Here is a 57,671-nt window from a genome sequence, read left to right on the forward strand (position 1 = left end):
TCGCATAATGTTCCATTTCACTAATCTGGTTATTTCTTTCTGGAATTAAATTTTCAATATACTCCAGGATTTGTTTATTTTGCAAGGATGAGTCCCTCCTAATTAATCCATAAAGCCCTATCCTTTTTTCTTCTACCTAAAAATAGTTAGCTTCTTATTAAGAACCTAACACATCAAAAAAGTGTATATAATTTGGGTATTTCATTAAATGTATACTCAAAAACACTTGTACCATTTTATCATAAAATATAGGAGAATGCTAATAAATCTTCAGATATCAACAGCAATCCATATAAAAGATGACAATTTTTCGAACAAAATAACGTAATTTCAAAAAAAGACTACAGTCCAAACATCTTTTTGTTTGACTGTAGTCTTTTTTTGTTGAAGAATGTTAGTCATTCTCTGTAATATATTTTGCTTTCAATTCATTATGTTCATTAAGCGATTTAGAAAAGTACACTTTCCCATCTTTTGAAGCTAAGAAATAGAGATAATCTGTATCATCCGGATGCAATGCCGCTTCCATAGAAACAGTTCCTGCATTGGCAATAGGTCCAGGTGGTAAGCCTACATTTTGATAGGTATTATAAGGTGAATCTACCTCTAGATCTTTATAATAAACTCTATCCTTATGCTCTCCTAAAGCATAAAGTACTGTCGGGTCTGTTTGCAATGGCATCCCTTGTTCGATACGATTATAGAACACACTGGCAATTTTCTTTCTATCCACATTTTTGGTTGCTTCTTCTTCAATTAACGAAGACATTGTTAAAAATTGATGGACGGTTAATTTATCTCGTTCAATTTCCGTTTCATATGCTTTTACTACACTTTCTGTTTTATCAAGCATTACGGAAATGATTGCTTCCAATGTTGGCTTTTCTTCATAATAAGAATAAGTTGCAGGAAATAAATAACCTTCTAGCGGATATTTGATATTTTTCGCCCAAATTTCTGTTGTTAATAAATCTGGATTTTTGGCCATTAGCCCTTTGATAAATGCTTCATCGTTTAATTGTTTCCAAACCTCTTCTTCCTTTTGGTTTGTCTTCTTCGCGATAATAGCGGAAATTTCTTTTAATTGTCTTCCTTCAGGTATCGTCATGGTAAAGACCGGTTCTTGCATAATTTTTCCGGTTTTCAAGCTGTCAATAATCTCTTGAATCGACATGGATGGATTCATATGATATTCTCCAGCCATGAAATTCGACTCATTTTTAAATTTCACATAATATTTAAACACCTTTGCGTTTTTTACAAGCCCCTTATCTTCAAGCAATTGGGAAATAGTGCTTACACCAGACCCAATCGGGATTTCCACTACAATATCTTTATCACTATCTGGATTAACTGGTTTTAAAGCTGATTTTATGTAAAAGTAACCAGACGTCCCTACAACTGCTACAATCATAATTAATACTAAGGCAACAATGACCACGACTCTTCTGACTAATTTTGCTTCTTGTTGTCTCTGATTTAAATTAGCTATAAATAACTCCTTCTTACTATTTATTGTATTGTTCTCGTCTTTATTATTCGTCAATCTTTTCCCTCCTTGACACACACCACTCCAACATTTTTTACATATCTCGACCTATTATACTATATTTTGCTAAGAAAGTTGTAGCTTTTAGTGAAATTTACATACTACTGAAAGCTGGACTAGTAGTTAACAAAAAATAAAAAAAGAGCCCAAAAGGACTCTCTTTTCTTCTATCCGTTATTACTCTTCTTCTTGTTCAGCAAGGAATGTATTTAACATTTCTTCGACTAAATCCCATTCTTCTTCAGTTTCAATCGGAGATAGTTCACCGTCGCCTGTTTCTTCATTTGGAATGAAGGAAGATGCGTGGATGTCGATTTCTTCATCATCGCTTTCATCTCCAAGAGGATAATATAATACATATGATTTTCCAAATTCATCTGATTCAAATGTAAATAGAATCTCACATAATTGTTCATTTCCTTGTTCGTCTACAACTGTAATTGTATTAGTCTCACCGTGTTCCATATTTCCACCTCATTATTTTTGACTGTCTAAATATCCTTGCAAAATGATAGATGCAGCCATTTTATCGATTACTTTTTTACGTTTTTTTCTACTAACATCTGCTTCCAATAGAATTCTTTCAGCAGCCATCGTTGTTAGTCGTTCATCCCAAAAAACAACCGGCAGTTCAAATCGTTCTTCTAAAAGCTGCCCGTACATTTGACTAGCTTCTCCACGAAAGCCTATGCTGCCATTCATATTTTTAGGAAGTCCAACCACTATTTTACCTATATCATACTCAACAATCAAGGACGCAATACGGTCAAGCCCAAATTGTTCTTTCTCTTCATCAATTTTAATTGTTTCAATTCCTTGTGCTGTCCATCCTAAAGCATCACTAACAGCAACACCTACTGTTTTTGAGCCAACATCTAAGCCCATTAATCGCATACGTCTATTCCTCTCGTTGCTGTTTTAAATAAAACTTTACAAGTTCCTCAATAATTTCATCTCGTTCTAATTTTCGGATGATATTGCGTGCATCCATGTGACGGGGAATATAAGCAGGATCCCCAGAAAGTAAATAACCAACAATTTGATTGATTGGATTATAGCCTTTTTCTTGAAGTGCATCGTAAACTTGATAAAGTACTTCTTTTACATCATGTTCATATGGTTCTTCTGGAAAATTGAATCTCATTGTTTTATCAAATGAGCTCATTTTGAACACCCCATTTCCTTTTCGAACAATTTCTGTTAAGAGTTATCTACATTTTACACTACTTGTCCTTAATATCAAACGGATTTCACATATTCTTGTACAAATTCTAATGCTTCATTTAGTTTAGAAGGATCTTTACCGCCTGCTTGAGCCATATCTGGACGGCCGCCTCCGCCGCCTCCACAAATGGAAGCTACTTCTTTTACTATCTTTCCTGCATGGAAACCTTTATCCATTAAATCCTTGGTTACACCAGCAATAATATTTACTTTTCCTTCATTGACACTTCCAAGTACTAATACGACAGAATCTATTTTTTGTTTTAATTCATCTGCCATTGTGCGAAGATTATTCATATCTACATTCGGGATAGAAGCCGCTAATACTGGGACTTCATTCACTAATTTCACTTGATCAACAAGATTGCCTGCTTCAATATTGCTTAGTTTTGCAGCAAGTGATTCATTTTCCCGTTGTAATTGCTTCACCTCTGTAAGAAGACTGTCTACGCGAGTAACGACATCTTTGGGACTAGTTTTTAACTTATTCGCCGCTTCTTTTAATAAGTGAATTTGATCTGTCAGTTGTTGGTATGCCGCTTGTCCAGTTACTGCTTCAATACGTCTTGTTCCTGCGCCAATTCCAGCTTCCGAAACAATTTTAAATAAACCAATTGCTGAAGTATTATCAACATGACACCCGCCGCATAGTTCTAAGCTATACTCACCAACTTGGACAACACGTACTACTTTTCCATATTTTTCACCAAATAAAGCCATTGCACCCATTGCTTTCGCCTCATCGATATCCTTGTAATCAATTTGAACTGCAATACTTTCCCATATCTTTTCGTTAACGATTCGTTCAATCTCATCTAATTCCTCTGCAGTAATTTGCCCAAAATGAGAAAAATCAAAACGTAAACGATCTGGTTGTACAAGAGATCCTGCTTGATTAACATGTGTTCCAAGAACATCTTTTAATGCCTGATGTAATAAATGAGTTGCTGTATGGTTCTTTATAATTTTGGAACGATTTTTACTATCCACTTTAGCTGCTAATCTATCATTTACCCTAACAGCTCCTGTTTCAATTATTCCTTTGTGTAAATTTTGACCATTTGGCGCTTTTTGAACATCTTCCACGCTAATTGTCACATGATCCGATTTTAACGTTCCTTTGTCAGCAATTTGACCGCCGCTTTCTGCATAGAATGGTGTTTTGTCTAATATAAACTGAATTTCATCCCCAGCTTCTGCAGTCTCTACTTCTTGACCATTTCTTAATAAAGCCACGATTTGCGCTTCATTTGACCACTGATCATAACCAATAAATTCACTTTCCACTTTAATATTGCCTAACACTCCACTTTGAACTTGCATGCTGTCAACTTCTTGACGTGCTTTTCGGGCGCGATCACGCTGACTTTCCATTTCTTTTTCGAAACCTTCATGATCAATAGCCAGACCTTGCTCCTCTGCATATTCCTCTGTAAGTTCAACTGGGAATCCATACGTATCGTACAAACGGAAAATATCTTCTCCAGCTATAACTCCATTGTCTTTTGCTTTCTCCATTACTTCGGAAAGGATAGCAAGACCTTCATTTAATGTTTCATGGAATCGTTCTTCTTCACTTTTCATGACTTTTTGAATAAATTCTGTCTTTTCCTTTACAGTAGGATAATAATCTACCATAATTTCAGCCACTACTGGAACTAATTCAAACATAAATGGTCTGTTGATATTAATTTTCTTTGCATAACGAACTGCTCTGCGCAACAAACGTCTTAACACATAACCTCTTCCTTCATTTGACGGAAGAGCCCCGTCACCTATTGCAAAAGCCACTGTACGTATATGGTCTGCGATTACTTTAAATGCTTCATCGCTTAAAGAGTCCTTGCCATACCGGACATCTGCTAATTGTTCAGTCGCGCGAATAATCGGCATAAATAAATCTGTATCAAAGTTTGTTGGAACATTTTGAACAACAGACGCCATACGCTCCAAGCCCATACCTGTATCAATATTCTTCTTTGGCAGAGGTGTATAAGTGCCGTCTGGATTATGGTTAAATTCAGAGAAAACAAGGTTCCATACTTCTAAGTAACGATCATTTTCTCCACCTGGATATAATTCTGGATCGTTGATATCATTGCCATATTCTGGACCACGATCATAGAATATTTCTGTATTAGGACCACTTGGACCTTCACCTATGTCCCAAAAGTTACCTTCTAAGCGAATGATGCGATTCTCTGGTATGCCAATTTTATCTCGCCATAAAACATATGCTTCTTCATCCTCTGGATGGATGGTTACAGAAAGCTTTTCTTTATCAAAGCCAATCCATTTTTCATCTGTCAAGAACTCCCAAGCCCATTCGATTGCTTCTTCTTTAAAATAATCCCCAATCGAAAAGTTACCAAGCATTTCAAAAAAAGTATGGTGACGCGCCGTTTTGCCCACATTTTCAATATCGTTTGTACGAATTGATTTTTGCGCATTTGTTATTCTTGGATTTTCAGGAATAACGCGACCATCAAAATATTTTTTTAAGGTAGCTACACCACTATTAATCCATAATAATGACGGATCATCATGAGGCACTAAAGATGCACTTGGCTCAATCGCATGCCCTTTGCCCTGAAAAAATTCTAAAAATTTGCTTCTTATTTCTGCACCAGTTAAGTTTTTCATCACATATCCTCCTGTTTTTTCTTATGTATTTGCTACAACCACTAACGTTTACCGTTTTAAGGCATAAAAAAAACTCCCATCCCTGGACAGGGACGAAAGTATTGCTCGCGGTACCACCCTGATTATGGATAAAAGTATAAAAAAATAACAATAAATAATATCCATCTCTCAACATTCCTTAACGCGGAAAACGGCAGTGATTAGCTGCATTCAAGAATTAGCTTTCAATTATCCTTCACCTAGAACTCCTTTCAGCCAAAGGGAATTCCTCTCTTTAGAGTGGACTATAATCTACTTATTTCTTTCACCATTTTATCGATATATGCTTCATTCGAATTATACTGATTATTAGGCAGTATTGTCAATATTGGTCTATTTATATACGTTTTATTTCTCGTTCTTTTTTTCCAAAATGGGTTTTCATATGAATGATTGCTACTTTTACAATGGATAATAAAGGGACTGCCACAATCATTCCAATCATCCCGCCTATCTCCTCTCCTAGCAATAGCGCAAACATAATAAACAAGGGATGCATATGAGTACTTTTCCCTACTATATATGGCGATAATATATTTCCTTCGAGAAATTGCAGAATAATAATGATAATCACGACAATAATGATCATTTTCACAGAAACAGTACTTGCAACAATTAAAGCTGGAACAGCTCCAATTACCGGTCCAAAATACGGAATGACATTCGTTATTCCTATGATCATTCCTAATACAAGGGCAAATTTCATATGAAAAATCAAAAAAAGAAGCATAGAAATAACTCCAATAATTGTACAAACCAATAATTGTCCTCTTATATAGCTGCCTAATGATTCATTTACATCCTCTAAAAATAAGCGAGCACTATTGCGCCATTTATTAGGAATTAATCCATTAAAGCCTTTTCTTACCGCATTTATATCCTTTAACATATAAAAAGAGATAAAGGGAATAAGCATAATTATAATCGAATAATTGACAATCCCCATGGCACCATTAATTACTTTATTCAAAAGGGATTCCATTTTCCTTTCAAATATGTCAATTCCACGGTCAACTTTTTCCTGTAGGTTAAGCGGCCAAGATTCCATTTTATTTTGAATCGAATCAATTAAATCTTTATATCGCTCTGCAAGCTTTGGAGCACTAACTGTCAGCTCTTCCAGCTGCTCAATAAGAATGGGGATACCTTTATAGATCGCATACCCAATCCCGCCAAAAAATAAAATATAAATAAATGCAACAGACAACCCTCTATGTAAACCTTTTTTATGTAATAATTCTACTATTGGATGAAGTAAGTACGTAAAAAACGCACCAATAATAAAAGGAGTTATAACCTTTGTTATAAGACTTAAAATGGGTAACCATATCGGTGATAATTTTATAAAAATAAATAAAACGATAAAAAGTAATAAGGTAAATCCTAATCGATAATACCATTTTATTCTTATATCCATTTCCTTTCCTCCCTCTTTAATGTATTGTGAGAGATAATAGGAATTTTTATGCATTTTTTTATCTAGTATTAAATTGTAAAAACGGCTTAGCTATCTATGTAATCCCCCACAGACTTAGGCTTGCTTACCGACACATAGCGTGGCTGCAGGACAACCGAACGCCTGCTTGACTATAATTATCAACATAATAATAAAATGAAAAAACCCAAGCAATGATACGAATTTTTTGATTCCGGTATCATTGCTTGGGTTAAAATTTCGGCCAGGAAGGTTCGTTCCAGCCTTGTCTACTAACTCACAATTAAAACATCTTCATTACTTTCCTCTGCACTTTTTTCAGTTGTTTTTGACTCATCATATTATTTTTTTGCATATAGCTAAGTGCCACTACACCAGCCCCAATAGCTATTGCTGTATTTATCGCTTTACCCATTTACTTTGCACCCCTTTTTATATGGAAGTGAGCGCCAAGTTTACACGGAGAAAAACTTAGCTTAATCGACGCTCTTCTTCGTCAAATAAGTCGTCTAAAGAACTTAAGCTTCCATCTTCTTCTACTTGATGTGTATGAATAATCCCTTTCGTAAGCGATAATTCAATAAAGCAATTCCAGCAGTAATATTGATTTATTCCAATTTTCCCAATATCTTTGCTCTGGCAATTTGGACATTTGAGCATAGGAAACACCTCATCTTCATTCGTTTCATGAAATATTCCACCTAACATGGAAATTCCAGGTAAGTATTCCCATTATGCTCTTTAACCCATCCAAATATACCAGTATTTTTAGGAGTTGGCTGTTTTTATTGGAAAATTAGAATCCGACTGGATTTTTTCGAAGAAGATAGCATTACTATTTTTCACCTAGAACTTAAAAACATGTAGTACAAACATTGGCAAAAAAAATCCTCTGAAAAAGAGGAATTCTCCGTAAAAATAGAGGTTTTCTTAAAAAGTTTGTACTTAAGTAATTTTCTTAGGATTCAGATGCTTCCATAAAATCATATGGGGAGATATTTTCCATTCCAATCATTGGATCGATTTGATTGATTTTACCTTCATACAATAAATCAAATGAATTCTCTTTTGTTATTTCCATCGTCTCGTCTGGTTGATATACATCGGCAAATGCCTCTTTGATCTTTTCTTTTAAGGTTGTTTGCCGATTTAGTTCATCATTCCGGCTAACGCCTAATTCCATTGCTTCCACTTCTCCACAAAGAATCAAAAATTGTTTACTTCTAGTTATTCCGGTGTAAATTAAATTTCTTCTTAACATGCGATAATAACTTTTGACGACGGGCATAATGACGATTGGAAACTCACTGCCTTGTGATTTATGGACAGAACAGCAATAAGCCAGCGTAATTTGATTTAAATCCTGTCGCGTATAGGTTGCTTCTATTCCATCAAACGAAACAATAACCATATCTTGCTTTTCCGTATTTTCCTTCGCATAAAAGATCGATACAATCTCACCCATATCACCATTAAAAACATTGCTTTCTGGTTGATTGACTAGCTGAAGGACTTTATCACCGATCCGGTATGTAACATCTCCAAATTTCAGTTCTTTTCTGGTGCCATCTGGATTAGGATTTAAGATTTCCTGTAAGATGGCATTTAAGCGGTCAATTCCTGCTGGTCCTCTATACATCGGTGCCAATACTTGAATATCCATTGGCGCAAAGCCTTTGTTTTTCGCATTCAAAACAATTTTTTCAATTGCCTGCGGAATTTGACTGGAAGAGCATTTTATAAATGAACGATCCCCTTGAGGCACAAGAAGATTAGCCGGCAGCTGGCCTTTTTTCATTTCATGTGCCAGCTCGATTATCGATGATCCTTCCGCTTGTCGATAAATATCTTTCAACTTAACAGTAGGAATACATGCTGAATCAAGTAGATCTTTTAATACTTGGCCCGGTCCTACTGATGGCAGCTGGTCTTCATCTCCTACAATAATTACTTGAATATGTTCAGGTAAAGCCTTAAATAATTGATGGGCTAGCCAAATATCAACCATCGAGGTTTCATCGACGATGAGGATTTTTCCCTCCAAAGGATGTTCCTCATCCCGTTCAAATGTTCCTGTCCCATTCCATCCCAGCAATCGATGAATAGTAACTGCTGGTAAACCTGTTGATTCAGCCATTCGTTTAGCCGCTCGGCCAGTTGGCGCCGCAAGAATAAATGGATAGGGTTCATCTTTTTTATAATCATTAGGCTCTAAGGAACAGCCGTGCAATTCACCATATAATTCAACAATTCCCTTTATGACAGTTGTTTTCCCCGTTCCGGGACCACCTGTCAAAATTAGCATCGGGGACATAAGCGCCGTTTGAATCGCTTCTCGTTGAGAGGGAGCATATTGAACACCGATACGGTCCTCTAAGTTTCCTAACGCCAGCAGAAACTCCGATTCTGGAAATTGGTCTTTATATTCAGATTGCTCCATTACTCGCTTTATATTTCGTACAAGTCCTTTTTCTGAAAAAAACAATGAAGGTAAATATATTTTTTTATCCTCCACTATAATTTTCCCTTCTTCCTCCAGCTGAATAACCTGATCTGCTATTTGCGAAAATTCTATCTCCTCTTTTTGATTTTCTTCAAGCAGGGCTTTTACTTTTTCTAGTAAAAATTCGGCATGGAGATAGACATGGCCTTCCTGATTACTGCTTAACTCTAAAATATACAAACAGCCAGCCTTTAATCGATCTGGATGATTCCCAGTAATTCCAATCTGTGAACCAAGGTCATCTGCTTTTCCAAAACCAATCCCTTCAATATCCTCCACTAATTTATATGGATTTGTCTGGACTATTTCTAGCGTATTTTCTTTATATACTTGATAAATTTTCATCGACAATTGCGGACCAAACCCATATTGATTTAGAGAAACCATTGCTTGCTCTAACCCTTGATTTTTCATTAATGTATCATAGAGGATTTTCGCTTTATCTGATGCAAGTTTGGGCACTGTCTCTAAAATCGATGGCTGATTCATGATTTTGGAGATTGCTTCTTCTCCTAAAGTATCCACAATATTCTCTGCTGTTTTTTCCCCAATCCCTTTAAATAAGTTGCTCGATAAATAAGCAATAACCCCTTGCTTTGTTTGTGGCATTTCTTTTCGAAAGGAAGTTGCCTGCAGCTGTAAACCGAATCTCGGATGCTCTTTAAAATCACCAAAGTATGTATACGTTTCTTCTTCGTTCATCTTTGGCAAATAGCCAGTAATAACCGCTTCTTTATCGTCATAATCATGATTCGTTTCATCGACTCTTATTCTTATCACAGAGTAAAGATTCTGTTCATTATGAAAAATGGTAACAAGATGTCGTCCCTTCACATACTTTTTTTCCTTTTCAAAAAGATCCAAAGAGTTCTGCTCGTTCAACTGAATTCCTCCTTTCTTCCCTTACATTTCATTTCTCTTTCCATTACTTTTCTTCGATAATTTGCTTTCCGTAACCAGCAAGAAGATGATCTGGCTGGATTTCTAGCGCCTTATTGAACATTTCGACTGCTTTCGCTGTTTCTTCTTTAAAACCATAGGCAACCCCTAAATTATAATAAGCATCTGCATGAGTGGCATCTAATGCTAGACAGGATTGAAATTGTGTAATTGCTTCTTCAATATATTCATTTTGTGCCAAACAGAGCCCTAGTTGAAAGAACGCCTCTGCATCTTGACTATTTAGTTCAACTGCTCTTTGAAAATAAGGGATTGCCAATTTCCCTTTATCTAAACCAACATAAGTAAGTCCAAGCATAAAGAAATTATCACTTGATTCTAGTCCCTTTTCTAATGCTAGTTCAAACATATTCTTTGCGGATTCTAAATTTTCTTTTTCATAATAAACGGTTCCTGCACTATAATAGGCTGCAGCCGTTGTATCATCTATTTCAATCGCCTTTTGGTAGAAAGATAATGCTCTTGTATCATCACCCAAAGCTGATAAAACATTGCCAAAATTAACGTAAGAAACTGCATTGTTCGGATTTTTCTCAATCTCTTCCATAAAAATTTTTGCCGCTTCTTCCCATTTGCCTTCTTGCATATATTGTATTCCTAATTGACTATTATCCATCTTAAAACACTCCATTTCTTATTGGTAGTATAGCATATTTTCTAATCAAAAATGAGAAAAGCAACTACACAAAAGAAACTAGCAAATCCTCCTATTACAGGAGAATTGCTAGCTGCTTTTTGCAGTATGTAAAAACTGTCGACCAACTAATGTAAGTCGACAGTCCATCCTTAACCTACATATGTTAATCTTTCATTATCACGGAACACTTTATCAATTGTTCCTCCGCCTAAGCATTCTTCTCCTTGATAGAATACAACTGCTTGTCCTGGCGTTACAGCACGAATTGGTTCGTGGAAGATAACTTTGACTGTATTTTCATCGATAACCTCTACCGTTACTTTATTATCTGGTTGACGGTAACGAAATTTAGCTGCACATTCAAATGATGTACCAATGCGATCTTTGGATACCCAGCTAACGTTGGTCGCAATAATGCTGTCAGAATAAAGCAACTCGTGATGGAATCCTTGACCTACATATAAGACATTCCGTTTTAAATCCTTGCCGATAACAAACCAAGGTTCTCCACTTCCGCCAATGCCAAGACCATGTCTTTGCCCGATTGTATAATACATAAGTCCATCGTGACGGCCAATTACTTCTCCATCCATTGTTTCCATATTTCCTTTTTGCGCAGGAAGATATCCACTTAAGAATTCTTTGAAATTACGCTCTCCTATGAAACAGATACCTGTGCTGTCTTTTTTGGTTGCTGTCGCAAGATTTGCTTTAGCAGCAAGTTCACGAACCTTTGATTTTTCCATGCCGCCAATAGGGAACATTACTTTGCTTAATTGTTCTTCTGTTAGTTGATTTAAAAAATATGTTTGGTCTTTATTATCATCTTTCCCTCTAAGCATGCGCACTTGACCATCTTCTCTGACTACTTGTGCATAGTGCCCTGTTGCAAGATAATCAGCTCCAAGACTCATTGCATGCTCTAAGAAAGCTTTAAATTTAATTTCTTTATTACACATTACATCGGGATTAGGTGTTCTCCCCGCTTTATATTCATCAAGAAAATAAGTGAACACTTTATCCCAGTATTGTTTTTCAAAGTTCACCGCATAATAAGGAATCTCTAACTGATTGCAGACACGAATGACATCTTCATAATCCTCCGTTGCAGTGCAGACACCGAATTCGTCTGTATCGTCCCAGTTTTTCATGAATATACCGATAACATCATAGCCTTGTTCTTTTAAAAGTAACGCAGCAACTGATGAGTCAACTCCACCAGACATTCCTACTACTACCCGGGTATCTTTTGGTGCTTTTTCCATTTTCCATTTCCCCCTTAGCCCTTCCCTTTACATGGAAGGGAAGGTTATCATTTTGTCAGACGGTTAATGATTTTGACTAACTCATGACCGACCTTTTCTATTTGTTGTTCCGTATTATTTAATCCAAAGCTAAATCTAATGGAATTTTTTGTTCTTTCCGATTCTTTGCCAAACATGCTTACTAACACATGAGAAGGTTCGATTGATCCAGCAGTACATGCGGAACCACTAGAAGCAGCAATACCTGCTAAGTCAAGATTAACTAACATTGCTTCCACATTTGTACCGGGAAAGCTTAAGTTTAAAACATGTGGCAAGGTATTATCAACTAATCCGTTTTGTTTAAATGAAATATTATTATCTTTTAAGATACCAATTAGGATTTCTTTATACTTTTTAAACTGCTCTCTCTTTTGCAATCTATCCTGTTGAGAAATTTCTACTGCTAGCTGAAAGCCTGCTAAAGAAGGAACATTCTCAGTTCCAGCTCTTCTTTTTTTCTCTTGTTCGCCACCAAATAATTGAGGATTTAGTTTAATGCCGTTCTTAACATATAAAAAACCCATTCCTTTAGGACCATTAATCTTATGAGAAGAAACGGATAAAAGGTCGATGTGCTGTTCTTTTACATCAATATCTTCTAAACCATAGGCTTGTACCGCATCTGTGTGGAAGACAGCAGGATGATCTTTTAACAATAAGCCTATTTCTTTTATCGGTTGAATCGCACCCACTTCGTTATTGCCATACATAATCGTAACAAGAATAGTATCTTCTCTTAATGCTGCTTTGAATTCATTCAAATCTATTAGTCCGTATTCATTTACAGAAAGATAAGTAACCTCGTAGCCCTTTTTCTCTAATTCTTGGCAAGCATGCAATACAGCATGGTGTTCAATTTCCGTTGTAATAATATGTTTTCCTTTCGCTTCTTTGCCTTCTGCAATTCCAAAGATAGCGTAATTATCTGCCTCTGTACCACCGCTCGTAAAAATAATTTCATTTTCGTGTGCACCTATACTAGAAGCAACTACTGCTCTAGCATTATCCAATATATTTCTTGCCTGTCTTCCATAGGCATGAATACTTGAAGGATTGCCAAATTGATCTTTCATGACTTCATACATTCTATCGATTACTTTTGGATGCATGGGTGAAGTTGCCGCATGATCCACATAAATATGTTCCAAGTTATTCACCTACAATTAATTAGTTGTGATCATTTCAGGTTTCTATTTTTTGTCCAATATAAAAAAATCATCCAAAGAGCTTTCTACATACTTGATTGCTATTATAAAGAAACAGCCATCGATTTTCCAAAAAACAGCTTATTAAATATAAAACATATAACCATCTGAGTTATCGTCTTCTTGATGGTTAGCTAGGTCTTCAATTGTGGTTGAATCTAATACATCTTTTACCGCATCTCTGATTTTCATCCATAAAGCTTTCTTAGCTGGTTCTTCATCTTCGATTCCCTCGACAGGACTTATAGGTCCTTCTAATATCCGAATAATATCTCCAGCAGTAATTTTATTCGGTTCATCACCTAATACATATCCACCATATGCTCCACGAATACTGCGCACATACCCAGCATTACGCAACGGAGCAACTAATTGTTCCAAGTAATGCTCGGATAAATTATTGGTTTGAGCAATTGATTTTAATGAAATCGGTCCCTCTCCGTGCTTTTTTGCTAACTCCATCATAATAGTTAATCCATATCTTCCTTTTGTAGATATTTTCATTATTTTGCCTCCCGCTCCATATTATGTTGGTGAATATTATTCACCGTTCTTTTATTTCGGTCCAATATATAGTTCGTCCATTTTGTACACTGTGGGATACTCCATCCTGCAACTCTTCCTATTAAGGCAGCATAGATAATCGTTCCCCATGATACAGGTCCACCAAGTATCCATCCTATTATTAAAACAATTGCCTCCATTAATAATCTCGTTCTTGCTATGCCCCCGCCAAATTTTTCCGATAAGACAATCATAAGACTATCTCGCGGTCCTGCACCAAGTTTCGCAGAAATATAGAATCCCATTCCATAGCCCATTATAATCAATCCAATTAAAAACATAATCCATTTTTGATAAAGGGTCGAAGGGGTATTCATAAAGGGAAGTAGTAGGAAAAAATCAATAAATACTCCTACTAACACCATATTTAATAAAGCACCAAAAGGAGGAAGTTTTTTTGAAAGGATGGCAGCTATCAATAGGATTAAAAAACCAACTATTATTGCCCAGCTGCCGATGGTCAGACCAAACTGAATATGCAATCCAATATTCAAAACATCCCATGGGGCTGAACCTAAATTTGCAGTAATAATTAATACAATGCCTAATGACATAATCAAAAGCCCTATAATAAAAATAAAAAGTCGTTGAACTGGTTTATCTTGGCCTATTAATGATTTCATCTGCAGTCCCTTTTGCTTTCCCTATCGTAAGTGTTTTTTCTGTATAATTGCCATTATGCATTATAGCATAATTACTTTTATAATTGTTGCAGTAAAGACCTGATATTCATTCTTTATTCAGTATAATTAGTTTATATCCTATCTATTCAATAGGATATCATATTTTTTCGTTTTCGATAAACTTGCTTTTTTTATTGCTGTACATAGAAGCATCTACTAGATTAAAAAAAGGAATTCCTCCTTTGCCAAAAGAAGAAATTCCTTCAATCTATTGTTTTTCTTCCATTAATTTTACTGCCGATAAAGCCATGATTTTTATCCCATGCAGTAGGCTTTCTAACTGAAAATACATGTCTGGGTGATGTAATCCGGGCTGTAAATCTGTGCCTAAGCCAATCATTGTTGTTTGCAGTTGTTCCTTTACTTTCGCATAATAATGAAAATCTTCTCCACCAGGTGTTACTGGAGGCTTCACAAGCCCTTTCGCTCCTAGTATTTCTTTAATGCTTTCAGCTGCTATTTCTTCCATCAATTTATTTGGTGTTGCTGCTGGCATATCGGATAGAAGTTCTAATTCAACTCGAGCACCATTCGCTTCACCTGCAAGTTTCACTTGGCTTTCAAGTCTGGAAATCAATTGTTCCATCTCTTCATTGGTTTGGGCACGAACATCGATGCCAAACTCCGCATAATCGGGGATAATATTAAAATTCTTTCCTCCCGCCTGGACAAAAGTCATTTTTGCAGAAGCAGGGATAATCGGGTTCAACGGAATAGAACGAATAGCCATATTAATAGCTGTAAGACTGTCGATAACGTTTATCCCTAAATGCGGTCTTGCGGCATGTGCCTGCATTCCATATAGTTTTCCTTTAAAGCTTGCCGCTGCTCCATGATAGATTGCAGGAGAACATTCTCCCATTCTCATTTCTTGAATTGGTCGCACATGTAATCCTAATAAATAATCAATATCGTCTAGAAGCCCTTTATTAATAAAGGAAATTGCCCCTGCACCAGTCTCTTCAGCAGGTTGGAACAGGCACTTTATTTTCCCATTTGGTTCTACGCCTAGTTCCTTCAGACATCTTAAGGTAAAAAGCAAAATCGTCGTGTGTGCATCATGACCACATGAATGATTGGCCTTCCATTCTCCATTCACTTGCTGCCATAATGCATCCATATCTGCTCGCAACCCTATAACAGGATTATTTCCTTTCCCCCATTCCCCAACAATCCCAGTTTGATCATCGAATAATTGATAGGGAATGGATAATTTCTCCAGCTCATTTTTTATAAATTTCGTTGTTTCGACTTCTTCCCAGCTTATTTCTGCATGATTATGAAGAAACTGATACATAGCTATTATCTCTTCCTTTTTCCCATCTACCCAGCTGTCTATTTGTTCGTGCATTTTTCCCCTCCTCGTTTATGTAATTCGTTATTCAAATAAGTTCATTCATTCTCTTTGTTTAAGCTTACAATATAATAATTCACTAGTTCATTTGTCTTGTGATAGCTGTGAATGATATATCCCCTTGAAAACAAATGAGTAAAAACATTCCTAAGCATCATACGCCACTTTTCGGCTGTGGCAAAATCTTTTTCTTTTATTGTATGTATATTTTTAGGAACAGGAACCTTATAGGTATCCGCTTTTTTGGATAGGAGTTCAAAAGATAAAGGAATAGGGATTTCTTTTATCGTTTTCCAAGTAACAAGTGATGGAATTTGCTCTCCTGCCGGATGAGGATTTACTGATAGTTTCCCAATATCCCACTCTAACAAAAACCTGTCTGAAGGAAGGCCTCCGTTTAATTCATCCTCCATGGATCCGTAATGATTAGGATAATATGTTTTCACTACCCCTCCTAGTTTCGCTATATTTAGATTGGCATTCCGTGATTCTAGCGGATCAAAAGTCCAAATAATTTTTGAATAGCCACGTTTCAAGGCCATTTCCTTTTGTTTTACTTTCATTTTAAAGCCCAATCCAGCATTTCTATCCTTTGCTTTCACTGCCATCATATGGGACACTAAATAGATTTCCTTTTGATGAAAACCAGGGAAACTATAGCAAAAGCCTACCAGTTCTTCTTTCAAAAAAGCCCCTATAATCATTCCACCATTATGAATAGAGGCAACTAAAAATGGATAGGGTGTAGTATTAGTCCTGCCCCAAATTGAATCTTGAAGGGAAACTACCAGTTGGATTTCAGCTTTTTCAGTTACTTCTCTTATTATATAAGGATCCACTGTCGTCGTTCCCCCCTTATTAAATGAATGGATTAGCATATTCCTTCTTTGAAATTAAATGCTGATTAATCACTGCTTCGTTTAAATCGAACCCAATACCGGCTCCTTTTGGTACTTCTATTTTGCCTGGTGTAGACAATGTGACCTCTGGACAAATAATATCTTTTTTCCAGTATCGATTCGATGCAGATGTATCCCCCGCAATTGTAAAAGCCGGAAGGGAGGTTATCGCGATATTATGCGCTCTTCCGATTCCGCCTTCCAGCATGCCGCCACACCATGCAGGAATATCGTGTTTTTTACATACATCATGTATTTTCTTAGCTTCCGTCAAACCGCCGACACGGCCAATCTTAATATTTATTATTTTACAGCTTCCTAATTCAATCGCTTTTCGAGCATCTTCTACGGAATGAATACTTTCATCCAAACATATTGGTGTTGCGAGCTCACTTTGCAAAATAGAATGATCAATAATATCATCATATGCTAATGGCTGTTCAATCATCATCAACTTAAGTGGATCTAATTCTTTAATTCGCTCGATATCTGCTAACGTATAGGCAGAATTCGCATCTGCCATTAGTGGGATGTCATAACCAAAGGTTTGTCTTATTTTTGCTAAAGGCTCTAAGTCATAGCCAGGTTTAATTTTCACTTTAATCTTTTTATAGCCCTCATTCAAAAAGCGTTCCACTTTTGTTAAAAGCATGTCTGTAGTTGGTTCGATTCCAATACTTACCCCAACATCAATCGATGTTTGAATACCTCCAAGCGCTTTCGAAAGAGAAATACCTTGCTGTTTACTATATAAATCCCATATTGCGCCTTCTAAAGCTGCTTTTGCCATATTATTTCTTCTGATTGGAGCGAATCTTTTTGAAACTTCATCTGGGTGCGTTATCTCATCTTTAAACAAGAGTGGTATCAAAAACTCGTTTAGCATATAAATAACAGTTCCAGTTGTTTCCTCGCTATAAGTAGGATCAGGTAAAGCGACAGACTCTCCATACCCAATGTGCTCACCACTATATATTTTAATGATCAGAAAATCCTTTTCTAACAGTTCACCAAAACTTGTCTTAAACGGACTAACCAGCGGCATTTTCACATGTTGGACTTCAATTTTATCAATTTTCACCATTTCACGTCCCTCTTGTCTAGTATCTTTCTTCTATTTTAATAGTAATTTGGATTAATGGAATAAATTTATTTAAAAAATCGAAATATCTACTAAAATTTTTTCTTTAAAAACATAAATGAGACAAAACAAAATATATATTGGATAAAGACGAACAATCTCTAATTCAGTGGTGAAACCAATTCGTTCCATTACACTACAGACACACGATGCGCCGGGGAGCAACCTAAGTCTCCTCGGCTAAAGCCTGTGGGGTCTTAGGCTTTGCTCTGCTTCCCGCAGGAGTCGAGTATCCTCCGTTCCATTTCACTCCTTTTTTAAAGCTTATTTAGTTTTTAAGCAAACTAAAATTACTAGGAAAAAACAAAGCAGACTGAATACACGTAGACTCCTATGGGAGCTGCGAGAAAGTCCAAGACCCCGCAGGAACGAGGAGGCTTGGCGCTCGCCCCATGGAAAGCGAAGTGTATTCAGTCTGCGGGTGATTACCACAAACCTTTTTTCTTAAAATAAATAAAAACCGCCAAACAAATTATACGAACTTTCTCTAATATGTACGTATAATTGTTCGGGGTTATATTGGGTTGAAATACTTATGTTCCACCCTCAAGATAAACACAAGCCAAAATACGAAGATAGTCAAAATATCTCCTATCATTGTTTTGGTTTTATTCATGTAAAAAAATTTGATGGATGTATTCCGTTCTCTGTGTAACTATTTATTTAGCCATTTTATTAATAACATATTTTCCTGGCGTTATTCCTTCCTGCTGCTTAAAAATCCTAATAAAAGTATTCACATTTTTACAGCCAACCATTTCACCAACCTCTGATACCATATATTTACCCGATTCCAATAAAATTTTTGATTTCTCTACTTTCAATTGATTTACATAATTTTTAAACGAGGATTTTAAATGATCTTTAATCAACTTGCTAACATAGGATTCACTTAATTGAAAATGATCTGCTACTTCGCCTAAAGATAGATCGCTTGTGTAATTTTCTTGAATATAACGAAGAACACTTTCAACTGTAGAAAGTTTAATGGAGTGCTTTTCTTCTAGAAGTAACATTAACTCATTGAATATATCGATGAAGGTATTTTTTAGTATCTCGATATCAGAACTGTTTAAATGAAAGAATAGCGCTTTATTATTCTTTAAAAAATCACTAAAAGACAGATTACATTTATTTAAAATTCTTTTTATCGTATTGATGAGAGCATTTCGAAAATCATATATATTATATATATCCATGCTTTCTTCTCTAAAATTTGTTTCAACTATCTCATTTATCAATTTCTTGGCATGCTTCAACTCTCTTTTCTGCATAAAATTTATTAAAATACTTTCCGTTTCTACACTATAGGAATAATCTTTCCCAGATGATAATGGAATATGGCTGCTGCATAGAGATTTTGTATCAATAAAAGAGTATTTCTGTTCCATAAGCTGAAAGGAAGATTTAAATATTTTTGGCAATTCGCTTAAAGATGGAAAGGCTTGTGAGAGGGTAAAAGTAATTTCTACTCCTAATTCTTGCTCTATCCTCCCAATCATTCGATGTAAAACATCTAAAATAAGATGCTGATTTTTTTCTGCAAAAAACAAACAAAAATGTTTATAATCAATGGGAAAAGAAATAAATTTTTGATTGGTTTCTTTTTCATTGCATAAAGCTAGTACTTTTTTCCTTAATGTTAAAATATTCCCTTCGCTTAAATTGGATTCCCATTCAGAAATCCCCTGCATGGTTATAATGGCAAGAATGCCGCCCTGACTGAATGGATCTAATTGCAGGAGTTTCAACCTTCTCTCCATATTCTGCTTATCATAATTTTCATAAATGATGTTTTTGAGAAAGTTTTCTTGCAAATCAACTAATGAGCTTTGTTGAAGCTGTACTAAGTTCTGATTGGTTTTATTGATAATATGAATTTTAGAGATTATATAATCCAACTCATTTTTTATATAACTGTCCGAACTATTTTTTTCCTCTCCACTTTTAATATTTTTGATAATTTCTTCAATGGGTGAATATGATTTTCTGCTTAAAGTGGTAGTTAGAACAAAACCTAACAAAAGAAGGACAATCAAAATTACTCCGATACTGGTAAGGGTATGAATTGGTAATCCAATTCCTGTATGTACATTCGTTATATATAAATAATGAATAGTTGGTATCGCATTGGAGCGCTTTTGATAGCCATCGTATTTATTAACCGAGCGATAGACAATTTGATTTTCATTGGTTTTTTTCACCGGTAAAAAACTAGCTAGTACGTTTTCTCCCATAATGGTTGTAGAGGCTAAGACAGACGAATCAACCATCGCAAGAATACTATTCGCATCTGGTAAATTGCTCATTAATAAGTCCTTTTTCTCCCACACAATGAAAAAATAGAGATATTGCTTTTCCTGCTGATAATAGATTTTATTGACAATAACTAGTTTATCTTTGGCGTCATAACACTGTAAATCATTGTTTCCCTTTAAATCCATAAAAGCTTCTAACTCTGTGATATTCTCATCCATATGGATAAATTTCATATAGTCTTTAAACAAAAAATAACCATCTGAACTAGTTACATCTGTCCCATAATCTTTTAAAACAGCAAGATTAAAACCTAACTGATCGTTTGAAAAATGATTGCCTGTTAACTCATTAAACATTTTACTATAGACACTATAATTAAACTGATTTTCCTTTAAAAATTCCGCAATAACATCTTGCTGGGATAACAGCTTGACCACATTTAAGGAAACATCTAGGCGATAGTCAATTATATTACTTTCTCTTTCCAAAAACATTTCATTTAATTTATTTATTTCAAGCCGATTTTGGGAATATTCTTGCGAGATAGTCACAAACAAAATAATAGAAGTATAGATAATGATAACCACGGAGAATGATAGAAATAGTTTCTTAAAAATAGTTTTCCGAAACATGTTATCCCCCTCTTTGTTATTATTCCAATTATATTTTTTCCGTTATAATAAAAACAATATTTAGAAAGAGGTATGTAAACTTATGGTATAAAGATGATTAATAGGTGGGAATAAACCCTCCACCTATTAATCGCTAAAAAAATGTTTAGCTTTATACAATTCGTATCGTCTTTATTTCATAGGGACTTAACTCCAATGTAATATTTCCCTCTATATCCACAGGAGGTTCCATATCTTCCTCCAGCAAATTTGTTTCATTCCATTGTCGACAATCAAATAATGGTTCTAAAGTTAGCACTCTATTACTTCCTAGGTGGTCATGCAGTCGTAATATAATCCCTTGACCATTTTCCGCCGCTTTCACAGCATCAATGTATACGCTTTCTGCTGTATGCAATTTAAATAGTCTCTGATTTACTCGTTTCCCTTGTAGTACGGATAATGGCTGATTTAGAGCCCAAGCTTCTTCAACCGTTCTTCCATTTACGAAATCTCCTTTATGTGGTAGAAGACTATACGTAAATTCATGCATTCCTATATCAGCTGTTGGGTCTGGATATATTCCCCCTTTTAATAAGGTAATTCGCATTGTTTGGTCTTTTATATCATGGCCGTACTTACAGTCATTAAGTATGCTGACTCCATAGTCCCTTTGCGAATAGTCCACCCACTGGTGTGCTACTGTCTCGAATTTCGCCATATCCCAGCTTGTATTCCAATGTGTAGGCCGCTGGACATTGCCATATTGAATATCATAGGTTGCGACAGTATTGCGAATATCGACATCAAATCCTGCTTTCAGTAATTGTTCCCTTTCTTTCCAATCTGTCTTTGTAATAAAATCTATTCGACGTGAATGTTTATAAACCTGCATATATTGAATAATTCTCGAAGTACCAAATGAATAAACAAATTCAACCTTTGCGTATAGGTTGTTTTGTTCTTTAATGATAATTGATTCTGCGGCTAACTCGTTATACTTTTCTTGATAAAATATGTCGATATCCCATGCATTAAAGTTCATTGGTTTATCTTCAAATAATTGAAGCCTGTTCCCCAAGCCATTTTCTTTAAGTACTTCGCGATGATACTGTTTATCATAAATACTAATTAACTGTCCTTTCTCATTCCAGCGAATTAGATAATAATTCGTATCTATACCGTTTTCTATTGCTTTCATAAAAGGAGCTTCCAGCCTTTTTGCTTCCATCGGTTCAAATTTCAGGATACAAGTTCCGAAAGCTGGTATGTTCGGTGTCTGGACAAGATATCCTGCTTCACACGGCACTGCTTCTAATTCTTCTCCAGAATCTGTTATGAATTTACCAGATTCTTTTTTATCAATTATTACTAATTCCTTTCTCACCCAGCCAGCCGAATTAAATATGGTCCATTGATTTATTGTTGCCTCATCTAACCGTGCTAAGAGTTGAGTAGAGCTTTCCATCGCCTCTCCTATTTCTACCTTATGATCTTGATAAACTTCTTTTATGGATGAACCAGGAATAATATCATGAAATTGGTTACGCAATAACACTTCCCATATGCTCATTATTTCTTCTTTTGGATAATGAACTCCTTTTGAGTCTTGTACAGCTGTATACAAAATTTCTAGTTCTCTTAAAGTTAACTCTAGTCTACGATTCATTTTTTTGACAAAGGCTTGAGATGTATAGGTTCCTCGATGATATTCTAAATATAATTCCCCATCCCACGTGTGAACGTAATTTTCTGTAGAATCAATAGTGTCATGAAGCTGGTGAAAAAATTCATCCGCACGCCCTGTTTTCACATGTGGAAGACCTGGGATTTTATCCATACGACGGCGGTTTTCTAACATATCTCTTGTGACTCCACCGCCACCGTCTCCATATCCATACGAAATAAGCAGTTGTTTATTTACATCTTTATTCCGATAAGCTTTATAGCTGCCTAACACTGTTTCTGGTTCTAACTGTCCATTATACGTATAAAACCAGCGAGATGCCCATTGATTATCTACTATGTCTTTTCCTGGTTCTGGTGTAGTAATAAAATGGGTTAACACCTCTGATCCATCTATCCCCCGCCAGACAAAAGTATCATGTGGCATCCGATTGTATTGATTCCAGCTTATTTTTGTCGTCATAAATGTATCTATCCCACTCTTTTTTAAAATCTGAGGCAAAGCCCATGAATAACCAAAAACATCCGGCAGCCATAGATAGTGGACATCTTTATGGAATTCTTTTTTTATAAATTGTGTTCCATGGAGAATTTGCCGAGTTAGTGATTCGCCAGATGGTATATTACAATCCGCTTCCAGCCACATAGCACCATCTATTTCCCAACGGCCCTCTTCTATCCTATTTTTTATTTGTTCATAGATCTCCGGATAATCTTCTTTTATATATTGATAGAGTTGAGGCTGAGTTTGTAAAAAGATATAGTCTGGATATTGCTTCATTAACTGTAAAACAGTTGAAAAACTGCGAGCGGCTTTCTCTCTTGTATGCTTCAGTCTCCATAACCAAGCGACATCAATATGGGTATGACCAATCGCGGTGATTGTTACTAACTCTCGCTTGTCTAAAGCATCTATTCCTTTTTGTAAATTATCATTAGCTAACTTTATACTTTTATAAAAAGCAGGACTGCCTGGGTAGGACCAATCGATATATTTCATGGTTTTTTCTAATAAAGGCAAAAGTTCATATCGTTTTGAGTCATCCTCCTTTAATTGTTTAATCGTTTTTAAAACACAATCTGCGGTAAAATATAAATCATCACATTCTTCATTTAAAATGGTATATTCAGCCATCTTAAATGTATGTGATTGGATTTGCTCAGGACCACCGCCTTCTAATCCGGACCATAATTTCAAGGAAAGTGTTACTTCCTTTCCGTAATAGCCAGGGTCAAGAAAGACTTCTTTATGATTGGAGTCAACGCCTTGGTATGGTTGGCCGTCTACAAAAAGCAAGGATTCAAATCCGGAGTTATAGCCACCGCCTGTTCGACCAAAGTCTAATAGTAAGACTATCCTTCCATCTGATTTAGGAACTTTAAAGGTTGTTTGAATCCATAAATAATAGTCCCTTCCTTCCCAAATATCGCCTAACGAAAAGTCTTGCCAATCAGTAGTAATACTAGGTGGATATTTCTCTGCTCCTTCTATACTTTCTTTTGCTTTCCAATTGTTAAGACTTTGTCTTTCCATGTATCGGTAAGGATTTAATTCTTTCATTCTAGCTTCTAATTTTTCGATTATATAAAACATAGCACCCTATCCTTTCGTAGCTCCGCCTAAACTGAAGCCCTTTGACATAAAATTTTGTGAAATTGTATACAAAATAACGACAGGCAATGTATACATTACCGAAAATGCTGCCAATCTGCCGTAATTAACCATTCCAAAGTTACCGAAAAATTGAAAGATCGTTACAGAAGCCGGCAGCTTTTCTGGACTTTGAATGAGGATATAAGGAACAAAATAATTTCCCCAGCTGCCTGTAAAAGTAAAGATAGCAACTGTGAATATTCCGGGAAGCATTAATGGAGCAACAATTTTTTTTATTCCTTGAAAGATAGATGCTCCGTCCACCCATGCTGATTCTTCTAAATCCAAGGGAATAGAATCCATAAAATTCTTCATCATCCAAATACCATATGGCAAGGAAGAAGCTATTAAAAAAAGCGTCATCGCTATCAAAGAATCTTGAAATTTCAAATAAAGAAATAGCTGAAATACCGGTACAATAACAGCTGTCATTGGTAAGGAAGTCATGAACAAAATGGTCATCATAAAACTATTTTTATATTTTAATGTATACCTAGACAATGGATAAGCAGCCAGCACACATAAAATCACAACCAACAATGCCTGTGAAGTCGATATTCCTATTCCAATAAAAAACGAACGCAAAATCGCAGCTTCAGATAATATCGACTTAAAGTTGTCTAAGGTTATCTTTTCTGGCATCTTCAGTGCCTGAATTGCCCCTGGATCTACTGATGCAAATAGCATCCATAATAACGGCAGCAAAAACAAAATTGCCAGAATAGACAGGATTAAATAATGAATAAGTTTTTCCACTTTATATCCTTTTTGAACCAACTCACTTCACCTACACTTTCACTTTCAAGGTTTTCATATATATGAAGCTGGCAATTGCACCCAATACTAATAACACAAAAGAAATCGCTGTCCCATACCCTAACTGATAACTGACAAATGCTTGTTTATACATAAATACAGGAAGCGTTGCTGTACTTACCCCTGGACCGCCACCAGTCATTGTATAAATTAAAGCAAATACACCAAGTGTTTGCAGCGTAACTAACATCATATTTGTGGCGATTGTCCCTTTTACCATGGGGATGGTGATATAGCGAATAACCTGAAATCGACGGGCGCCATCCATTATGGCTGCCTCTTCTACATCTTTTGGAATATCGTCTAAAGCTGCTTGAAATACCATCATGGAGAAAGCAGTTCCTCTCCACATATTCGCGATCACAACACTCACCATTGGAAAAGTAAATAGCCAGGCAATCGGCTTCATATCAAAAAGACTCAACAGCCAATTAGCAGTTCCACTTTCGCCAAGAAATGCCACCCAGCAAAATGCTACCACGACTTCTGGAGTTACCCAGGCAGCAATTATAATTAGACCAACAATTCTTCTAAATGTTTTGTTTTTCTCTTTCATTAAAAAAGCGATCAAAAAGCCAAAGAAACATTGTCCGAGCACCGCTGAGAAAAAAACAAAAACAATTGTATTCCACACACTGACACGGAAGTCGGGATCTTGAAACATCCGGGTAAAGTTTTCAAATCCTACAAACCTTAGCTGACTAGCTTCCGCACCAGTCAGAGCTAAGTTTGTAAATGAAAAAAGTAATGTTAATAGCATCGGTCCAATGAAAAATATCAATAATAAAAGCCAGGTCGGAGCGAGAAAAATAGCTGCCTTAACATGATCCGACTTTCCTTTTCGTTTCGGCTTTTTTCCTAATACTGCTTCCAATTTCATCCCACCTTTAAAAAGGTTATCACTATAACAAAAGGTGATGACCATACAAGGAATAGGTAGTAAATTTCCCTGCTGGTCATGTGTTCAGCCTTTTGTACAGTTATTTAACTACGTTTCCTTCACCGACAATCCTGATTACATTGCTCGCATAATCCTCGGCAGCTTGTTTTGGTGTCTTGCTACCAGTTGCGACTGCCTCCACCATTGTTTGTATTTCTACGGAAACATTCGGATATTTGTCATTAGCAGGACGGAAATGAGCATTCTTCAAATACTCCGTTGCTTCCGAAATGAAATTTTGTTCTTTATAGGCGGGTACTTCCGCTGAATCATCACGTACTGTTAAGTTTCCTTCTGCAACAGCGCGAGCTGCCTGCTGTTCTTTCCCACCTAAAGCTTGGATAACCTTCCATGAAGCATCTGGATTTTTTGCTTTAGATGGAATTGCCCATGTCCATCCTCCAGACATAGTCGTAGTGCCAGGCTCTTGTCCATTTTGAGTCGGCATGGCCGCAAAACCAAATCGTTCTGTGACATTATCCATTGGAACTGCTCCTGTTTCTGTATAATTACCTGTATTCCAAAATCCATCTAATATAATTCCTGCTTCATCATTAGGGAACTTTTCTTGGAATAAAACGGAACTATAGTTGCTGTTAATGGCAATAGATAGTGGCGGACCTAATTTTTTCTGATTATAAACTTGATCAATAAATTGTAAGGATTCCTCGATTCCTTTAGTATTCACATGCCATTTCTTTGTATCAGCATCAAATAACACATCGTCTGTGCCATAGAGCAGCATTTCAAAAGTCTGCATCGATACGGATTCCCCGTTTGCTTTAGCCACTCCCATAGAAAGAGGAATAACATCCTTAGCTGAATCTTTTATTTTTTCAGCAGCTTCTATAATCTCATCCCAATTTTTAGGCTGCCAGTCTTCTGGCAAACCAGCTTTTTTGAAAACATTTTTGTTATACCATAACCCGCGAGAATCAGAAGTTCCTGGGATGGCATATAATTTTCCATCTTCTCCAATCGAGCCTGATTTTAAATTTTCTGTATAATATTTCCATTGATCCCAATCACGCACATAATCATCAAGGGGTAATAAATAGCCTGCATTCGCATCTGAATTTAACATAAAGGAGTCTTCTGCAACCACATCAGGTGCTGTACTTTCTGATTGCATCGATAAAGCCACTTTAGAAAAATAATCCCCCTCACTAGCTGTAATCGGCGATAAAACTATTTTTATGTCTTTGTTTTCTTTTTCAAATTCTGGGATAAACGTGTTTGTTAAATATTTTTTTAATTTATCATGCTCTCCTACATCTCTCCATGTAATTTTAATCTGGGTTTTTCCATCAACCTTCCCATCATCAGATGTTGAATTACTTTCGCTTGAGCAACCAATTAATAAAAACGGAATACACAAAAGAAGCAATAATACTTTTTTAATCGACTTTTTCATTTTTTCAACCCCTTGTTTTTAATTATTCGCTAGCGAAATAACCGCCTACCAAAAATGTAAGCACTTTCAATTTAATCTTTAGGCTCCTCTTTTTCAATCTATAAAATAAAGGAAAGTCAGTATTTTTCTTAGATATTTGAAAAAATGAAGATTATAACAAAAAATATAGATTGGCGAAAACGATATTTATCTACCATCTTTTGAGAATGTTCGTATAGATATTTCTAACAAGCCCTAAAAAAAAGAAGCCTAGTTAAATAACTGCCATACATTTCTTGCATGCCATTTAACTAGACTCCATTATATAAGTCTATGCTTATTTATTTTTTTTAAATCCTTTAAGCCTATCGTATATCGCTCCCAGCTTCTTCTCCTCACCAGCTTCAGTTGGGTGGTAATACTTAGTTCCTTTTAGTTTTTCCGGGAAATATTCTTGATCAACCCATCCACCAAACGTTCCAATTGGATAGTCATGTGGATAAATATATCCGACATGTCCTAACTTTTTGCTTCCTTCATAATGACCATCCCTTAAATGCATAGGAATATCCCCGACTCTGCCATTGCGGACATCTGCTATGGCAGCATCTAATGCTTTATAGGCTGCGTTAGATTTAGAGGATAAACACATTTCCACAACCGCTACAGATAAAGGAATTCGCGCTTCTGGTAAACCAAGTCGCTCACTCGCCGTCACTGCTGCTAAAACATTATTGCCGACAGATGTATTGGCAAGGCCAACATCTTCATAGGCAATAACTAGCAATCTCCTGTTTACGGCAACTAAATCTCCAGTTTCTAATAAATGAGCAAGGTAATATAGAGCGGCATCTACATCACTGCCTCGGATACTTTTCTGTAGACTAGATAATAAATTATAGAAATGCGAGCCTTTTTTATCCCCAAAAACACCGACTTTTTCAATCATTTGGTCAATGGTATCATCCTTGATAATAAATACGTCGTCCTCTTTATCAGATGAATAGACAATAGACTCTAAAAGAGTTAATGATTTTCTTGCATCTCCATTAGTGCCTTTTGCTATTTTTGCAATCTGTTCCTTTGAAATTTGAATGGACAGATTCGCAAGTCCTTTTTCATCTTGTAATGCTCGATGCAATAATTCTTCAATATCATCATCCGTTAATCTTTTTAACTGCTTGATTTGTCCACATCTACTGCGAATCGCAGGATTTACATCATGGTAGGGATTTTCCGTAGTAGCACCTATTAAAACAATATCCCCTCTCTCCACATGAGGAAGTAAATAATCCTGCTGCGCTTTATTAAAACGATGAATTTCATCTAAAAAAAGAATGACTTTCCCTGTCAATCTTGCTTCATCCACTACAGCTTCCACATCCTTCTTTCCTGATGTAGTTGCATTTAGTGCAATAAAAGGTAATTTTGTTGTACCAGCAATAGCAAAGGCAATCGAGGTTTTCCCAATGCCAGGCTCTCCATACAATAACATCGATGGAACATGACCATTTTTAATCATTTTATATAAACTGGTTGTTTTTCCGATAATATCCTTTTGCCCGACTACTTCATCAAGATTCGTCGGGCGCATTCGATAAGCAAGTGGTTCCCCGTTCATTTATACACCTTCTTGTTTAACTTCTTACTTCCATTATAACGTAAAGATAGGAAAGAAGAAAAATAGAATGAAGTCCATAAAAGACCTCATTCTATGAAAAATTACGCCGCAACATCTCTCTTCCTAAACACCCAAAAAGCTAAGCCAATGAATACGACAAAATAAATAACGAGCATAGTAATGGAGAAAGACAAAGTCATGCCGCTCACTAAAGGAGTTCCTTCCAAATACTGCGTTAAATCGGTGTTGGCAAATAATAAATATTTCGCCCAATCAAACCATTTCGCTAATAATAAAGTGACTGTATTACCCATAAACATTAAGAAAATCGATATCCCAATTGCGAGTGAACTATTCCGAAAAACGGAAGAAATCATAAATGCCATAGTAGTGAGCATAAATAAACTGATCGAATTTAATCCATAATAGCTTATTAAATGCATGAGAATGCTTTGTTCCTTCACTACCCCATTGGAATAAAATAAATATGGATACACTTCTTTCGGCAGTCCAAAAAGAATGGCACCTAATATAAAAGAAAAGGCAAAGATGATAAAAATAGTTAATAACCCGAAAAGTAATACCGTTAAATATTTTGATAATAGAATCTTTATTCTGCTTAATGGACGAATAAGGAGAAGTTTTATCGTTCCCCAATTAAACTCGTTTGCTACGATTCCAGCTGCAATAATAATTGTAAATAAGCCTGCAAGACTAAGCAGTTGGATACTATCAGCAACAAAATCCCATGCAGAGTATTCTACATTTGTACTAAAATTATGTGTAATTCGATACTCGTTTATAGCTATTTCTTTTGTATAATAATTCCTTGTTTCTTCAGGAAGGTGTTCATCTTCCAGCTGTTCATTATAGCGCTTATTTTCTAATTCAAGTCCATGTTTCCAGTTCTCATTATCAGGGACAGAAAATCCACTTGATTGATATTTATTAAAAGCACCAAGCAATAAAACAGCAATTAATAAGAGCACGATCATTACTAATGTTGCTGGACGTTTCCATATCTTCATCCATTCATTTCTTATTAGCTGCATTAATTCAGATCCTCCCTGTGGTTAGTCAATTCTAAAAATCGATCTTCTAATGTTTTCGATACTTCTTTTATGCCAAAAATCTGAACGTCCTGTAAAGCAAGTGCTTTTATTATTTCAGGTATTTGTTCTTTTGTTACCGTAATATGAACTCCCTGCTCTCTTGGCATAACTTGCACTTCCGGCATCATTCCATGTATATGACTTATGGCTTTATCAACAGGATGAAGCTCCATTTCAAATACTTGCTCTACTGCAACAAAGTCCTTTACTAACTGTACATCGACCAGTTTCCCTTCTTGAATAATGCCGATGCGATCACACATCATTTCCATCTCTGCTAACAAGTGACTGGAAACAATAACTGCCATGTTTCTCTCTCTAGCTAGCATTCTTAAATGGTCTCTTATCTCTCTTATCCCTGCAGGATCTAATCCATTCGTTGGCTCATCTAAGATTAATACTTTAGGATCATGCAAAAGGCTTTGCGCAAGGCCTAAACGTTGTCGCATTCCAAGTGAATAAGTGCGAACTTTATCATGAATTCGATCTTTTAAACCAACTAATTCAACTGTCTCCATTATTTTTTGCTTTGATATACCTTTCACCATTCGAGCATAGTGCAGAAGATTTTCATACCCACTCAAAAATTTGTACATTTCCGGGTTCTCTACAATGGCTCCAACATGCTGGATTGCTTTCTCAAACTGATCGCGAACACTCTCCTTGCAAATAGTGATATCCCCATCACTCATATTAATGAGACCAACAATCATCCGGATCGTCGTTGTTTTCCCTGCACCATTTGGACCAAGAAAACCAAATACTTCTCCTGCTTTTACTTGGAAACTCAACGAATCAATTATTTTTCTTCCATTGATTATTTTTGAGACATTTTTTAATTCCACTACGGATGTCACTATTATTTACCAGCCTTTCATTTGTTTATATTTGCCTTCATCCACTCGATAATGGATTGACCTTTTTCTTCCCTTAAATCCTCTACTGAAAGATTGGTGATTACATTCCCATTATTTAAAACAACTATATTATCTAAAATGGATTCAACCTCTACTATCTCATGTGTTGCTATCACAACGGTCTGTTTTTCAAAATCAATATAGTTTAATAATCCTTTAACAATTGATTCCCGCACCAGTGGATCTAAACCTGAAAAAGGTTCATCCAGTAATAAAATTGGCGCTGTCCGAGCTAAACAAAGAACAAGCTTCAGTCTTCCTCTGTTTCCCTTCGAAAGATTCTTTATTTTTTTATTTTGCTCTAACTGCATAAAATCTAGTAATTCTTGCGCTTTGCCAAGCTGAAAATCATGAAACTGCGAGGCTGTAAATCGTATCATTTCTTTAATAGTAAAAGATTCATAAAAACGGTCTAGCTCCGTTAAATAGGAAACTTCCTCTGCAATTCTACGCGTAGCATTTTTTCCATTGACTAACACCTCGCCATTAGTCGGCTGGACAAGACCAGCAATCATTTTCAACGTGGTTGATTTTCCACTTCCATTTGTACCAAGAAGACCATAAATTTTTCCCTCTTCTAAGGTTAAATTTACATTTTCCACTGCATACTCTCTACCATATCTTTTGGTTACATTGCGAAATTGTATCATTTACTTTTCACCCTTCTTCTCTTGAAGATAGATTTCTAATAACTGAACCATTTCTTCTCTTTTGATTCCTAGCTCTTGCATATTACGAATAAACTGTTCCAGTAAATCATGTTGAAGCTTTGTTCTTAGCTCCTCTATAATATCTTCTGATTCGGTTATAAATGTACCCTGACCTCTTCTCGTTTCCACAATCTTCATCCTTTCCAATTCACCGTACGTCCGTTGAATTGTATTTGGATTAACTCCAGATGCAATAGCCATTTCTCGAACAGATGGCAATTTATCTCCTGGCATCCGTTCATAGCGTGCAATTTGCTGTGTAATTTTTTCTACGATCTGCATGTAAATTGGTCTGGATGATTCAAATTCATCTGCCATGGTAATCTACACCTCCACTTTCTTTTCCAATAACCAAGAAGCTATTAGAAATAGGAAGAAGAGTGTTAGAATATATCCGCATAATGAAAAAATAGATATCTCTGTTGTTTCTATAGAAGCCTTAAAAAAATCCCGACGTGCTTCAAAAGCAAGTGTATTGTCTACAGAAATTACTGATTTCCTTTTAAGAGCATCAATAACCGGGATTCTATTAAACCAATAGACAGCAATATTCCAAATATTCCAAAGAAGAATTAAAACGACCCAGCGTATTTTATTTAACCATACGATTTTTTTCATGCTGTGATAAAGTGTCCATGAGAAAAAGACCCAGCTGCTGAGGTATATGGATATTCCTAATAGGATTAAACACATAAAAAATAAATTTGTTTGATTGAAAGCTAGTTTCAATTCTCCAACATTCATACTAATCACTGCCACACTAAACATTAAAAACAATGATATTATCGAATACAGGATTCCTGTAATCCATTTTGATAAAAGGAGTTTTATGCTGCTGTTGGGATTATGAAGCCATAATTGTGTTTTCCCTTCTATATTTAAAGAAGTTAATAAAAAAGATGGAAGGTAAAACACATGCGTAAAACAGAAAGTGATGGCAAAAATTGCGACCAACATAATTGTTTTGTAATAACTAGATAGTACAATAGACGTTATCAATCCCAAACTGACAATAATAATACTCGTATACAGAAAAGGAAGACCAAGTTTTAAATCCTTTTTTAATAGCCCATTAAACGAATTCATTTAAACCACCTCATTGTATTAGTGTATTATCTACATAGTACACTAATACTCCAATACTAGTCAATAGGCTTCAGCTAGTTTTTCTAACAATTATATAAATACTGATAACTGATTAGAGGAACAGAAAGTCGGCAAAACACTATGTAAAAAAAACCAAAACAATTATACGTAGCTTTTCCCAGCATTTTCGTATAATTGTTTTGGTTTAAATGAAGCTAGACACTTGTTCCAATCTTTTTCAATCAAGAAATATTTACCGTCATTTTATATGATTATTTCTCGTCTTTTACACGTGTGATTTTTATCTCTTTTAGTAACTCTTTTACGACATGGCTAGCCATTATTAACCCAGCCACAGAAGGAACAAATGCGTTTGAAGATGGTGGCATTTTCGCCTTTCGAATCGGCGCATCATCTTTTCCGACCACTTTACGAACGTCTTCACGAATTACAATGGGACTTTCATCTGAAAATACGACGTTAATCCCTTTTCTAATTCCTTCTTTACGAAGTCTTGTACGAATAACTTTTGCAATTGGATCTGTATGTGTTTTACTAATATCTGCAATTTGGAAACGAGTAGGATCCATTTTATTTGCTGCGCCCATGCTTGAAATGATTGGGATATTACGGTTTAAACACTCTTTCATTAAGTGAATTTTATAAGCTATCGTATCAGATGCATCTATGATAAAATCTAAGCCATAAGCAAAAATTTCTTCATATGTTTCTTCGGTATAGAACATTTTCAATGCAATTACTTCACAGTCTGGATTAATATCTGCAATACGTTCTTTCATAATATCTACTTTAGGACGGCCAACTGTAGATAATAATGCAATTACCTGTCTATTGACATTCGTAATATCCACATCATCTTTATCAATTAAGATTAATTTTCCTACGCCTGAACGAGCTAACGCTTCGGCAGCAAAGGAACCAACGCCTCCGATTCCTAGAACAGCAACCGTACTGTTTTTCATTGTCTCTAGCCCTTCTTTGCCTATGGCTAGCTCATTTCTCGAAAATTGATGCAACATCTGTTTTCAACTCCATTTAATTTTTCCTACAACTAATTATGTTTACATATTCCCTTATCAGGAATTTTCATTCTGAAAGAATAAAATTATTACTTAAGAAATATAACATAAATTTTTATCAGCTACCACTACCCTTTCCCTGTTTCCCGATAAGAATTAAAATTTTCCTATTAAATGATAGTTGTAAATATTGCAAGTACTAAAGAACAAAATACGTAATGAGTAAAGAGGATCGATCTCTAATCATAGCTAAATGCTCTAGTAGCCAGTTTAAAGCGATGCATATTAGCTCCAGTAAATAAACACAAAACGTCTTTTTCGACATAAAAAAACGAACAATCATGCGAAATATTGTTGATATCTCCGCATAATTGTTCGGGTCTATATTTGGTGAAATACTTCTATTCCAGTCTCTTAATCATTATTTATTCAGTTTCAAAGATAAATGTAAATCTGTTAATTGGTTTTCACTTACTTCACTTGGAGCATTTGTCAAAAGACAGCTTGCACTTGCTGTTTTAGGAAATGCAATCGTATCACGAAGATTCGTACGTCCAGATAGCAGCATAATTAAGCGATCTAAACCAATTGCAATTCCTCCATGTGGTGGAGTTCCATATTCAAATGCTTCTAACAAGAAACCAAATTGAGCATAAGCCTCTTCCTTAGTAAATCCTAATAAGCTAAACATTTTTTCTTGAATTTCTTTTTCAAATATACGTAGAGAACCACCGCCTAGCTCATAACCATTTAACACAATGTCATAAGCTTGTGCTTTCACTGCTTCAGGATTCGTATCAAGTAATTCTAAATCCGCTCTTTGAGGCATTGTGAATGGATGATGTGCTGCATAAAAACGGCCTTCTTCTTCGTCATATTCAAATAATGGCCAATCTGTCACCCATAAGAAATTGAATTTACTTTGATCAATTAAATCTAGCTCTTTTGCTAATTTTAAACGCAGTGCTCCTAATGCATCGGCAACGACATTCTTTTTATCAGCGACGAATAAAAGCAGGTCTCCTGCTTCAATATTTAACGCTTGCTCAAAGCCTTTTTGCTCTGTCTCGGAAATAAACTTAGAAATAGGCCCTTTTAAGCCGTCTTCTTCAGCTTTTAACCAAGCAAGACCTTTTGCTCCATACACTTTTACGAACTCTGTCAATGCATCAATATCTTTACGAGAATAGTTTCCACTAGCATTCTTTACATTTATTGCTTTTACTTGACCACCTGTTTCAACTGCTGAAGCAAATACTTTAAAGCTAGAGTCTTTCACTATTTCAGAAAGGTCAACTAATTCCATCTCAAAACGAGTATCTGGTTTATCTGAACCATATCTACTCATTGCTTCATCATAAGGCATTCTTGGAAATGGGAGTGTAACATCAATATTCTTAACTTCTTTCATGATTTTTGCCATCATTGCTTCCATCATACTCATAATATCTTCCTGACTCATAAAGCTTGTTTCCAAATCAAGCTGTGTGAATTCTGGCTGACGATCTGCACGTAAATCTTCATCACGGAAACAGCGAGCAATCTGATAGTATCTCTCTACTCCACCGACCATTAATAATTGCTTGAAAATTTGCGGTGACTGAGGCAATGCATAGAATTCACCTGGATGAACTCGGCTAGGTACTAAATAATCTCTTGCCCCTTCTGGCGTACTTTTTGTTAAGATTGGTGTTTCAATATCCAAAAACCCCTCACTATCAAGAAAATCTCTCATCACTTTTGTGACTTGATGACGCATTTTTAAGGTTTCAAACATAACAGGTCTTCTAACATCTAAATAGCGATATTTTAAACGTACATCTTCTGTAACATCTGTTTGATCAGAAATAACGAATGGAGGAGTTTTTGCTTCATTAATGATTTTAATTTCATCCGCAATTATTTCAATTTTTCCTGTTTTAAGGTTTTCATTAACTGTACCTTCTTGGCGTGCAACTACTTTTCCTTTTATATCTAGTACAAATTCATTTCTAACCTTATCAGCAATTTCGATTGCCTCTTTATTTATCTCTGGATTAAATACTACCTGAACGATACCTGTACGGTCACGTAAATCAATGAAAATCAGCCCGCCTAGATCTCGTCTTTTTTGCACCCAGCCTTTTAAAACAATACTCTCACCAATCGATTTTTCTGTTACTTCACCACAAAAATATGTTCTTCCAAACATGAAGTATCCTCCCTATAATCAACATTTGTTTATTCACATTTTTATATTCCTAACGACTCATTCATATGTTTTATTTTCTTTATTTCCATATTGAAAACAAAGAAAATAGCCCTACACTTCATACCCCTTGCTCAGAATGCACTAAAATCCTTTAGGGCACTTACAAGCTCGGTTAGCGGAATTTCCTTTTGTTCTCCTGTTTCTAACAGCTTTAAGTTAATTTTGTTATTTTGCAATTCATTTTCTCCTAAAACAGCGACATATTTAGCATGAAGACGATCAGCTGCTTTAAATTGGGCCTTTACTTTGCGATCAAGATAATCCCTTTCAGCAGAGAAACCAGCCTGTCTAAGCTCATTTACTAATCCTACCGTGTAATCCTTCGCTTCTTCTCCTAACGATACTAAATAGCAATCCACTTTCTTTTCAATAGGTAATTCGATTTTTTCTGCTTCAAGGGCAGAAAGTAATCGTTCTAAACTCATAGCAAAGCCGATTCCAGGAGCTTCAGGACCGCCTAATTCTTCTGTTAAGCCATTGTATCTGCCTCCACCACATAATGTAGTAATAGCCCCAAACCCTTCTGCTTCACTCATTATTTCAAAAGCTGTGTGGTTATAGTAATCCAAACCTCTAACTAGATTGGAATCAACAACAAAGGGAATATTTAAAGCCGTTAAATATTTTTGTACCTTTGTAAAGTATGTTTTTGACTCTTCATTTAAGTACTCTAGGATAGATGGTGCAGACTTCATTAATGGATGATCATGATCCTTTTTGCAATCTAGGATTCTCATTGGGTTTTTCTCTAGTCTTGTTTGGCAATCATGACAAAATTCCCCGATGCTCGGTTGAAAATGTGCAATTAGCGCTTCTCGGTGAGCTTGTCTACTTTCTTTATCACCTAAACTGTTAACAACTACTTTTAACTTTGATAATCCCATTGTTTGATAAACGGAATATGCAAGTGCAATTACTTCCGCATCAATAGCAGGATCTTTACTCCCAATTGCTTCCACACCAAACTGAACAAACTGACGAAAACGTCCAGCTTGTGGTCTCTCATAGCGGAACATTTGCCCTAAATAAAAGAGCTTAATTGGCTGAGATGCATATCCATGCATTTTATTCTCCACAAATGAACGAACAACCGCCGCTGTTCCTTCTGGTCTTAATGTTAAGCTTCTTTTTCCTCGATCCTCAAAAGTATACATTTCTTTTGTAACAATATCCGTTGTGTCTCCAACACTTCGTAAAAATAATTCTGTATGTTCAAATATAGGAGTGCGAATTTCGCTATATTGATATCGATCACAAAGTTGTTTAATTTTCCCTTCAATATATTGCCACTTTTCTACGGTCCCTGGCAAAATATCTTGGGTTCCTCTTGGAATATTAATATGCATTTTATGTATCCTCCCTGCTATTAGAAAAACGCTGATATCCGCGCTTAATTCGTAATATTTTCAAATAAAAAAATCTCGTCCCTTGCATCCATCTGAATACAAGGGACGAGATTTTTCCCGTGGTACCACCCTAATTGAAGATTTTTTCTTAAATCTCCCACTTTGCAGTTAACGCCTGCGCACGTTTCTACCTACTAATGAAGAATATTTTCAGAAGAAAGCCTCCCTGAGTGTTCTTTCTCTAAGTCATCATGTAGAAATGCTTGCAGCCTTCATGACATTTCCTCTCTGTTCATGTGTCTCTTAGATACTCTTCTCGATCAATGGCTTTACTAGATTATTTATTATTATTTAATTAATAATAAATAGGAAAGATTGTATTGTCAATAGGATATGAAAATGATTTCCCGCTCTATTATAATTTTCCTAGCTGTTTCTTTAGTTTTTTTACTTCGCCTAATGAAAGACCGAATTCAGAAGCTAGCTCAACCGCATTTGAATTTCCTTCTCTTTGAATAAAATCGTGAAAATCGACACCTAGTAATTTGGAATCAATTTCACTAGTTGATGAACTTTTTTCACCAAATCTCATGCATTTCACCCTTTTTTCTGTTATTTTTTTATAGTATTACCATGAGTGGCTAAAAAATTTCATCAAAAAAATAGTTTCTTGTCTAAATTTGATTAAAAAAAATAAGAGTAGCATAAAGGAATATACCTTCAAAAAGAAGAATCTTATTCTATGTGAAGTTATACTAGTCAGCTTTAGACAATTACGGAAGGAGTGCAGCTTGTTTGAAGAATATAAGATGGATGCTATTACTTTTAGTCAGCATCTTCTTCATTCCTACACAGTATCAACATGTATCAGCAGAAAATCAATCAACTGTTCAAGCTAATACGGTCGTAAACGTTAGAGAAAATCCTGGGCTTGATCAAAATGTTATTGGGAAAATGGAGATAGGAAAAGCATATCCTTTAATAAAGGAAGAAAAGGATTGGATTGAAATTCAATATACCTCTTCTTCTACTGGATGGGTAGCCGCTTATTTAGTAACCAAAAATGGACAAAGTACAACTGACGACCAAATGGAAAAAGAAGAAGAAGCAATTACTTCCCATTCAAACAAAGCCACAATTACAGAGAATGGCCTTCGTCTAAGAAAAGGACCAGGTACAAATTATGAAGTGATTACCACTTTAGGTAAAGGAATTGAAGTTACCGTCCTTTCCGTAAATTACGATTGGTACCAAATCAGAACAGCTTTAGGAACTGGATGGGTCCACAATGATTATCTTCTGTTTGAAGATTCTTCTAATCATACAGAAACAGGAGTACAAAAAAAGTCTAAACAGGAAATAGCTACTGTTGCAGAAGATCAGATTAATCTTCGCAGCAATCCATCTACTAGTGCAGAAATCATCGGGAAAATCAGCATTGGCACTGTAATTACTATAATAGAAGAAGAATCTAATTGGGCAAAAATTCAATACTCTGGTAATATCGGCTGGGTTCATAAAGATCTGTTAAAGAGTAGTGATATAGAAAGTAGAAAAGAAAAAACAATCGATAAGAAAGTTAAACTGCTCTATGATAGAACAAATATTAGAAGCGATGCAACCGTCAATTCAAAAATCTTACTTGTCGCAGATAGCGGCGAAACCTTTCAAGCAGTAGAAATAATTGATGATTGGTATAAAATTAAACTTGCAGACGGCGAATTTGGATACATTGCGGAATGGCTGGTTGAAGATTCGGCATCAAATGATCTCCAAATTACTAATGCTACAGGTACAAAGGATTTAAAGGGAAAAACAATCGTTATAGATCCTGGGCACGGCGGAAAGGATAGTGGCACAATAGGCATTATCGGTACACTTGAAAAGACATTAAATCTTCGTACCGCAAAGTTACTTGCTAATAAACTCGAAGCCTCTGGTGCAAAGGTAATCCTAACTAGAAAAAACGATTTTTTTATCCCGTTACAAACCAGGGTCGATATAAGCCATTTCTATCATGCAGATGCTTTTATAAGCCTTCATTATGATAGCATAAGTGATCGTTCCGTAAATGGTGTTACAAGCTATTACTACACATCTAATCAGAAAAAATTAGCAACCAGCTTACATAAAAGTATCATTGAAGCAACCGATCGAAAGGACAGAGGTGTTAAACAAAATTCATATGTCGTCCTTAAGCAAAATAGACAACCTGCCTCTCTTTTAGAGTTGGGATACCTAAGTAGTCCCGCTGAAGAACAAACGTTACTTTCTAACAAGTATCAAGAGACCATTACAACAGCTATCCATAATGGCTTAGAGAATTATTTTAGCTATTAAAGCCTGTTTAGTGAATAGTCATATAAAAAGAAATGAAAAGCCAAACAATCATCCGAGCTTTCGTGATTGTTTGGCTTTTTTTCTGTCTAGATTACTTATGGTTCTAACCTTTTTTAGTTGTATAGGAATCAATCATTTAATTATTTACTATCTAATATTAATGTTACCGGTCCATCGTTTATTAGCTGAACATCCATCATCGCACCAAAAATACCTGTTTCAACAGTTAGGCCATGGCTACGTAAAAGCGTATTGAATTGATCATATAACACCTTTGCCTGCTCTGGCTTTGCGGCATCCATAAAGTTAGGTCTTCTTCCTTTACGCGTATCTCCATATAGGGTAAACTGGGAAATCGATAAAACGGCTCCCTCCCTATCTAAAATACTATGATTCATTTTCCCATTCTCGTCTTCAAAAACGCGAAGATGGATAATTTTATCTGCAAGGTATTTAGCCTCTTCCAATGTATCGCTATGTGTAATACCTACAAGAAGAACGAACCCTTTCTCAATAGCGCCAACTATCTCTCCGTCTACTTCCACTTTTGCTTCTTTTGATCTTTGTAATACTACACGCACACTAAAGACTCCTTAGTTCATTATTCTTCGTACAGAATAGACATCTGGAATTTGTTTAATTCGATCGACAACTTTTTGAAGATGATTGACATTTAGAATCATAATACTCATGTTAATCGTCGCAACTTTATTACGGTCAGACTTACCAGATACGGCTGATATATTAGTTTTCGATTCATTAACGGCCTGGAGAACCTCATTTAATAAACCTCTTCTGTCATAGCCACTTATTTCAATTTCAACATTATATTCTTTGCGGTTATTTAAATTCGTTTCCCATTCCACAGGAATTAGTCGAGCCTTTGCATCTTCAGTGTCAATATTGGTACAGTCTGCCCGATGAACGGAAACTCCTCTTCCTTTTGTGATAAAACCAACTATCTCATCACCTGGCACTGGATTACAGCAGCGAGATAAACGAATTAATAAGTTATCAATCCCTGTTACTCGAACACCAGAAGCACTCTTTTTATTATTGGAAAAAGACTTTAATTCAGCAACTGCATTTGAGATAGTTGAAATCTGTTCTGCATCTCTTTTCTTCCGCCATTTTTCCGTTAACCTATTGGCAACTTGTAGTGCTGTAATTCCGTTGTAGCCTACAGCAGCATACATATCTTCTTCTGTCATAAAATTAAATTTTTCAATTACTGCCTTCACATTCTCCGGTGTAAGAATTTCTTTTAAATCAAATTCCATATTACGAATTTCTTTTTCAACTAATTCTTTCCCTTTTTCGACATTTTCTTCCCTACGTTGTTTCTTGAAAAATTGTCTAATTTTATTTTTCGCTTGGGATGTTTGCGCTATTTTTAACCAATCTTGACTTGGTCCATACGAATGTTTACTCGTATGGATTTCAACAATATCACCTGTTTTTAACTTGTAATCAAGAGTGACCATCTTGCCATTCACTTTTGCTCCAATCGTTTTATTTCCGATTTCTGAATGGATACGATAAGCAAAATCAATTGGTACAGAGCCAGAAGGTAACTCAAACACATCTCCCTTTGGTGTAAAAACAAACACCATATCTGAAAATAAATCAATTTTCAGACTTTCCATAAACTCTTCTGCATTTACGATATCATCTTGGAATTCTAATATTTCTCTAAACCAAGTTAATTTTTCTTCCAATGAGGATCCTTCATTTACGGATTTTCCCTCTTTGTAGGCCCAATGAGCTGCAATCCCGTATTCAGCAATTCGATGCATGTCCTGTGTACGAATTTGCACTTCTAAAGGATCACCCTTAGGACCGATAACAGTTGTATGGAGAGACTGATACATATTAGCCTTGGGCATCGCTATATAGTCTTTAAAGCGGCCAGGCATTGGTTTCCATCGCGTGTGTATAATCCCTAGTATGGCATAGCAATCTTTAATACTGTTGACAACAATTCTTACTGCTAATAAGTCATATATTTCATTAAACTGTTTATTCTGTAAAACCATTTTGCGATAAATGCTGTATATATGTTTTGGTCTTCCCGAAATATCTGCTTGAATCTTTACTTCTGCCGTACCTTCACGAATTTCAGTAACTACTTCATCTAGGTATTGTTCTCGTTCTGCTCTTTTCTTTTTCATTAAATTTACGATACGATAATATTGCTGTGGATTCATATAGCGTAATGCAGTATCTTCTAGTTCCCATTTAATTGTAGAGATTCCTAGACGATGAGCAAGTGGGGCAAAAATCTCCAATGTTTCATTTGAAATACGACGCTGCTTTTCTGCAGGTAAATGCTTCAATGTTCTCATATTATGAAGTCTGTCTGCTAATTTAATTAGGATAACACGAATGTCCTGCGCCATCGCTACAAACATTTTGCGATGATTTTCTGCTTGCTGTTCTTCATGTGATTTATATTTAATTTTACCGAGCTTCGTTACACCGTCAACGAGCATGGCCACTTCACTGTTAAATACTTTACTTATATCTTGTAAAGTAATTTCCGTATCTTCAACAACGTCATGGAGAAAACCTGCTGCTACTGTTGCTGGATCCATTTCTAAATCAGCCAAAATTCCTGCTACTTGGATTGGATGAATAATATATGGTTCCCCAGATTTCCTATATTGTTCACGATGAGCTTCTCTTGCATAGTCATAAGCTTTTTCAATAAAAGCTACGTGCTCTTCGTTTAAATATCCTCTAGTCTTATCGATGACTTGTTCGGCGGTTAACACTTGATCGTTCGCCATGTAATCACCTTTCATATTACAATTATATTATTTAAATTTAGCATATTTTAGACATTCTTTCTATCCTACTACTTTTATGCAAGATTACAAAAAAGAATAAAATTTATTTTAGAATGATTATTACTATTATCGAAAAAAAAAAGGAGATTGTAAAGGGATTGGAAGTAATTTTTATATGGAAAGAAAGAAAAATGTCGAATGAAGGCGATTTCTGCCTAAACATAGCAATTTTTTCTTTCTTTTTCTTTTCGATTATGAAAAAGAGCGCTTGATCAGCGCTCTTTTTTTCATGTATACGGATTAATATTCCATTAATGTTAAAATATCATATCCATCTAAATTTTTACGTCCTTCAAGATAAGACAATTCAATTAAAAATGCAATACCAGCGACAACCCCACCTAGTTCTTCAACTAATTTAATTGTCGCCTCAATTGTACCGCCTGTCGCTAATAAATCATCTGTAATTAAAACACGTTGGCCCGGTTTAATCGCATCTTTATGGATTGTTAATACGTCTTTTCCATATTCCAAGCCATATTCTACTTTAATCGTTTCTCTCGGTAATTTGCCTTCTTTACGAACTGGAGCAAAGCCAACTCCAAGCGAATAAGCAACAGGACAGCCAATGATAAAGCCTCTTGCTTCTGGTCCCACAACAAGATCAATTTCTTTTTCTTTTGCATACGTTACAATTTGATCTGTTGCATATCTATATGCATCACCATTATCCATTAATGTTGTTATATCCTTGAATCTGATCCCTTCTTTTGGCCAATCTTCAACGATCGTAACATATTGTTTTAAATCCATTCTTTTACTTCCTCCTCATTATTGACGGATTTCTTTAGAATAAGATCAAACCAATTTTTAAGTTGTTCATAAGATGAATAAATTAATTCATTTTCCAGCTCAAATTGCGCTTGTTTTTGTTGAAAAGAGATAGATTCTGTTAAATCTCTTTTTGGAACATTCTTATTCAGTGAAATAAATCCATCCTTCATTGTAACAAAATTTAATTCAAAAAACACCTTTGACATAAAATCTACCGTTTCTTTACTCCAACCTTTTCTTCTAGCGAGCTCTCCGCCGAATTTTTGCAGGTGAAAATTCCCCTGTTTTGCTAAAAAAGCATAGAACCATTTAAAATGATCACGAGTTGGCATGGTACTAAAAAAGTCACTTTGTTGTTTATAAAAAACAGCATAGATTCTTTCAGGAGCATTGTTAGATAACAATGTTTTTAGCATATCCAAACTAGGGGGATAATCTGCCAGTACCATAGTATTATTCATCGATTCTAGGAATGCTGCTTGCTCTATTGATTCAATCACCTGATAAGAGACTTGTTCATCCATATCCTTAGGAACAGAATCTTGATGAAAAAAAATCCACTGTGCATTTTTAGGCACTACTTCGTATAATTGATTCACTTTTCTTAAACTTCGATAGTCAAACAGCTGCCAATGAGGAACCTCCATATCTTGAATAAAGATTTGTGGTTTTTTACGATTATTCCATTCGTTTATCGAAAGCTCCCCTAATACAGACACTTTTGCACTTGGAGAGATATGATCACATAAGTCACCAATTCCAAATCCTATTCCATCTAATTCAAACTCATTATCTTTTAATACAATCTTTAAATGGTTTTGATTGGAACCTATTTTCCGCATATTGTCGATTTCTAGATCACAGAAGGTTAATTTAGGCTTGGGATTATCGACTCCAAATGGGGCGAGCATTTGCATTTCCTCTATTGATTTAATAGATATATCACTTATTGAAAAGCTGCCATCCACCTTTGTTAATGGAATGAGATTTTCTTCTGTTAATTGTTCAAAGGCTAATCTATTTAAACTATCTCTAAGAACATCTACATCTTCTATTTTCAAAGACATTCCTGCAGCCATTGGATGCCCACCAAAATGAGGCAGAATATCTCTACACGTCGATAAATTTTTATATAAATCAAATCCCTCAATACTGCGAGCAGATCCTTTTGCTATTCCCGTTTCCTTGTCATAACTTAATACAATCGTTGGTCGATAGTACTTTTCTACCAATCGAGAAGCAACGATCCCCACAACGCCAGGGTTCCAGCCCTCTTTCCCTACAATTAGAACACGATTTTCATTTAATGGATAGAGCTCGTCCACTTGTTCCATCGCTTCCACTGTTATCTGATTTACAATCGCTTGTCTTTCTTTATTTGTTTCTTCCATTTCTAATGCTAGTTCTTTTGCAATCTCTGGATCATCTGTTAATAATAAGTCAACAGCCGGATCCGCATCTCCTAATCTGCCAATAGCATTAATACGTGGTGCAAGCATAAATCCGATTGTTTCTTCATTAATCGTATTTTTGTCGATATTCATTTGACGATATAATGCATTTAAACCGATATTATCTGTTTCTTGCAGTGCCCTGATGCCTTTTTTCGCAAGAAGGCGATTTTCTCCTGTTAAGGAGACAAGATCAGCGATTGTTCCAATTGCCGCAAATGGCAATAAATGATGGGGAACTTTTCCATAAAGAGCGTGAGATAACTTGAAAGAAACGCCTACCCCTGCTAACTCACGGAACGGATACTCGCTACCTTCTATCTTGGGGTGAATGATCGCAAGTGCCTCTGGCAATATTGGTCCTGGCTCATGGTGATCGGTAATGATTAAGTCTATTTCCAATTCTTTTGCCACTTCCGCTTCATGAACAGCAGCAATACCCGTATCGACTGTAATAATCAATTGAACACCAATGCTTTTAGCATAGCGAAAAGCCCTCTCATTAGGGCCATATCCTTCGGTAAATCGGTTTGGAATATAAAATTGCACATTGGCTCCAAGACCCTCTAACGTTTTCATCATAACGGTCGTGCTAGTTACTCCATCGGCATCATAATCTCCAAAAATAAGAATTAATTCTTTGTTAGTAATTGCCTTTTGTATTCGATCTACAGCTATATCCATTCCTAAAAGCAGGAAAGGATCATGAAAATCATTATTATCATCAAATAAAAAAGCTTTTGCTTCCTCTGATGTATGATAACCTCTTTTCATTAAAAGAGAGGCTACAATTGGTGCTAGTTTTAGCTCTTCTGCTAATAGTGAAATAGTTTCTTGATTAGAAGTTTCTTCTTGTATCCATCTTTTTTTGGAACGTAACATTCAATCACCTCAATCTAACTATTATACAAGTTAAAAGAAGTCGTTTCAATGCAGGAAGAATGGAAAAACGAATAGTCATTTTTTTCATAATAACTTTAAATATAAAAAAATTATTTAAGAAATCATTTCCGATGAAAAAATAGACAAAAAAAGATGTCTGAAAAGAAATTAATCGAAGTAAACACTCCCCAACGAATTTCTTCTTGCAGACATCCCTTTTTATTTTAGATCTGTTAGAACCTTTTCCTTCTCTTTTTTATCATCCGTTTTTTGTTCTAATGCCTTTTTTTCTTTTTCCAATGTTTTAATTTTACGTTGCAATGAATAAATACGAATAATTCCAGCAGAGCCAATAATTAATCCACCAAGAAGAACAGAAATTAATATGACTAAAATAAGCGGCCAGTCCCCTTCGCCAAATAAGTAATTAACAGAAACCGGTTCGACATTAATAACAGCAAAGACCGCAACAATTAAAGCAAAAATAATTCCCAAAAGCATATTCCATTGAAATTTCATTTACTTCCCTCCCTTTGTATTTTTGGTTCTATTATTTCCTATTTTCCATCTTTCCACTATCATAAACAAGTATTTTTTTAGCGAACATACAAAAACCTGCTCCTTCTGCTTTAGGAGACAGGTTTTTGAAGTGTTTCTTATACTTGTGGTTCGTCTGAAATTGGGCGTTTTTCTTTATACGTAATTAAGACACCTTTTCTCTTTAACTCTCTCTTCTTCCAAACATACCAAAGCTGGGATGCAATAAAGATAGAAGAATAGGCACCGCCGATTAAACCAATTAATAACGCTAAAGAGAAGTTTGTGATGGCACTGCTTCCGAATATTAATAAAGCCACTACACAAATCACAACCGTTATTACAGTATTTATCGAACGAGCGAATGTCTGTCGAATACTTCTATTGATAATATCTTTAATTTCTTGTGGTGTTTTGATACGCTTTTTCTTCGCTAAATTTTCTCTTATACGATCAAAGGTAACAATCGTATCGTTAATCGAGTAACCGACAATTGTCAACACGGCTGCGATAAAAGTAATATCTACTTCTAGTCGTGTGAGACTGAAGATCACGATAATAAAGAAGGCATCATGCAGTAATGCTATTACAGCTGCAAGACCCATATATACTTCAAAGCGAATTGCCACATAAATAATGATTCCGATAGAGGCAAAAATTATCGCTTTAAAGGCATTTTTAGCTAATTCTTTCCCAATTGTTGGTGATACACTGCTGACGTTTGGATCATGCCCATACGTCTTATTAAACTCTGATTTTATCGTATTAATTTTAGTTTGACTTAAATCACCTTTAATACGAATAGCAGCAGTCTCTTGCTTATCACCTGAAATGATGATATCGTCTGCTTTTACATTCAGCTTATCTAAGTGATCTTCAATTTCAGCAGTTGTTAATGCTTTATCTGCCATAACTTCTATACGAGATCCACTTGCAAAATCAATTCCAAGATTAAGCTTGAATATAAACATAATCACAATCCCTGCCACAATTAAAACACTAGAAATTGTAAAAAATATATTCTTATATTTTACAAAATCAAGACGATCAAATTTGGTTGGCAATGTTAAAGTATCGTAATTTTCGCTAATATGCTTAATGTCTTTACGATTGACTCCAAACCACGTAATTTTTTTATCAAACAATTTACTTTTCACTAGTAAACCGAGTAATAATCTAGAACCATAAACAGCAGTAATAAAACTTACTAATATACTAACAATTAAGAGTGTAGCAAACCCTTTTACTGAACTTGTCCCATAAATAAATAAAACAATCGAAGCTATAATGGTAGTTAAGTTTGCATCAAGAATGGTTCCAATGGAGTTTTTATTTCCTGCATGAAATGCAGCTCGCAGCGACTTTCCTACCCTCAGTTCATCCTTGATTCGTTCATAGGTAATGATATTAGCATCTACAGCCATTCCAACACCGAGAATAAGTGCCGCAATTCCTGGAAGCGTTAATACCCCTTGCATTAAATCAAGAACCAACAGATTTAGATAAACATAGATGGACAATGTAATGATAGCAACTAATCCAGGCAGACGGTAATAGAGAAGCATAAATAAAAATACTAGGCCTACACCAATTATGCCCGCATATACTGTATCTTTTAACGCTTGATCTCCAAACTGTGCACCAACACTTGTTGAATATTCTTCCGTTAATTTAACCGGCAACGCCCCAGCATTTAATAATTCAGCTAATCTGGTCGCCTCATCTACGGTAAAATTACCAGTTATAGATACAGTATCCGAATTAATCACTTCACTTACCATCGGTGCGGATAAGTATTTTGGTTCTTCTTTGGCTGCTTCCGCGTTATAAGAATCTCCTTCTTCAAAGTCTAACCAGATGACTAAAGGACTACCTAAAACTGATTGCGTTACTTCTTTAAACTTATTTGCATCTTTTAGTTTTAAAGAAACACTAGGCTTTCCATACTGGTCAAATTCTTGACTTGCTCCTCCCTGCACTAAATCAGATCCATCTAGCAATTTCTTATCGTGGATATCTCTGAATGTTAGGTTAGCTTCTGTTGAAAGCATTTCTCTTGCTTCATTTTGATCTGTTATACCAGCAAGTTGAACTCTTATTCGGTCTTTTCCCTCTATTTGAATAACAGGCTCGCTTACTCCTAAAACATTTATCCTTTTATCTAGAGCTTGAGCTGTACTTTTTAAAGCCGCTTCATCAATTTTTGCTTTGCCCTTTTCCAGCGGTTCTACTTTATAAAGAACTTCAAATCCACCTTGAAGGTCTAATCCAAGCTTAATATTGTCTAAAATTTTATTTGTTGTTCCTCCCATTAATCCTGCCGCCAAGACAATGATTAACAAAAAAGCAACAATTCTACTGCGTTTAACCATTATGTATTAATCCTCCTCATGAAATACAAAGCAGAAACTTCCCCAACTAATACTAGCCATATTCATTGTTATTTATCAAAAATGATGTCCTCTTTTAATATGAACCTTATAATTAGGTGTTATTCTATTTTTGCGGTTCACTTCTTTCCAGTAAATTAAACTAGCGATTTCTTCTGTTACTTAGAATAAACTCATTATGGAACAGTTTATCATGACTGTCAATTTGTATAGAAAAATATACTAGTAAAGTTATTCTAATTGTCACATAAAGTTAACGACTTGGCTTTTAATACCACCATCCCAGACCATCATCAATTAAAAAACTACCAGAAGAAGTTTTGATTAATAAAACTCCATTATTTCAATAATTCTTTTTTCTCTTCTTCTGATAAGACAGAGAAAAGATCTGCCGTTTTATATGCCTCGATAGTGGCAAAGTTCATATAATCTGCCACCTTAACATTCAGTATATCTTGTACTAGCTCCGAAATTCTAATTTCTTGAGCGGGCTTTCTCCATTTTTTATTCGTTAAAAATACCCATAGCTCGTCTTCCTTAATAGTCTCATAGCCTAGTAAGTGAAACTCTTCTATCTTGCTATTTAATACAGGCTTAACTTGTGAACGATATTGGTCATATATGTGTGTTGATGTTGACGACATTCCTATTCACTCCATTACAGTCATTTTATGTTTCCTTTTAAACATGAGCTATCTGCTTTTACTTCTATACCTCCATAATGCTAAGCAAACCAATTTACATAGAAAAAATATGATTCCATTTTCATCCTAACAATAAAATATCGTCTCTTCCTTACAACAAACGTACTTTTATAAAAAACCTTGTCATGCTTTGTCCACTCTGTTGCATATAGATAATTGTATAGTATTATTCGCTATTTGAGAAGGCAGGGAATAGAATGTCTAAGTTTTTAAAGGGAACAATGATTTTACTTATAGCAGGATTTATTACTAGAGTCCTCGGATTTATAAATCGAATTGTTATTGCACGATTTATCGGAGATGATGGGGTTGGACTCTACATGATGGTTTATCCGACAATGATATTAGTTGTGACCATCACTCAGCTTGGACTGCCTGTAGCTATCTCTAAGAATGTTGCCGAAGCAGAAGCTGCAGGGAATTTACGAAAAGTCAAGAGCATCTTAATCATTTCATTAAGTACAACATTAGGTCTAACAGTAATCTTCACTCCAGCTTTATTTCTTTTAGCACCTTATCTTTCCCAAACACTATTTACAGATGAAAGAACTCTTTTGCCACTTCTTGCGATTACACCAATTATCCCAATAATCGCTGTTTCATCTGTTTTAAGAGGGTATTTTCAAGGTAGACAAAATATGAAGCCAGCTGCAATTTCTCAAGTGATTGAACAAATCGTTCGGATTGCGTTAATTGCGACTTTAACAAAAGCTTTTCTACCTCTTGGAGTCGAATATGCTGCTGCAGGGGCAATGTTAGCTTCTGTTCTGGGAGAACTTGCGTCTTTATTCTATTTACTGGCATCATTTAAATGGAAAAAGAAATTTCACTTACGGAAAAAATTCTTCCAATATGTACATAATGGAAAAAATACTTTCCAAGAATTAATGACAATAGCTTTACCAACAACGGGGAGTCGTATGATTGGTAGCATTGCCTGGTTTATTGAACCTATTGTTGTAGCCCATAGTTTATCTTTAGCTGGTCTTTCTGCTATCAATGCAACAAAACAATATGGAGTATTAACTGGATTCGCACTCCCACTCTTAATGCTGCCATCCTTCTTCACTCAATCATTATCAACATCTCTTGTGCCTGCTATTAGTGAAGCAAAGGCTAATAATCAACTAAAGCTAATCGAACATTTATTACAGCAAGCACTTAAATTCACCTTTATGACAGGTGGACTTGCCATTGTAGTGCTGTATGTTTTGGCTGAGCCTTTAATGACCATTATGTACGGAAGCACAAGAGGCACTTCCTTTATTCAGCTTATGGCACCGTTCTTTATTCTTAATTATTACCAAGGCCCACTCCAGGCTACTTTGCAAGCCTTAAATTTTGCTAGAGCAGCAATGATTAACAGCTTTATCGGCGCAGCCATTAAAACAGCGTTAATTTTTATTCTTGCAAGTCGACCAGAGTTTGGAATTTTCGGCGTAGCTATTGCTCTAATTGTTGGATTTGTTTTAGTAACGATCCTTCATTTTGCTACAATATTAAAAACAATCAGTTTCTCGATTATTGTGAAAGATTATGTAAAAATGCTGCTTGTTATCATGCTAACTGCCTATCTTGGCTCTCTTTTAGTCAAATCAATAACATTCCCTTCCATTCTGATACAAATCATTAGTATTACTAGTTTAATCTGTATCTTTTATATCGTATTGCTTTTCCTTTTCCGTTTAATGAACAAAAGAGATTTAGCAAAAATCCCTTGGATTGGTCCATTTTTTTCTTAAAACTACTTAAACTGTAGCAACCAATGAGCATTCCGCTTCTCACTGGTTGCTTTTTTACTGAAAGATTTCATTGTTGTTCTTTCTTTAATGATCAATCAAATCAATATAAAATTCACCTTCTTGATAACTGCAAAAGGAGATATTTTTTATATTAACATATCCTCTATCTTTCAATTGCTGTCTTAACCATAGATTAGTTTTTCCTATTCTATCTAGGTTGCTCTCTTGAATAATTCCATCCATAATTAATGGGATGGTAATAGATGACTTATTTTCTTCCTTTTCAAATACAGAAAGTTTACCTGATGTTTCTAGTATGGCAAACTCTACATCTGCAATATTTCGGATATTTTTTTCTCTCAGCTGAATTAATAAGTCATCATAATTATAGCGCTGACTTCTCATGGCTTTTTCGTCAATCTTGCCATTTTTAATAATCAATGTTGGTTCTCCCTCAATAAAATCACGCATTTTTTTGCTTTTTAAGGAAAAGAACGCAAGAAGCACTTGGATGGCTAGAAGGATAAACATTGGAAATAGTGTTGGTAAAATCGGATCCTTATAATCTTCTATAGCAACAACAGCAATTTCTGCGATCATAATGAATACAACAAGATCTAGTATGCTTAATTCCCCTATTTCCCTTTTTCCCATCATTCGAAAAATAAGAACGATTAAGAAATAGATTAAAATCGTTCTAAACAAAATGATCAAATACTGGTCCATATTATCTCCTCCGATCAAATATGTTCTCTTTTAATCTGCTCTATAAGATAAAAATAATACGGGAAAGCAGCATTATAACGATGAGAGAAAAATGTATTTTTAAATATTTTTTAATTCTATTTTCTTCCTTCCTGAATATGCTTGTACTAGAGAACTTTTATAGAAAACTTTAGATGTTTTGGAAAGGAGAGGTTTACAATAGAAGAGAGTAAACATGTTGGCAGTTCCATTTTATACGGTCTAATTGCCATTTTCATTATGTTAATAGCAAGTAGTTTGTTCTTTTCCCTTTTATTAAGATTTACATCTATTCAAGAATCATCCCTGCAACATATTATTACAGCCGTATCCTTTATAACTTTATTTGCAGGTGGTTTTATTTCTGGCGGGAAAGGAAAAGAAAGAGGTTGGTTTCTTGGGGGACTTACTGGGTTCATCTATTCCATCATCATTTTTTTATTTTCCTTTTTAGGCTCTGACCAACTATTTACGATAGAACAAACCATTTATCATGTATGTTATACCCTTATTTGTATGATGGGAGGGATATTAGGGGTAAATCTTTCCAAAAATAACTAACCAAAAATACTTCAAATAAAATATAAAAGTGCAGTCTTATTTTTTAAGACTGCACTTTTTTTACTTATTGTTCTGTTTTTTCTAATGTTGGACTAGCTACTGCAGCAGAGGATTCTACGACTTCACGAATTGCATTACGATCAAATGTCAGGCGTGAACCATCTTTTGCTTTTAACACAACCGTTCCTTCATCAATTGCATCGATTGTAGCATGCATGCCGCCAATCGTGACAATCTTGTCCCCTTTTTTTAAGCTACTCTGCATATCACGCACAGCTCTTTGACGCTTTTGCTGTGGACGGATAAGCAAGAAATAGAATAGTACAAACATTAAAATAAACGGTAGTAAACCAGCTAAATTTCCCATCTATATTTCCCCTCCTTTCAAATTCTCTATTAAAAGTTTTTAGCGTTCGGCTTATTAAATCCATAACGTTCGAAAAACTCTTCTTTAAAATCTCCTAAACGGTCGTTTCTGATTGCGTCTCGGACATTCTCCATTAAGTTTAACAGAAAATATAGATTATGGTAAGATGTAAGCCTTATTCCGAATGTTTCGTCACATCGAATAAGGTGACGAATATATGCCCGGCTATAATTTTTACAAGTATAGCAATCACAATCTGGATCCAAAGGTCCAAAATCTCTAGCATATTTAGCGTTTTTCACAACAAGACGGCCTTCACTTGTCATCACCGTACCATTTCTTGCTATTCTAGTTGGTAACACACAATCAAACATATCAATCCCACGAATCGCACCATCGATTAATGAATCTGGTGAACCTACTCCCATTAAATAACGCGGTTTATTATCCGGCATTAATGGTGTTGTAAATTCGAGGACACGATTCATCACATCCTTAGGTTCTCCAACTGATAATCCACCGACTGCATAGCCAGGTAAATCTAAAGAAACTAAGTCTCTTGCACTTTGTTTGCGAAGTTCTTCGTATTCTCCACCCTGAATAATACCAAATAAACCTTGATCCTCTGGACGATTATGTGCCTTTAGGCAGCGTTCTGCCCAACGAGAAGTACGTTCCACTGATTTCTTCATATAATCATATTCTGCTGGGTATGGCGGACACTCGTCAAATGCCATCATAATATCTGACCCTAATGCATTTTGGATTTCCATTGCTTTTTCTGGAGAAAGGAATAATTTATCCCCATTTAAGTGGTTACGAAAATGTACACCTTCTTCCTCAATTTTGCGGAAATCACTTAAACTAAAAACTTGAAATCCGCCAGAGTCCGTTAATATCGCTTTATCCCAATTCATGAATTTATGAAGCCCGCCCGCTTCTTTTACAATGTCATGACCTGGTCTTAGCCATAAATGATACGTATTACTTAAAATGATATTTGCTCCCATCGTTTTTAAATCTTCTGGAGCCATTGTTTTTACTGTTGCTAACGTTCCAACTGGCATAAAAGCCGGCGTTTCAAAAGATCCATGAGGTGTATGCACAATCCCCAATCTGGCGCCTGTTTGCTTACAAGTTTTTATGAATTCATAACGTATTGCTGTCAAATTATTTTCTCCTTCATATAAAGTGAATCTTCCTCGAGATTCATAATTCACTTCCATTTTTAATGAAAAATATCTATTAACAAAAAAGCAATAGAATCAACTATATTATTCTAATGAATATTACTACGAAACTCAAGCAATTGATAAACCCTATCATGCGGATCTATTACTATTGTATAAACATTGCATCGCCAAAACTAAAGAAACGATATCTTTCTTTGACTGCTGTTTCATAAGCATGAAGTACATTCTCTCTTCCTGCCAGTGCACTTACTAGCATAATTAACGTCGATTTAGGCAAATGGAAATTCGTAATCATGCCATCAATTCCTTTAAATTCATATCCAGGGTAAATAAAGATACTTGTCCAGCCACTGCTTTCTACAAATTCACCATTATTCGCAGCAGCAATTGTTTCAAGTGTTCTAGTTGAGGTTGTTCCTACAGAAATTATTCGTCCGCCCTGACCTCTTACTTTATTTAATAAAGCAGCTGTTTCCTTGTTAAGCTGATAAAACTCAGCATGCATTTCATGCTTATCTACATCTTCGACGTTTACAGGCCGGAAAGTGCCTAGACCGACATGCAGAGTAATAAAGGCAATATGTACACCTTTCTTTTTCAGCGCATCTAACAATTCTGTCGTAAAATGGAGCCCTGCTGTTGGAGCTGCTGCAGATCCCCTTTCCTTCGCGTAAACAGTTTGATAACGATCCTGATCGTCTAGTTTTTCTTTAATATAAGGAGGCAGCGGCATCTCGCCGAGTTGATCCAAGATTTCATAAAAAATGCCCTCATATTGAAAATCAAGAATACGACCACCGTGTTCCAACTCTTTTACACAAACCGCTTTTAGTGTTCCATCTCCAAAGGAAATTACGGTACCTTCTTTAACTCTTTTTGCCGGCTTAACAAGTGTTTCCCACATGTCATCTTTTTGCTGCTTCAGCAATAATACTTCAATATGTGCTCCAGTATCTTCTTTCTCGCCATGTAATCTTGCTGGCAATACCCTTGTATCATTTAATACTAAACAATCTCCAGGATTAATATACTCGTATATATCTTTAAATTTGCGATGTTCTAAATCGCCAGTTTCTTTATTAACGATCATGAGTCTGCTGCTTGTACGATCCTCTAATGGAGTTTGCGCAATTAATTCTTCTGGTAAATGAAAATCAAATAAATCTACTTTCATGTCTATCCACCTATTCTCTTTTATACAATCATTTTTTAGCGAAATTTCCCAATAAAATAAAAAACTAAAGATAAAATAATACTAATCACAATACAAGTTGTAATCGGAAAATAAAAAGTTGAATGCTCTTTTTTTATCAAAATGTCACCTGGAAGTTTTCCAATCGGGACTAACTGCATTACTAATCCAATAAGAAATACAATCACACCAATAGTCATTATATACTTAGGAATGTCATTCATTGTTTTCGTCCTTCATTTCGCATATTCTTTTTTATTATTTAGATGTTTCCTCAATCCAATTTTATATTTAAATGTTCATAAACAAGATGGGTGACACTTCTTCCTCTAGGAGTTCGCTGCAAGAAACCAATCTGCAGCAAATATGGTTCATAGACATCTTCAATCGTATGTGCTTCTTCTCCAATTGTAGCAGCAATGGTTTCTAATCCTACAGGTCCACCTTTAAATTTATAAATCATTCCTAGTAATAATTTATGGTCAATATGATCTAACCCTAAACGGTCTACTTGCAAAAGTTCAAGGGAATGATCTGCCAATTCTTTCGTTATCATTCCATCACCCTTTACTTGTGCAAAATCCCGCACTCTTCGTAAAAGGCGATTCGCAATTCGAGGTGTTCCTCTTGAACGTCTAGCAATTTCCCATGCGGCAAGATCCTCTATTCCAATTTGAAGTACATCTGCTGTTCGGGAAACAATATCTTTGAGTTGATCTACCTCATAATATTCCAATCTAGATAGAACCCCAAAACGATCTCTTAACGGTGCAGAAACGGAACCAGCTCTGGTTGTCGCACCCACAAGCGTGAATGGAGGTAAATCTAGCCGGACTGACCGAGCGCTAGGACCTTTGCCTATTACAATGTCTAAACAGTAATCTTCCATTGCAGGATATAAGACTTCTTCAATAGCTCGCGGCAAGCGATGTATTTCATCAATAAACAACACATCACCTGGTTCTAAGGCAGTTAAAATTGCTGCTAAATCACCTGGTCTTTCGATTGCTGGACCAGCAGTTGTTCGAATATTAACTCCCATTTCATTAGCAATAATCGTAGCAAGTGTGGTTTTCCCTAATCCAGGTGGGCCATATAACAATACGTGATCGAGAGCTTCTTCTCTATATTTAGCCGCTTCAATAAACACTTTTAAATTTTCTTTTACTTTATCTTGCCCAATATATTCCTGTAATTGAATGGGTCGAAGACTTTTTTCAAATGATAAATCTTGATTATCTGCTTCACTTGAAATAATTCGATCATCCATAGCATTCACTCCTTTCTTCTAGATAGTCGTTTATCCAAAATTAATTCGTTGAACCACACTTATCTTTTTAAAAGAAGCTTTAATGCCAGTTTGATATAACCATCTGTTGTTAACTGTTCCTTCTTTAAATGTGGGATAATTTTTTTGACTTCTTTCTCCGAATATCCAAGTGCAGTTAAAGCAAGCATCGCTTCATCCATTGCTGAATCACTTTCTGCTTTCGCTACATGCTTATCTACTGTAAATAGATCCGGAGAGAAATCTGGCATAAACTCTGCTAATTTTCCTTTCAAATCCAAAATCATTTGTCTTGCTGTTTTCTTGCCAACACCAGGGAACTTCACAAGGAATGCTTCATCTTCCGCTTCAATGGCGGATATTACTTGGCTCGGTTCTCCAGATGCAAGTATAGCCAATGCTCCCTTAGGACCAATTCCTGAAACGTTAAGGAGCTTTGTAAATAAAGCTTTTTCATCTTGCGAACGAAAACCGTATAAGCTAATATTATCTTCTCTAACATAATGGTATGTATATACAGTAATCTTACTACCTGAAAAAGCAGAAAACGAAAATGGATTAGGTGTTTTAATCTGATAACCAATCTCATTATTCTCCACTACGATGTATTCTGGTCCAACAAATTCTACATTCCCTTTTATATATTCGTACAAATTAATTTCTCTCCCTTATAAAGAAAACTTCCATAAATAGGGCTCCGTGCCCCTTGAGTGTGGGATAAATCCTAGCCCTTATTTTATCATACTATTTTGTAGAACTGCTATTATAGATGTTTTTCATAATATTCTTACAAAAAAACAAAAAAAGTGAGCAGATTCGACACATTTCATTGTGCTTCCTCTGTTCACTGCCAAATCCTTAATTAGTAGTTTCAATTGTTGTTAAGTTTTTAAAGGTTTCTAGTACTTTAACATAGCGATCTCTTGATTTAATCGGAATCCCTTTTTGTAAATCTTCATGTTGTTTCGATTCCAGTTTCTTCAGATCAATCTGGAAAAAGGACTGAATAATGTTCTCTTCAGCAGGTTTTCCATTATAAATGGTTAATATCCCTTCTTCATTAATACCAAAA

General features: G+C 35.5%; 51 protein-coding genes and 2 other annotated features (2 of these 53 only partly in view). Of the genes, 3 read left to right on the forward strand and 48 right to left on the reverse strand.

All coding sequences use genetic code 11. The features are described 5' to 3' along the window. From NST77_RS12635 to NST77_RS12795, 33 genes are all read right to left on the reverse strand, one after another. Nucleotides 1–85: the 5' end (the start) of an O-methyltransferase gene (locus NST77_RS12635; protein ID WP_235850302.1), read on the reverse strand. The gene continues 557 nt to the left of window position 1, outside the view; 85 of the gene's 642 nt are visible here — the first part of the coding sequence; it begins with the start codon at nt 83–85; its stop codon lies off the left edge, out of view. A 309-nt stretch (nt 86–394) separates the two neighbouring features. After that, complete coding sequence (gene mltG, locus NST77_RS12640; RefSeq protein WP_341123041.1) at nt 395–1,546, reverse strand: endolytic transglycosylase MltG; 1,152 nt, start codon at nt 1,544–1,546, stop codon at nt 395–397. Between the two features lie 180 nt (nt 1,547–1,726). Then, a complete protein-coding gene (locus NST77_RS12645) occupies nt 1,727–2,014 on the reverse strand; it encodes a DUF1292 domain-containing protein (protein ID WP_047944340.1) in 288 nt (95 codons plus the stop codon). A 12-nt stretch (nt 2,015–2,026) separates the two neighbouring features. Further along, nucleotides 2,027–2,443, reverse strand: coding sequence for a Holliday junction resolvase RuvX (gene ruvX, locus NST77_RS12650; RefSeq protein WP_095331709.1), 417 nt, complete (start codon nt 2,441–2,443; stop codon nt 2,027–2,029). A 4-nt stretch (nt 2,444–2,447) separates the two neighbouring features. Next, complete coding sequence (locus NST77_RS12655; RefSeq protein WP_047944338.1) at nt 2,448–2,714, reverse strand: IreB family regulatory phosphoprotein; 267 nt, start codon at nt 2,712–2,714, stop codon at nt 2,448–2,450. Nucleotides 2,715–2,788: 74 nt separating this feature from the next. Then, the gene (alaS, locus tag NST77_RS12660; protein ID WP_123260802.1) at nt 2,789–5,416 is read right to left on the reverse strand and encodes an alanine--tRNA ligase; all 2,628 of its coding nucleotides are present in this window, start codon (nt 5,414–5,416) and stop codon (nt 2,789–2,791) included. Between the two features lie 85 nt (nt 5,417–5,501). After that, nucleotides 5,502–5,733: a binding site (T-box leader), on the reverse strand. A 59-nt stretch (nt 5,734–5,792) separates the two neighbouring features. Next, entirely contained in the window at nt 5,793–6,872 is a 1,080-nt protein-coding gene (locus tag NST77_RS12665) for an AI-2E family transporter (protein WP_095331705.1), read from the reverse strand. A 301-nt stretch (nt 6,873–7,173) separates the two neighbouring features. Continuing rightward, entirely contained in the window at nt 7,174–7,305 is a 132-nt protein-coding gene (locus tag NST77_RS12670) for a YrzQ family protein (RefSeq protein WP_082138431.1), read from the reverse strand. 56 nt (nt 7,306–7,361) lie between these two features. Continuing rightward, a complete protein-coding gene (locus tag NST77_RS12675) occupies nt 7,362–7,550 on the reverse strand; it encodes a hypothetical protein (RefSeq protein WP_047944344.1) in 189 nt (62 codons plus the stop codon). 298 nt (nt 7,551–7,848) lie between these two features. After that, nucleotides 7,849–10,275, reverse strand: a complete 2,427-nt coding sequence (gene recD2 / locus NST77_RS12680; protein WP_095331703.1) for an SF1B family DNA helicase RecD2 — start codon at nt 10,273–10,275, stop codon at nt 7,849–7,851. 43 nt (nt 10,276–10,318) lie between these two features. Beyond that, entirely contained in the window at nt 10,319–10,969 is a 651-nt protein-coding gene (locus tag NST77_RS12685) for a tetratricopeptide repeat protein (RefSeq protein WP_095331701.1), read from the reverse strand. Between the two features lie 170 nt (nt 10,970–11,139). Then, nucleotides 11,140–12,255 carry a tRNA 2-thiouridine(34) synthase MnmA gene (gene mnmA / locus NST77_RS12690; protein WP_341123043.1) on the reverse strand — a complete coding sequence of 372 codons (1,116 nt, stop codon included), beginning with the start codon at nt 12,253–12,255 and terminating at the stop codon, nt 11,140–11,142. 47 nt (nt 12,256–12,302) lie between these two features. Continuing rightward, nucleotides 12,303–13,445, reverse strand: coding sequence for a cysteine desulfurase family protein (locus tag NST77_RS12695; RefSeq protein ID WP_341123748.1), 1,143 nt, complete (start codon nt 13,443–13,445; stop codon nt 12,303–12,305). Between the two features lie 141 nt (nt 13,446–13,586). Next, complete coding sequence (gene cymR, locus NST77_RS12700) at nt 13,587–14,006, reverse strand: cysteine metabolism transcriptional regulator CymR (protein WP_095331695.1); 420 nt, start codon at nt 14,004–14,006, stop codon at nt 13,587–13,589. Next, entirely contained in the window at nt 14,006–14,689 is a 684-nt protein-coding gene (locus NST77_RS12705) for a YczE/YyaS/YitT family protein (protein WP_095331693.1), read from the reverse strand. Before NST77_RS12705 ends, cymR begins: the two co-directional genes overlap by 1 nt. A 268-nt stretch (nt 14,690–14,957) precedes the next feature. Then, on the reverse strand, nt 14,958–16,100 hold the full coding sequence (locus tag NST77_RS12710) for a M20 peptidase aminoacylase family protein (RefSeq protein ID WP_095331691.1): 1,143 nt from the start codon (nt 16,098–16,100) through the stop codon (nt 14,958–14,960). A gap of 41 nt (nt 16,101–16,141) precedes the next feature. Further along, entirely contained in the window at nt 16,142–16,942 is an 801-nt protein-coding gene (locus tag NST77_RS12715; protein ID WP_164463667.1) for a GNAT family N-acetyltransferase, read from the reverse strand. A gap of 19 nt (nt 16,943–16,961) precedes the next feature. Continuing rightward, nucleotides 16,962–18,083 carry an o-succinylbenzoate synthase gene (menC, locus tag NST77_RS12720; protein WP_341123749.1) on the reverse strand — a complete coding sequence of 374 codons (1,122 nt, stop codon included), beginning with the start codon at nt 18,081–18,083 and terminating at the stop codon, nt 16,962–16,964. A gap of 719 nt (nt 18,084–18,802) precedes the next feature. Further along, on the reverse strand, nt 18,803–21,034 hold the full coding sequence (locus NST77_RS12725; protein ID WP_123260798.1) for a helix-turn-helix transcriptional regulator: 2,232 nt from the start codon (nt 21,032–21,034) through the stop codon (nt 18,803–18,805). 151 nt (nt 21,035–21,185) lie between these two features. After that, complete coding sequence (locus tag NST77_RS12730) at nt 21,186–24,293, reverse strand: alpha-mannosidase (RefSeq protein ID WP_341123045.1); 3,108 nt, start codon at nt 24,291–24,293, stop codon at nt 21,186–21,188. Nucleotides 24,294–24,299: 6 nt separating this feature from the next. Further along, nucleotides 24,300–25,130 carry a carbohydrate ABC transporter permease gene (locus NST77_RS12735; RefSeq protein ID WP_095331683.1) on the reverse strand — a complete coding sequence of 277 codons (831 nt, stop codon included), beginning with the start codon at nt 25,128–25,130 and terminating at the stop codon, nt 24,300–24,302. Nucleotides 25,131–25,140: 10 nt separating this feature from the next. Beyond that, entirely contained in the window at nt 25,141–26,043 is a 903-nt protein-coding gene (locus NST77_RS12740) for a carbohydrate ABC transporter permease (protein ID WP_206426390.1), read from the reverse strand. 106 nt (nt 26,044–26,149) lie between these two features. Then, on the reverse strand, nt 26,150–27,523 hold the full coding sequence (locus tag NST77_RS12745) for an extracellular solute-binding protein (protein WP_341123048.1): 1,374 nt from the start codon (nt 27,521–27,523) through the stop codon (nt 26,150–26,152). A 316-nt stretch (nt 27,524–27,839) separates the two neighbouring features. Continuing rightward, nucleotides 27,840–29,123 (reverse strand): replication-associated recombination protein A, encoded by a 1,284-nt coding sequence (locus NST77_RS12750; RefSeq protein ID WP_341123049.1) that lies wholly within the window; start codon nt 29,121–29,123, stop codon nt 27,840–27,842. A gap of 101 nt (nt 29,124–29,224) precedes the next feature. Beyond that, on the reverse strand, nt 29,225–30,175 hold the full coding sequence (locus tag NST77_RS12755; protein WP_249878105.1) for an ABC transporter permease: 951 nt from the start codon (nt 30,173–30,175) through the stop codon (nt 29,225–29,227). Further along, the gene (locus NST77_RS12760) at nt 30,175–31,092 is read right to left on the reverse strand and encodes an ABC transporter ATP-binding protein (RefSeq protein ID WP_341123050.1); all 918 of its coding nucleotides are present in this window, start codon (nt 31,090–31,092) and stop codon (nt 30,175–30,177) included. Before NST77_RS12760 ends, NST77_RS12755 begins: the two co-directional genes overlap by 1 nt. A gap of 17 nt (nt 31,093–31,109) precedes the next feature. Then, the gene (locus NST77_RS12765) at nt 31,110–31,802 is read right to left on the reverse strand and encodes an ABC transporter ATP-binding protein (RefSeq protein WP_341123051.1); all 693 of its coding nucleotides are present in this window, start codon (nt 31,800–31,802) and stop codon (nt 31,110–31,112) included. Further along, complete coding sequence (locus tag NST77_RS12770) at nt 31,803–32,180, reverse strand: GntR family transcriptional regulator (RefSeq protein WP_095331669.1); 378 nt, start codon at nt 32,178–32,180, stop codon at nt 31,803–31,805. A 6-nt stretch (nt 32,181–32,186) separates the two neighbouring features. Next, entirely contained in the window at nt 32,187–32,948 is a 762-nt protein-coding gene (locus NST77_RS12775; protein WP_341123053.1) for a hypothetical protein, read from the reverse strand. 272 nt (nt 32,949–33,220) lie between these two features. Further along, nucleotides 33,221–33,988 (reverse strand): tRNA threonylcarbamoyladenosine dehydratase, encoded by a 768-nt coding sequence (locus tag NST77_RS12780; RefSeq protein ID WP_341123054.1) that lies wholly within the window; start codon nt 33,986–33,988, stop codon nt 33,221–33,223. 421 nt (nt 33,989–34,409) lie between these two features. Continuing rightward, a complete protein-coding gene (gene aspS / locus NST77_RS12785; protein WP_123260792.1) occupies nt 34,410–36,179 on the reverse strand; it encodes an aspartate--tRNA ligase in 1,770 nt (589 codons plus the stop codon). A gap of 131 nt (nt 36,180–36,310) precedes the next feature. Continuing rightward, nucleotides 36,311–37,585 carry a histidine--tRNA ligase gene (gene hisS / locus NST77_RS12790; RefSeq protein WP_123258037.1) on the reverse strand — a complete coding sequence of 425 codons (1,275 nt, stop codon included), beginning with the start codon at nt 37,583–37,585 and terminating at the stop codon, nt 36,311–36,313. Nucleotides 37,586–37,683: 98 nt separating this feature from the next. Beyond that, nucleotides 37,684–37,918: a binding site (T-box leader), on the reverse strand. A gap of 82 nt (nt 37,919–38,000) precedes the next feature. Beyond that, nucleotides 38,001–38,177 (reverse strand): hypothetical protein, encoded by a 177-nt coding sequence (locus tag NST77_RS12795; RefSeq protein WP_164463668.1) that lies wholly within the window; start codon nt 38,175–38,177, stop codon nt 38,001–38,003. Nucleotides 38,178–38,380: 203 nt separating this feature from the next. On the opposite strand from NST77_RS12795, the gene NST77_RS12800 reads away from it, so the two are divergent. Continuing rightward, nucleotides 38,381–39,925 carry an N-acetylmuramoyl-L-alanine amidase gene (locus tag NST77_RS12800; RefSeq protein WP_341123057.1) on the forward strand — a complete coding sequence of 515 codons (1,545 nt, stop codon included), beginning with the start codon at nt 38,381–38,383 and terminating at the stop codon, nt 39,923–39,925. A 140-nt stretch (nt 39,926–40,065) separates the two neighbouring features. On the opposite strand, the gene dtd is transcribed toward NST77_RS12800, so the two are convergent. From dtd to NST77_RS12835, 7 genes are all read right to left on the reverse strand, one after another. Continuing rightward, on the reverse strand, nt 40,066–40,506 hold the full coding sequence (gene dtd, locus NST77_RS12805) for a D-aminoacyl-tRNA deacylase (RefSeq protein ID WP_095331657.1): 441 nt from the start codon (nt 40,504–40,506) through the stop codon (nt 40,066–40,068). A gap of 12 nt (nt 40,507–40,518) precedes the next feature. Then, on the reverse strand, nt 40,519–42,714 hold the full coding sequence (locus tag NST77_RS12810; RefSeq protein ID WP_095331655.1) for a RelA/SpoT family protein: 2,196 nt from the start codon (nt 42,712–42,714) through the stop codon (nt 40,519–40,521). Between the two features lie 300 nt (nt 42,715–43,014). Continuing rightward, nucleotides 43,015–43,527, reverse strand: a complete 513-nt coding sequence (locus tag NST77_RS12815; RefSeq protein ID WP_095331653.1) for an adenine phosphoribosyltransferase — start codon at nt 43,525–43,527, stop codon at nt 43,015–43,017. Further along, a complete protein-coding gene (recJ, locus tag NST77_RS12820) occupies nt 43,518–45,881 on the reverse strand; it encodes a single-stranded-DNA-specific exonuclease RecJ (protein ID WP_123258039.1) in 2,364 nt (787 codons plus the stop codon). The genes NST77_RS12815 and recJ overlap by 10 nt, the downstream gene beginning before the upstream one ends. Nucleotides 45,882–46,100: 219 nt before the next feature. Beyond that, nucleotides 46,101–46,400, reverse strand: coding sequence for a LapA family protein (locus NST77_RS12825; RefSeq protein WP_095331649.1), 300 nt, complete (start codon nt 46,398–46,400; stop codon nt 46,101–46,103). A gap of 137 nt (nt 46,401–46,537) precedes the next feature. Next, nucleotides 46,538–48,790 (reverse strand): protein translocase subunit SecDF, encoded by a 2,253-nt coding sequence (gene secDF, locus NST77_RS12830; protein WP_095331647.1) that lies wholly within the window; start codon nt 48,788–48,790, stop codon nt 46,538–46,540. 356 nt (nt 48,791–49,146) lie between these two features. After that, nucleotides 49,147–49,452, reverse strand: coding sequence for a post-transcriptional regulator (locus NST77_RS12835; protein ID WP_095331645.1), 306 nt, complete (start codon nt 49,450–49,452; stop codon nt 49,147–49,149). Nucleotides 49,453–49,709: 257 nt separating this feature from the next. Here NST77_RS12835 and spoVB point away from each other — a divergent pair, with 257 nt between their 5' ends. Then, nucleotides 49,710–51,254, forward strand: coding sequence for a stage V sporulation protein B (gene spoVB / locus NST77_RS12840; protein WP_341123058.1), 1,545 nt, complete (start codon nt 49,710–49,712; stop codon nt 51,252–51,254). 84 nt (nt 51,255–51,338) lie between these two features. Here spoVB and NST77_RS12845 read toward each other — a convergent pair whose 3' ends face one another. Beyond that, nucleotides 51,339–51,980: a DUF421 domain-containing protein gene (locus NST77_RS12845; protein WP_095331641.1), complete on the reverse strand. Its 642-nt coding sequence runs from the start codon at nt 51,978–51,980 to the stop codon at nt 51,339–51,341. A 228-nt stretch (nt 51,981–52,208) separates the two neighbouring features. Here NST77_RS12845 and NST77_RS12850 point away from each other — a divergent pair, with 228 nt between their 5' ends. Next, nucleotides 52,209–52,559 carry a TIGR04086 family membrane protein gene (locus tag NST77_RS12850; RefSeq protein ID WP_328824417.1) on the forward strand — a complete coding sequence of 117 codons (351 nt, stop codon included), beginning with the start codon at nt 52,209–52,211 and terminating at the stop codon, nt 52,557–52,559. A 64-nt stretch (nt 52,560–52,623) separates the two neighbouring features. Here NST77_RS12850 and yajC read toward each other — a convergent pair whose 3' ends face one another. The 7 genes from yajC to NST77_RS12885 form a co-directional block, all read right to left on the reverse strand. Continuing rightward, nucleotides 52,624–52,926: a preprotein translocase subunit YajC gene (gene yajC, locus NST77_RS12855; protein ID WP_095331637.1), complete on the reverse strand. Its 303-nt coding sequence runs from the start codon at nt 52,924–52,926 to the stop codon at nt 52,624–52,626. A gap of 29 nt (nt 52,927–52,955) precedes the next feature. Continuing rightward, a complete protein-coding gene (gene tgt, locus NST77_RS12860) occupies nt 52,956–54,095 on the reverse strand; it encodes a tRNA guanosine(34) transglycosylase Tgt (RefSeq protein ID WP_095331635.1) in 1,140 nt (379 codons plus the stop codon). A gap of 169 nt (nt 54,096–54,264) precedes the next feature. Further along, nucleotides 54,265–55,293, reverse strand: a complete 1,029-nt coding sequence (gene queA / locus NST77_RS12865) for a tRNA preQ1(34) S-adenosylmethionine ribosyltransferase-isomerase QueA (protein WP_095331633.1) — start codon at nt 55,291–55,293, stop codon at nt 54,265–54,267. A 35-nt stretch (nt 55,294–55,328) separates the two neighbouring features. Beyond that, nucleotides 55,329–55,535, reverse strand: coding sequence for a DUF2905 domain-containing protein (locus tag NST77_RS12870; RefSeq protein ID WP_095331631.1), 207 nt, complete (start codon nt 55,533–55,535; stop codon nt 55,329–55,331). A 50-nt stretch (nt 55,536–55,585) separates the two neighbouring features. Next, the gene (gene ruvB / locus NST77_RS12875) at nt 55,586–56,581 is read right to left on the reverse strand and encodes a Holliday junction branch migration DNA helicase RuvB (RefSeq protein WP_095331629.1); all 996 of its coding nucleotides are present in this window, start codon (nt 56,579–56,581) and stop codon (nt 55,586–55,588) included. A gap of 59 nt (nt 56,582–56,640) precedes the next feature. Then, entirely contained in the window at nt 56,641–57,252 is a 612-nt protein-coding gene (ruvA, locus tag NST77_RS12880; protein ID WP_095331627.1) for a Holliday junction branch migration protein RuvA, read from the reverse strand. Between the two features lie 205 nt (nt 57,253–57,457). Beyond that, nucleotides 57,458–57,671 carry the 3' end of an intercompartmental signaling factor BofC gene (locus NST77_RS12885; protein ID WP_341123059.1) on the reverse strand. Its footprint extends 317 nt past the window's final position, so the window shows 214 of its 531 coding nt (coding positions 318–531); the start codon falls outside the window, past its right edge; the stop codon is at nt 57,458–57,460.

It is taken from the genome of Niallia sp. FSL W8-0177, from assembly GCF_038006285.1.
Taxonomy (GTDB): Bacteria; Bacillota; Bacilli; order Bacillales; family Cytobacillaceae; genus Niallia; species Niallia circulans_A.

Excerpts from the sequence above, each read along its gene's own strand:
- NST77_RS12750 (WP_341123049.1), bottom strand. The coding sequence starts at position 29,123 with ATGAACGGGGAACCACTTGCTTATCGAATGCGCCCGACGAATCTTGAT.
- NST77_RS12670 (WP_082138431.1), bottom strand. The coding sequence starts at position 7,305 with ATGGGTAAAGCGATAAATACAGCAATAGCTATTGGGGCTGGTGTAGTG.
- cymR (WP_095331695.1), bottom strand. The coding sequence starts at position 14,006 with ATGAAAATATCTACAAAAGGAAGATATGGATTAACTATTATGATGGAG.
- spoVB (WP_341123058.1), top strand. The coding sequence starts at position 49,710 with ATGTCTAAGTTTTTAAAGGGAACAATGATTTTACTTATAGCAGGATTT.
- ruvX (WP_095331709.1), bottom strand. The coding sequence starts at position 2,443 with ATGCGATTAATGGGCTTAGATGTTGGCTCAAAAACAGTAGGTGTTGCT.
- mnmA (WP_341123043.1), bottom strand. The coding sequence starts at position 12,255 with ATGGAAAAAGCACCAAAAGATACCCGGGTAGTAGTAGGAATGTCTGGT.
- NST77_RS12745 (WP_341123048.1), bottom strand. The coding sequence starts at position 27,523 with ATGAAAAAGTCGATTAAAAAAGTATTATTGCTTCTTTTGTGTATTCCG.
- NST77_RS12815 (WP_095331653.1), bottom strand. The coding sequence starts at position 43,527 with ATGGATTTAAAACAATATGTTACGATCGTTGAAGATTGGCCAAAAGAA.
- aspS (WP_123260792.1), bottom strand. The coding sequence starts at position 36,179 with ATGTTTGGAAGAACATATTTTTGTGGTGAAGTAACAGAAAAATCGATT.
- NST77_RS12845 (WP_095331641.1), bottom strand. The coding sequence starts at position 51,980 with ATGGACCAGTATTTGATCATTTTGTTTAGAACGATTTTAATCTATTTC.
- NST77_RS12780 (WP_341123054.1), bottom strand. The coding sequence starts at position 33,988 with ATGTTGCATCAATTTTCGAGAAATGAGCTAGCCATAGGCAAAGAAGGG.
- alaS (WP_123260802.1), bottom strand. The coding sequence starts at position 5,416 with ATGAAAAACTTAACTGGTGCAGAAATAAGAAGCAAATTTTTAGAATTT.
- NST77_RS12755 (WP_249878105.1), bottom strand. The coding sequence starts at position 30,175 with ATGCAGCTAATAAGAAATGAATGGATGAAGATATGGAAACGTCCAGCA.
- NST77_RS12870 (WP_095331631.1), bottom strand. The coding sequence starts at position 55,535 with ATGAATGACATTCCTAAGTATATAATGACTATTGGTGTGATTGTATTT.
- NST77_RS12835 (WP_095331645.1), bottom strand. The coding sequence starts at position 49,452 with ATGTCGTCAACATCAACACACATATATGACCAATATCGTTCACAAGTT.
- hisS (WP_123258037.1), bottom strand. The coding sequence starts at position 37,585 with ATGCATATTAATATTCCAAGAGGAACCCAAGATATTTTGCCAGGGACC.
- NST77_RS12770 (WP_095331669.1), bottom strand. The coding sequence starts at position 32,180 with ATGGCAGATGAATTTGAATCATCCAGACCAATTTACATGCAGATCGTA.
- NST77_RS12810 (WP_095331655.1), bottom strand. The coding sequence starts at position 42,714 with ATGGCGAACGATCAAGTGTTAACCGCCGAACAAGTCATCGATAAGACT.
- NST77_RS12645 (WP_047944340.1), bottom strand. The coding sequence starts at position 2,014 with ATGGAACACGGTGAGACTAATACAATTACAGTTGTAGACGAACAAGGA.
- NST77_RS12655 (WP_047944338.1), bottom strand. The coding sequence starts at position 2,714 with ATGAGCTCATTTGATAAAACAATGAGATTCAATTTTCCAGAAGAACCA.
- NST77_RS12665 (WP_095331705.1), bottom strand. The coding sequence starts at position 6,872 with ATGGATATAAGAATAAAATGGTATTATCGATTAGGATTTACCTTATTA.
- NST77_RS12775 (WP_341123053.1), bottom strand. The coding sequence starts at position 32,948 with ATGAATTCGTTTAATGGGCTATTAAAAAAGGATTTAAAACTTGGTCTT.
- NST77_RS12675 (WP_047944344.1), bottom strand. The coding sequence starts at position 7,550 with ATGCTCAAATGTCCAAATTGCCAGAGCAAAGATATTGGGAAAATTGGA.
- yajC (WP_095331637.1), bottom strand. The coding sequence starts at position 52,926 with ATGGGAAATTTAGCTGGTTTACTACCGTTTATTTTAATGTTTGTACTA.
- ruvB (WP_095331629.1), bottom strand. The coding sequence starts at position 56,581 with ATGGATGATCGAATTATTTCAAGTGAAGCAGATAATCAAGATTTATCA.
- secDF (WP_095331647.1), bottom strand. The coding sequence starts at position 48,790 with ATGGTTAAACGCAGTAGAATTGTTGCTTTTTTGTTAATCATTGTCTTG.
- recJ (WP_123258039.1), bottom strand. The coding sequence starts at position 45,881 with ATGTTACGTTCCAAAAAAAGATGGATACAAGAAGAAACTTCTAATCAA.
- NST77_RS12710 (WP_095331691.1), bottom strand. The coding sequence starts at position 16,100 with ATGCACGAACAAATAGACAGCTGGGTAGATGGGAAAAAGGAAGAGATA.
- NST77_RS12795 (WP_164463668.1), bottom strand. The coding sequence starts at position 38,177 with ATGAGATTTGGTGAAAAAAGTTCATCAACTAGTGAAATTGATTCCAAA.
- NST77_RS12825 (WP_095331649.1), bottom strand. The coding sequence starts at position 46,400 with ATGAAATTTCAATGGAATATGCTTTTGGGAATTATTTTTGCTTTAATT.
- NST77_RS12685 (WP_095331701.1), bottom strand. The coding sequence starts at position 10,969 with ATGGATAATAGTCAATTAGGAATACAATATATGCAAGAAGGCAAATGG.
- NST77_RS12765 (WP_341123051.1), bottom strand. The coding sequence starts at position 31,802 with ATGATACAATTTCGCAATGTAACCAAAAGATATGGTAGAGAGTATGCA.
- NST77_RS12705 (WP_095331693.1), bottom strand. The coding sequence starts at position 14,689 with ATGAAATCATTAATAGGCCAAGATAAACCAGTTCAACGACTTTTTATT.
- NST77_RS12730 (WP_341123045.1), bottom strand. The coding sequence starts at position 24,293 with ATGTTTTATATAATCGAAAAATTAGAAGCTAGAATGAAAGAATTAAAT.
- NST77_RS12725 (WP_123260798.1), bottom strand. The coding sequence starts at position 21,034 with ATGTTTCGGAAAACTATTTTTAAGAAACTATTTCTATCATTCTCCGTG.
- queA (WP_095331633.1), bottom strand. The coding sequence starts at position 55,293 with ATGAAAGTAGATTTATTTGATTTTCATTTACCAGAAGAATTAATTGCG.